Annotated in this window: 46 protein-coding genes and 3 tRNA genes (2 of these 49 cut by a window edge); 28 read left to right on the forward strand and 21 right to left on the reverse strand. The window is 73.1% G+C overall.

The window, feature by feature from the left end; genetic code table 11:
* Positions 1-296, reverse strand: the 5' portion of a protein-coding gene (locus tag AB0G20_RS01600) for a FadR/GntR family transcriptional regulator (RefSeq protein ID WP_361294133.1). The gene continues 409 nt to the left of window position 1, outside the view; 296 of the gene's 705 nt are visible here — the first part of the coding sequence; the start codon lies at positions 294-296; the stop codon falls past the left edge of the window.
* A gap of 194 nt (positions 297-490) precedes the next feature.
* Here AB0G20_RS01600 and AB0G20_RS01605 point away from each other — a divergent pair, with 194 nt between their 5' ends.
* The 8 genes from AB0G20_RS01605 to AB0G20_RS01640 all read left to right on the forward strand — a co-directional run bounded on the left by AB0G20_RS01605 (position 491) and on the right by AB0G20_RS01640 (position 13,451).
* Positions 491-1,822, forward strand: a complete 1,332-nt coding sequence (locus tag AB0G20_RS01605) for an SLC13 family permease (RefSeq protein WP_361294136.1) — start codon at positions 491-493, stop codon at positions 1,820-1,822.
* A 55-nt stretch (positions 1,823-1,877) separates the two neighbouring features.
* Positions 1,878-3,323, forward strand: coding sequence for an acyl-CoA synthetase (locus AB0G20_RS01610; RefSeq protein ID WP_361294139.1), 1,446 nt, complete (start codon positions 1,878-1,880; stop codon positions 3,321-3,323).
* Positions 3,316-4,656: a carboxyl transferase domain-containing protein gene (locus tag AB0G20_RS01615; protein WP_361294142.1), complete on the forward strand. Its 1,341-nt coding sequence runs from the start codon at positions 3,316-3,318 to the stop codon at positions 4,654-4,656. The genes AB0G20_RS01610 and AB0G20_RS01615 overlap by 8 nt, the downstream gene beginning before the upstream one ends.
* An 80-nt stretch (positions 4,657-4,736) precedes the next feature.
* Positions 4,737-5,129, forward strand: coding sequence for a CU044_2847 family protein (locus tag AB0G20_RS01620; RefSeq protein ID WP_361294145.1), 393 nt, complete (start codon positions 4,737-4,739; stop codon positions 5,127-5,129).
* A 32-nt stretch (positions 5,130-5,161) separates the two neighbouring features.
* Positions 5,162-6,847 carry a trypsin-like peptidase domain-containing protein gene (locus tag AB0G20_RS01625; protein ID WP_361295766.1) on the forward strand — a complete coding sequence of 562 codons (1,686 nt, stop codon included), beginning with the start codon at positions 5,162-5,164 and terminating at the stop codon, positions 6,845-6,847.
* Between the two features lie 125 nt (positions 6,848-6,972).
* Positions 6,973-7,980: a MoxR family ATPase gene (locus AB0G20_RS01630; protein ID WP_361294148.1), complete on the forward strand. Its 1,008-nt coding sequence runs from the start codon at positions 6,973-6,975 to the stop codon at positions 7,978-7,980.
* A complete protein-coding gene (locus tag AB0G20_RS01635; RefSeq protein WP_361294151.1) occupies positions 7,970-12,244 on the forward strand; it encodes an SAV_2336 N-terminal domain-related protein in 4,275 nt (1,424 codons plus the stop codon). The genes AB0G20_RS01630 and AB0G20_RS01635 overlap by 11 nt, the downstream gene beginning before the upstream one ends.
* A gap of 169 nt (positions 12,245-12,413) precedes the next feature.
* Positions 12,414-13,451, forward strand: coding sequence for a rod shape-determining protein (locus tag AB0G20_RS01640; protein WP_361294154.1), 1,038 nt, complete (start codon positions 12,414-12,416; stop codon positions 13,449-13,451).
* Positions 13,452-13,465: 14 nt separating this feature from the next.
* Here AB0G20_RS01640 and AB0G20_RS01645 read toward each other — a convergent pair whose 3' ends face one another.
* Positions 13,466-14,419: an anti-sigma factor RsbA family regulatory protein gene (locus AB0G20_RS01645; protein WP_361294157.1), complete on the reverse strand. Its 954-nt coding sequence runs from the start codon at positions 14,417-14,419 to the stop codon at positions 13,466-13,468.
* Positions 14,416-14,763, reverse strand: coding sequence for an STAS domain-containing protein (locus AB0G20_RS01650; RefSeq protein WP_361294160.1), 348 nt, complete (start codon positions 14,761-14,763; stop codon positions 14,416-14,418). Before AB0G20_RS01650 ends, AB0G20_RS01645 begins: the two co-directional genes overlap by 4 nt.
* A 186-nt stretch (positions 14,764-14,949) precedes the next feature.
* On the opposite strand from AB0G20_RS01650, the gene AB0G20_RS01655 reads away from it, so the two are divergent.
* From AB0G20_RS01655 to uppS, 4 genes are all read left to right on the forward strand, one after another.
* Positions 14,950-15,648, forward strand: a complete 699-nt coding sequence (locus AB0G20_RS01655) for an ANTAR domain-containing protein (protein ID WP_361294163.1) — start codon at positions 14,950-14,952, stop codon at positions 15,646-15,648.
* Positions 15,649-15,804: 156 nt separating this feature from the next.
* Positions 15,805-16,047, forward strand: a complete 243-nt coding sequence (locus AB0G20_RS01660) for a DUF6411 family protein (protein WP_062926695.1) — start codon at positions 15,805-15,807, stop codon at positions 16,045-16,047.
* 69 nt (positions 16,048-16,116) lie between these two features.
* On the forward strand, positions 16,117-17,082 hold the full coding sequence (locus AB0G20_RS01665; RefSeq protein ID WP_361294166.1) for a YihY/virulence factor BrkB family protein: 966 nt from the start codon (positions 16,117-16,119) through the stop codon (positions 17,080-17,082).
* Between the two features lie 102 nt (positions 17,083-17,184).
* Positions 17,185-19,059, forward strand: coding sequence for a polyprenyl diphosphate synthase (uppS, locus tag AB0G20_RS01670; RefSeq protein ID WP_361294169.1), 1,875 nt, complete (start codon positions 17,185-17,187; stop codon positions 19,057-19,059).
* 80 nt (positions 19,060-19,139) lie between these two features.
* Here uppS and AB0G20_RS01675 read toward each other — a convergent pair.
* From AB0G20_RS01675 to AB0G20_RS01685, 3 genes are all read right to left on the reverse strand, one after another.
* Positions 19,140-19,213: transfer RNA gene (locus AB0G20_RS01675), tRNA-Ile, on the reverse strand.
* A gap of 190 nt (positions 19,214-19,403) precedes the next feature.
* Positions 19,404-19,476: transfer RNA gene (locus AB0G20_RS01680), tRNA-Asn, on the reverse strand.
* A gap of 5 nt (positions 19,477-19,481) precedes the next feature.
* Positions 19,482-19,554: transfer RNA gene (locus AB0G20_RS01685), tRNA-Asn, on the reverse strand.
* 160 nt (positions 19,555-19,714) lie between these two features.
* Here AB0G20_RS01685 and AB0G20_RS01690 point away from each other — a divergent pair.
* The 4 genes from AB0G20_RS01690 (at position 19,715) to AB0G20_RS01705 (ending at position 25,394) form a co-directional block, all read left to right on the forward strand.
* On the forward strand, positions 19,715-20,020 hold the full coding sequence (locus AB0G20_RS01690; RefSeq protein WP_062926707.1) for a YtxH domain-containing protein: 306 nt from the start codon (positions 19,715-19,717) through the stop codon (positions 20,018-20,020).
* Positions 20,021-20,172: 152 nt separating this feature from the next.
* Positions 20,173-21,621: an FGGY family carbohydrate kinase gene (locus AB0G20_RS01695; protein WP_361294173.1), complete on the forward strand. Its 1,449-nt coding sequence runs from the start codon at positions 20,173-20,175 to the stop codon at positions 21,619-21,621.
* Positions 21,622-21,732: 111 nt separating this feature from the next.
* Positions 21,733-23,466: an ABC transporter ATP-binding protein gene (locus AB0G20_RS01700; protein WP_361294176.1), complete on the forward strand. Its 1,734-nt coding sequence runs from the start codon at positions 21,733-21,735 to the stop codon at positions 23,464-23,466.
* On the forward strand, positions 23,466-25,394 hold the full coding sequence (locus tag AB0G20_RS01705) for an ABC transporter ATP-binding protein (protein WP_361294179.1): 1,929 nt from the start codon (positions 23,466-23,468) through the stop codon (positions 25,392-25,394). The genes AB0G20_RS01700 and AB0G20_RS01705 overlap by 1 nt, the downstream gene beginning before the upstream one ends.
* A gap of 98 nt (positions 25,395-25,492) precedes the next feature.
* On the opposite strand, the gene AB0G20_RS01710 is transcribed toward AB0G20_RS01705, so the two are convergent.
* Positions 25,493-26,791, reverse strand: a complete 1,299-nt coding sequence (locus AB0G20_RS01710) for an RNA polymerase sigma factor (RefSeq protein WP_361294182.1) — start codon at positions 26,789-26,791, stop codon at positions 25,493-25,495.
* Between the two features lie 139 nt (positions 26,792-26,930).
* Between AB0G20_RS01710 and AB0G20_RS01715 the strand changes: the two genes are divergently transcribed.
* Both AB0G20_RS01715 and AB0G20_RS01720 read left to right on the forward strand, forming a co-directional pair.
* Positions 26,931-27,548: a hypothetical protein gene (locus AB0G20_RS01715; protein WP_361294185.1), complete on the forward strand. Its 618-nt coding sequence runs from the start codon at positions 26,931-26,933 to the stop codon at positions 27,546-27,548.
* The gene (locus AB0G20_RS01720; RefSeq protein ID WP_361294188.1) at positions 27,545-28,543 is read left to right on the forward strand and encodes a nucleotidyl transferase AbiEii/AbiGii toxin family protein; all 999 of its coding nucleotides are present in this window, start codon (positions 27,545-27,547) and stop codon (positions 28,541-28,543) included. Before AB0G20_RS01715 ends, AB0G20_RS01720 begins: the two co-directional genes overlap by 4 nt.
* Positions 28,544-28,549: 6 nt before the next feature.
* Here AB0G20_RS01720 and dnaG read toward each other — a convergent pair whose 3' ends face one another.
* The 4 genes from dnaG to AB0G20_RS01740 form a co-directional block, all read right to left on the reverse strand.
* The gene (gene dnaG, locus AB0G20_RS01725; protein WP_361294191.1) at positions 28,550-30,469 is read right to left on the reverse strand and encodes a DNA primase; all 1,920 of its coding nucleotides are present in this window, start codon (positions 30,467-30,469) and stop codon (positions 28,550-28,552) included.
* A gap of 116 nt (positions 30,470-30,585) precedes the next feature.
* A complete protein-coding gene (locus AB0G20_RS01730) occupies positions 30,586-31,851 on the reverse strand; it encodes an FAD-dependent oxidoreductase (RefSeq protein ID WP_361294194.1) in 1,266 nt (421 codons plus the stop codon).
* 165 nt (positions 31,852-32,016) lie between these two features.
* Positions 32,017-33,294: a deoxyguanosinetriphosphate triphosphohydrolase gene (locus tag AB0G20_RS01735; RefSeq protein WP_361294197.1), complete on the reverse strand. Its 1,278-nt coding sequence runs from the start codon at positions 33,292-33,294 to the stop codon at positions 32,017-32,019.
* Positions 33,295-33,427: 133 nt separating this feature from the next.
* Positions 33,428-34,195, reverse strand: a complete 768-nt coding sequence (locus AB0G20_RS01740; protein WP_361294200.1) for a sirohydrochlorin chelatase — start codon at positions 34,193-34,195, stop codon at positions 33,428-33,430.
* A gap of 212 nt (positions 34,196-34,407) precedes the next feature.
* Between AB0G20_RS01740 and AB0G20_RS01745 the strand changes: the two genes are divergently transcribed.
* On the forward strand, positions 34,408-35,106 hold the full coding sequence (locus tag AB0G20_RS01745) for an ElyC/SanA/YdcF family protein (RefSeq protein WP_361294203.1): 699 nt from the start codon (positions 34,408-34,410) through the stop codon (positions 35,104-35,106).
* Positions 35,107-35,117: 11 nt separating this feature from the next.
* Here the strand turns inward: AB0G20_RS01745 and AB0G20_RS01750 are convergent, their stop codons facing one another.
* Genes AB0G20_RS01750 through AB0G20_RS01760 form a run of 3 tightly spaced genes read right to left on the reverse strand, consistent with a single transcriptional unit; the run spans position 35,118 to position 38,671 of the window.
* Complete coding sequence (locus AB0G20_RS01750; RefSeq protein WP_361294206.1) at positions 35,118-35,885, reverse strand: enoyl-CoA hydratase-related protein; 768 nt, start codon at positions 35,883-35,885, stop codon at positions 35,118-35,120.
* A gap of 12 nt (positions 35,886-35,897) precedes the next feature.
* A complete protein-coding gene (locus AB0G20_RS01755; protein ID WP_361294209.1) occupies positions 35,898-37,154 on the reverse strand; it encodes a hypothetical protein in 1,257 nt (418 codons plus the stop codon).
* Positions 37,151-38,671 (reverse strand): amino acid adenylation domain-containing protein, encoded by a 1,521-nt coding sequence (locus AB0G20_RS01760; protein ID WP_361294212.1) that lies wholly within the window; start codon positions 38,669-38,671, stop codon positions 37,151-37,153. The genes AB0G20_RS01755 and AB0G20_RS01760 overlap by 4 nt, the downstream gene beginning before the upstream one ends.
* Positions 38,672-39,042: 371 nt before the next feature.
* On the opposite strand from AB0G20_RS01760, the gene AB0G20_RS01765 reads away from it, so the two are divergent.
* Positions 39,043-41,172 carry a molybdopterin oxidoreductase family protein gene (locus tag AB0G20_RS01765; protein WP_361294214.1) on the forward strand — a complete coding sequence of 710 codons (2,130 nt, stop codon included), beginning with the start codon at positions 39,043-39,045 and terminating at the stop codon, positions 41,170-41,172.
* A 4-nt stretch (positions 41,173-41,176) separates the two neighbouring features.
* Here the strand turns inward: AB0G20_RS01765 and AB0G20_RS01770 are convergent, their stop codons facing one another.
* On the reverse strand, positions 41,177-42,823 hold the full coding sequence (locus AB0G20_RS01770) for a M4 family metallopeptidase (RefSeq protein WP_361294217.1): 1,647 nt from the start codon (positions 42,821-42,823) through the stop codon (positions 41,177-41,179).
* A gap of 139 nt (positions 42,824-42,962) precedes the next feature.
* Between AB0G20_RS01770 and AB0G20_RS01775 the strand changes: the two genes are divergently transcribed.
* Positions 42,963-43,379: a gamma-glutamylcyclotransferase family protein gene (locus AB0G20_RS01775; RefSeq protein WP_361294220.1), complete on the forward strand. Its 417-nt coding sequence runs from the start codon at positions 42,963-42,965 to the stop codon at positions 43,377-43,379.
* Positions 43,380-43,433: 54 nt separating this feature from the next.
* On the opposite strand, the gene AB0G20_RS01780 is transcribed toward AB0G20_RS01775, so the two are convergent.
* The gene (locus AB0G20_RS01780; RefSeq protein ID WP_361294223.1) at positions 43,434-44,051 is read right to left on the reverse strand and encodes an NAD(P)H-dependent oxidoreductase; all 618 of its coding nucleotides are present in this window, start codon (positions 44,049-44,051) and stop codon (positions 43,434-43,436) included.
* Between the two features lie 268 nt (positions 44,052-44,319).
* Between AB0G20_RS01780 and AB0G20_RS01785 the strand changes: the two genes are divergently transcribed.
* Positions 44,320-44,841 (forward strand): hypothetical protein, encoded by a 522-nt coding sequence (locus AB0G20_RS01785; RefSeq protein WP_361294226.1) that lies wholly within the window; start codon positions 44,320-44,322, stop codon positions 44,839-44,841.
* Positions 44,842-44,970: 129 nt separating this feature from the next.
* Positions 44,971-45,630: a class F sortase gene (locus AB0G20_RS01790; protein ID WP_361294229.1), complete on the forward strand. Its 660-nt coding sequence runs from the start codon at positions 44,971-44,973 to the stop codon at positions 45,628-45,630.
* On the opposite strand, the gene AB0G20_RS01795 is transcribed toward AB0G20_RS01790, so the two are convergent.
* On the reverse strand, positions 45,568-45,960 hold the full coding sequence (locus AB0G20_RS01795) for a helix-turn-helix domain-containing protein (RefSeq protein ID WP_361294232.1): 393 nt from the start codon (positions 45,958-45,960) through the stop codon (positions 45,568-45,570). The genes AB0G20_RS01790 and AB0G20_RS01795 overlap by 63 nt on opposite strands.
* A gap of 106 nt (positions 45,961-46,066) precedes the next feature.
* On the opposite strand from AB0G20_RS01795, the gene AB0G20_RS01800 reads away from it, so the two are divergent.
* Positions 46,067-46,972 (forward strand): NAD(P)-binding domain-containing protein, encoded by a 906-nt coding sequence (locus AB0G20_RS01800; protein ID WP_361294235.1) that lies wholly within the window; start codon positions 46,067-46,069, stop codon positions 46,970-46,972.
* Here the strand turns inward: AB0G20_RS01800 and AB0G20_RS01805 are convergent.
* Positions 46,969-47,751 (reverse strand): TSUP family transporter, encoded by a 783-nt coding sequence (locus tag AB0G20_RS01805; RefSeq protein ID WP_361294238.1) that lies wholly within the window; start codon positions 47,749-47,751, stop codon positions 46,969-46,971. The two genes, AB0G20_RS01800 and AB0G20_RS01805, sit on opposite strands and share 4 nt — an antisense overlap.
* Positions 47,752-47,934: 183 nt before the next feature.
* Here AB0G20_RS01805 and AB0G20_RS01810 point away from each other — a divergent pair, with 183 nt between their 5' ends.
* From AB0G20_RS01810 to nirD, 3 genes are read left to right on the forward strand one after another with little or no spacing between them, the layout of a single operon-like run.
* Positions 47,935-49,152, forward strand: a complete 1,218-nt coding sequence (locus AB0G20_RS01810) for an FAD-dependent oxidoreductase (RefSeq protein ID WP_361294241.1) — start codon at positions 47,935-47,937, stop codon at positions 49,150-49,152.
* Positions 49,152-51,758 carry a nitrite reductase large subunit NirB gene (gene nirB / locus AB0G20_RS01815; protein WP_361294244.1) on the forward strand — a complete coding sequence of 869 codons (2,607 nt, stop codon included), beginning with the start codon at positions 49,152-49,154 and terminating at the stop codon, positions 51,756-51,758. The genes AB0G20_RS01810 and nirB overlap by 1 nt, the downstream gene beginning before the upstream one ends.
* On the forward strand, positions 51,755-52,105 hold the full coding sequence (gene nirD, locus AB0G20_RS01820) for a nitrite reductase small subunit NirD (RefSeq protein WP_361294247.1): 351 nt from the start codon (positions 51,755-51,757) through the stop codon (positions 52,103-52,105). The genes nirB and nirD overlap by 4 nt, the downstream gene beginning before the upstream one ends.
* Positions 52,106-52,270: 165 nt before the next feature.
* Here nirD and AB0G20_RS01825 read toward each other — a convergent pair whose 3' ends face one another.
* Positions 52,271-53,515: a helix-turn-helix domain-containing protein gene (locus AB0G20_RS01825; RefSeq protein ID WP_361294250.1), complete on the reverse strand. Its 1,245-nt coding sequence runs from the start codon at positions 53,513-53,515 to the stop codon at positions 52,271-52,273.
* A 233-nt stretch (positions 53,516-53,748) separates the two neighbouring features.
* On the opposite strand from AB0G20_RS01825, the gene AB0G20_RS01830 reads away from it, so the two are divergent.
* Complete coding sequence (locus AB0G20_RS01830) at positions 53,749-54,174, forward strand: peptidase inhibitor family I36 protein (RefSeq protein ID WP_361294253.1); 426 nt, start codon at positions 53,749-53,751, stop codon at positions 54,172-54,174.
* A gap of 78 nt (positions 54,175-54,252) precedes the next feature.
* On the opposite strand, the gene AB0G20_RS01835 is transcribed toward AB0G20_RS01830, so the two are convergent.
* Positions 54,253-55,926, reverse strand: coding sequence for a SulP family inorganic anion transporter (locus tag AB0G20_RS01835; RefSeq protein ID WP_361294256.1), 1,674 nt, complete (start codon positions 55,924-55,926; stop codon positions 54,253-54,255).
* A gap of 581 nt (positions 55,927-56,507) precedes the next feature.
* Positions 56,508-56,731, reverse strand: the 3' end of a protein-coding gene (locus tag AB0G20_RS01840) for a carbonic anhydrase (RefSeq protein ID WP_361294259.1). It continues 382 nt past the right edge of the window; the window shows 224 of its 606 coding nt (coding positions 383-606); its start codon lies off the right edge, out of view — the gene reads right to left on this strand; it ends in the stop codon at positions 56,508-56,510.

Here is a 56,731-nt window from a genome sequence, read left to right on the forward strand (position 1 = left end):
ACATCGGGCAGGCGCCGGCGGCGTTCGACCATCCGCTCGACCGGTTCGGTGTCGAGGCTGTCCCGCACCAGATAGGTGCCCCCGCCGTGCCGGGCCTCCACCAGGCCCTGGACCTCCAGCACCACGATCGCCTGCTTCACCGAGGCCCGGCTGACCCCGAGCCGCTGGGCCAGGTCCCGCTCGGGCGGCAGCCGGTCGCCGGCGCGCAGACCGCCCTCGGCGACGTACTGGCGCAGCCGCTCCAGCACCTGTTCGTAGAGGCGCTGTTTGGTCATGGGGCGCAGGGCGTCGGTCACGGGCTCCCCCTCTCGCCGGGAGCGTAACACCGGGTCTTCACAGTGGCGGAGTGGCTGAGCCAATTCCTGCGCACCCCCTTGACGGGCGTCCGGCCCGCACCCACGCTGTTCGACCAGCGCACCTCAAGTGGCTCAGCCACTCGGCCACTGAAGGTGCTGTCCAGCCGCTCCGGGGCCCAACGACGGGAGCCCGCATGTCCCCCGAACTCATCTCGATCCTCGTCCTCGTCGTGGTGTTCGTCATCGCCACCACCCGTTCCGTCAACATGGGCGCACTCGCCTTCGCCGCCGCCTTCGCGGTCGGCGGGCTGGTCGCGGACCTCGACGCGGACGGCATCTTCGCCGGGTTCCCCGGCGACCTGTTCGTCGTCCTGGTCGGCGTCACGTACCTCTTCGCGATCGCCCGCGCCAACGGCACCACCGACTGGCTCGTGCACGCCGCCGTCCGGCTCGTGCGGGGGCGGGTGGCGCTCATCCCCTGGGTGATGTTCGCCCTGACCGGTGCGCTCACGGCCATCGGCGCGGTCAGCCCGGCCGCGGTCGCGATCGTCGCACCGATCGCGCTGAGCTTCGCCACCCGGTACGGGATCAGCCCCCTGCTGATGGGCGCGATGGTGGTGCACGGCGCCCAGGCCGGCGGCTTCTCCCCGATCAGCATCTACGGCTCGATCGTCAACGGCATCGTCGAGCGCGAGAAGCTCCCGGGCAACGAGGTCGTGCTGTTCCTGGCGTCACTGGCGGCGAACGTGGTGATCGCGGCGGTGGTGTACGTGGCGTGCGGGGGCCTGAAGCTGTGGGCCCGGGAGGACCAGGCCGCGGGCGATCGTGCCGCTGGGGCCGCACGGGCGGGCGCGGCGGCACCTCGCACCGCCGAGCCGCGGACCGACCCGCCCTCATCCGCTCCCACCAGTACCTCGGAAACCACCCGCCTCACCCCCGCCCGCACCGCCACCCTCGCCTCCCTCCTGGCCCTGGTCGTCGCGGTCCTCGTCTTCGACCTGGACGCGGGCCTCACCGCCATCACCCTCGCCGTCGTCCTCAGCACCGCCTGGCCGGAAGACAGCCGCCAGGCGACCGGCCAGATCGCCTGGCCCACGGTCCTCCTCATCTGCGGCGTCCTCACCTACGTCGGCGTCCTCGACGAGATGGGCACCATCACCTGGGCCGGCGAGGGCGTAGGGGGCATCGGAATCCCCCTCCTCGCCGCACTCCTGCTCTGCTACATCGGCGCCCTGGTCTCCGCGTTCGCCTCCTCCGTGGGAATCATGGGCGCCCTGATCCCCCTGGCCGTGCCCTTCCTGGAGCGAGGCGAGATCGGCGCGATCGGCATGGTGGCCGCACTCGCCGTGTCGGCGACCGTCGTGGACGTGAGCCCGTTCTCCACGAACGGCGCCCTGGTCCTGGCCGCCGCGCCGGACGTCGACCGGGAGCGTTTCTTCCGGCAGCTGATGGTGTACGGAGGAATCGTGGTCGCGGTCGTACCGGCGGCGGCCTGGCTGGTGATGGTCGTCCCCGGCTGGGGATAGCCGGACGATGTCCCATGGAACAGACAGACAGGCAAACAGCTAAGGAGACGGACGCGTGACCCCTCTCTTCCCGGCCCTGACCGAAGCCCCGGCCGACCGCCCCGCCCTCCGGTTCGGCGAGCGCTCCCTGACCTACGCGCAGCTCGCCGCCGCGGCCGGAGCGCTGACGGGCCGCATCGGCGAGGCCACGCGGGTCGCCGTCTGGGCGACGCCCACGATGGAGACGGCCGTCGCGGTCGTCGCCGCGCTGCTGGCGGGAGTGCCCGCCGTGCCGCTCAACCCCAAGTCCGGCGAGAAGGAGCTCGGGCACATCCTGTCCGACAGCGCCCCCGACCTGGTGCTCACGGCACCCGACGACCAACTCCCCGCACCCGTACGGGACCTGCCCCGGATCGACGTCGACGTGCACGGCACCGGCACCGCTCCCGAGGACCACGCCGGCGACGAGGCCCCGGCCCTGATCGTCTACACCTCGGGCACCACCGGCCCGCCCAAGGGCGCCGTCATCCCCCGCCGGGCCGTCGCGAGCACCCTGGACGCACTGGCCGACGCCTGGCAGTGGACCGGTGACGACGTCCTCGTCCACGGACTGCCGCTGTTCCATGTGCACGGCCTGGTCCTGGGCACGCTCGGCCCGCTGCGGCGCGGCGGGTCGGTGCGCCACCTGGGCCGCTTCAGCACCCAGGGCGTGGCCCGCGAGCTGAACGGCGGCGCGACCATGCTGTTCGGCGTGCCGACGATGTACCACCGCATCGCGGAGGCCGTGACGAGCGACCCGGACCTGGTGAAGGCGCTGACCGGGGCGCGGCTGCTGGTCTCCGGCTCCGCGGCACTGCCCGTGCACGACCACGGCCGGATCGCGACCGCGACCGGGCGGCGGGTGATCGAGCGGTACGGCATGACGGAGACGCTGATGAACACCAGCGTCCGAGCCGACGGGGAGGCCCGCCCGGGCACGGTCGGCGTACCGCTGCCGGGCGTGGAGCTGCGGCTGGTCGAGGAGGACGGTTCGGAGGTCACCGCGTACGACGGGGAGACGGTGGGCGAGATCCAGGTGCGCGGCCCGAACCTGTTCACCGAGTACCTCAACCGCCCCGACGCCACCGCCGCCGCCTTCACCGCCGACGGCTGGTTCCGCACCGGCGACATGGCGGTGCGCGACCCCGACGGCTACGTCCGGATCGTCGGCCGCAAGGCCACCGACCTGATCAAGAGCGGCGGTTACAAGATCGGGGCCGGTGAGATCGAGAACGCGCTCCTCGAACACCCCGGGGTGCGGGAGGCGGCCGTCACCGGGGAGCCGGACGCCGACCTCGGTGAGCGGATCGTGGCGTGGATCGTGCCGGCGGATCCCCAGGCGCCGCCCGCGCTCGCGGAGTTGGCCGACCATGTCGCGCAGCGGCTCGCGCCGCACAAACGGCCACGGGTCGTCCACCACCTCGACGCGCTGCCCCGCAACGACATGGGGAAGATCATGAAGCGGGCGCTGGCCCATGACTGAGCGCCTCTCCGCCCGCGCGGTCGTCACCGCCCTCGCCGACGACGGCACCTTCGCCGAACTGCCCACCCCCACAAGGCAGTCGCGGCCCGACGGCCCGCTCGCCTGGCCGGGCTACGACGCCTCCCGCGCCCGGGCCGCCGAACGCACTGGCGAGCAGGAGTCCGTGGTCTGCGGCACCGCCCGCGTCGGCGGCACCCGGGCCGTGCTGATCGCGTTCGAGTTCGGCTTCCTCGGCGGCTCCCTGGGCGAGCGCACCGGCGACCGGCTGGAGGCGGCGTACGCGTACGCCCGCGAACGCCGCTTCCCGGTCGTGCCGCTGGTGGCGACGGGCGGCAGCCGCATGCAGGAGGGCATGCTCGCGCTGACCCAACTCCAGCGGGTGGCCCGCCAGTCGGCGCTGACCCGGGAGGCCGGTCTCGCGCAGGTCGCGGTCCTGCGCGACCCGACGACCGGGGGCGGCTGGGCCACCCTGGGCGCGGGCGCCGACGTGGTGCTCGCGCTGCCCGGCGCCCAGGTCGGCTTCGCCGGCTCCCGGGTGCGGCCGGCGGACGCGGACCCGGCGGCGTACACGGCGGAGGCGCAGGTCGCGGCGGGTGCGGCGGACGCGGTCGTCCGGCCGGAGGAGCTGCGCGAGACGCTCGGGCGGTGGCTGCGGCTGCTGACGTGCCCGTCCACCACGCCCGCCCCGCCACCCGAACCGCTGGGCGGGTCCGCGGTCCTGCCCGCCACGGGCTGGGACGCCGTCCGCCGCGCCCGTTCCCCGCAACGGCCGCGCGCGGCAGCCTACTTGGACGCCTACTTCACCGACCGGGTGGCGATCAGCGGCGACCGCTGCGGCGGCACGGACCCGGACGGCATGCTGTGCGGCTTCGGCACGCACGAGGGCCGTACGGTCGCGTACGCCGCGCAGACCGGAACCGCGACCCGCCCCGCCGGCTACCGCACCGCGGCCCGGCTGATCCGCCTCGCGGACCGGCTGGGCATCCCGGTGCTGACCCTCGTGGACACCCCGGGCGCGGCCAACGACGCGGAGGCGGAGCGGCAGGGCGCGGGCGCGGCGATCGCCGACCTGTTCGGCGCGGTCGCCGGGGCCCGCACCCCGGTGACCACGCTGCTGATCGGTGAGGGCGGCTCCGGCGGCGCACTGGCCCTGGCCGCACCGGGCAACACCTGGGCCACCCCCGACAGCTACTTCTCCGTGATCGCCCCGGAACTGGCGGCGGCCATCCTCAAACGGCCCCCGCGCGAGGTGGAGGCGACGGCGGACCAGCTCCGCATCCGTCCCCAGGACCTGGTGGAGCTGGGGGTGATCCGGGGGACCGTCGGACCGTGACCGGGGTGAATGCCCCATGCGTCATCAAGTACCTTCCGTCACAATGGGAATGCCCAACGCAACGAGACGACGGGGGTGCCGTGGACGGGTTGGTCGAGTTCAGAACCGGTGACGGTGCCGTGGTCGCGGTCGAGGCGGTCGAGGAGCGGTCCGGCTCCCGCCTCGTCTCCCGCGGCGACGGCACGGTCCAGGCGGCCCGCACCTTCGAGGGCGCCCTGGACGGAGTGCGGGCGGCGGCCGAGTCCGCGCTGCGCGTCTTCCGGGACGGCTCGCTGAGGCCCGACGGGGTGGAGATCGAGTTCGGGGTGAAACTGGCCGCCGAGACGGGCGCGTTCATCGCCAAGGGCACCGCCGAGGGCCATCTGGTGGTCAAACTGACCTGGTCCCCGTCCACGCCGCAGACCCCGTCAGCCCCGGAAGCCCCGTCGGCCCCGGAGGCCCCGTCCGTCCCGGAGGCCGGCGCCGCCTCATGAACAGCGCCGTGGACAGCACACCGGCGAGCGCTCTGCACAGCGCCGAGTGGCACGCCCGGATCGAGTTACGGGGCCGGGTGGCCGGAGCGGGTTTCCTGGTCACCCCGAGCACGGTGCTGACGTGCGCTCATGTCGTGGGCGACGGCGAGGACCTGGCCGTGACCTTCACGGAGCGGCCCGGCACCCCGGCCGTTCCCGCCCGGGTCGTCGCGCACGGCGGCTGGAGCGGCGGCGTCACCGACCCCGGCGACCTGGCCGTGCTGGAGCTGGACCGGGAGATGCCCATCGCCCCGGCCGCGCTGGCCCCGGTCGACGCGGCGCACGGCCCGACGGCCCGCAAGCTCGTCGTCTACGGCTTCCCGGACGGCTTCGACGAGGGCACCCTCGCCGAATGCCGGGTCACGGCAGCCCAGTTGATCAGACGGGAGTGGCTCCAGCTGGAGGCCTGGCACCAGGGCGGCCAGCCCCTGGCCCCCGGCTTCAGCGGGGCCGCCGTCACCCTGGCCGACACCGGCGAGGTCGTCGGCATGGTCACGGCGGACGCCGGCAGCGGGGAAGTGCGCACCGGCCGGATGATGCCCACCCAGGTCATGGCCCGCTACTGGCCGGACCTGCAGAGCCTGGTCCCCACCTCCGACCACACCACCGCCGACCGGGCCCGGCTGCGCGCCCTGGTCGAGAAGGCGGCCCGCGCGGGCGTCGACTGCGACCCGGTGCGGCTGTACACGGCGGCGGACCCGTTCGATCCCCCGCCGCCCGGGGAGGGGTTCGACTCGCTGTGGTCGGCGGCCCTGTTCGTGCTGTGCGAACTCGACGGCCCGGGCGCCGCGCGGACCGTCGCCCGGTTCGCCGACCGGCTCCAGGACCTGCTGCACACCCCGGCCGCGGAGCCGTCGGCTCCGGCCTGGTCGCCGATCCTCGTCGAGCTCGGGCACAGCGGAGCGGGCGACGGCCTGGTCCGCGTCGAGGTGTCCGCGTACAGCGAGGGCCGGCGGCACCCGGTCGACTCCGGCACGGTCGAGCAGCACCGGCTGCACGCGTACGTACAGGAGGGGATCGAGGCGGCCTTCCGGTATCTGACGCCCGGCGCGGACGAGTTGGTCGCGTTCGCACTGCCCCGGGACTGGCTGGACTGGCCGGTCGACCGCTGGGAGAGCGCCCCGGACGACGACACGCCGCTCGGCTGCGTCTACCCGCTGGTCGTCACCGACCACGCCCGCCGCAAGGCCAGCACCCGGCACGTGCTGACCCGGACGTGGAAACGCCTCGACTCCTGGCCGGGCGCGCGGATGCACCGGGTGGAGTGCGGCGGGCCGGAGGAGCCCGGGCGGCTGCGGTTGCGGCTACGGCAGCACGACGCCTGCCTCGCCGGGTTCGGCACCGCCCCGGCCGCCGCCCGCACCCGGCCCCACTTCGACACCTCGCTCACCGCGCCGGCCCCCGTGATCGTGTGGTCGCGGGGCGGCTGCGGCTCCGGGCAGGAGGAGTGCGCCGGAGCGGACGGCTGCACCGGCAAGGCGTTCCTCGACGCGCTCGACGCCCACGTCATGGCCGTACCGCCCGCCGAACTCCCGCGCCACGTCCTGGCCCTGCGCGAGGAGGCGCTCGCGGAGGAGGACCACTGGGCCCGCGGCATCCAGCTGCTCTGGGACGACCCGCGGGTCTTCACCGACCCTCACGGCGTCGCCGCCGCACACACGAGGTCGCCGGTGGCCTGACCCACCTACCCGCGACCCACCTACCCGCGACCCGCCTGACCCACCTACCCGCGACCCGCCTGACCCACCCGCCCGCGAGGCGCCTGAGCCACCCGCACGAAAACGGAGAGCGGAGACCACTTTCCATGCCGCACTGGTCCGTCTACACCGGCCGGAACGAGCCGCACGACGGCATCGACGACCTGCCCGCCCCGCCGCCCTGGCGTGCCTTCGACGGCGGGCCCGCCCTGCCGCCGCCGCACGACGGCGACGACGCGACGGCCGTCTCCCCCGACCGTGTGCACCGGGCGAAGTCGTATGTCGCCACCGAGGAGAGCGTCCGGCTCGTCAACGCCGCGCTCTGCCTGCGCCGCCCCCTGCTCGTCACCGGCCCGCCGGGCACCGGCAAGTCGTCCCTCGCCTACGCGGTGGCGCGCGAGCTGCGGCTCGGCCCGGTGCTGCGCTGGAACATCACCAGCCGCAGTTCGCTGGCAGACGGCCTCTACCAGTACGACCCGCTGTCCCGGCTGTACGCGGCCCGGGAGGGGCAGGACACGTCCGGTGGCGTCGAGGACCACCTGCGCCTCGGCCCGCTCGGCACGGCCCTGCTCCCCTACGACCGGCCCCGCGCGCTGCTCGTCGACGAGATCGACAAGAGCGACCTCGACCTGCCGAACGACCTGCTGAACGTCCTGGAGGAGGGGCAGTACGAGATCCCTGAACTGGTCCGTGCCGCCCGGCACTCCGGCGACGGCGCGGCCGAGGTCCTCGCCGACGGCACGGACACCCCGGTCGCCGTCCGCCGCGGCCGGGTCCGCTGCCGGGCCTTTCCGTTCGTCGTGCTGACCAGCAACGGGGAGCGCGAGTTCCCGCCCGCCTTCCTGCGCCGCTGCGTCCGGCTGAAGCTGCGCCGCCCCGGCCGGGACCAGCTCACCCACATCGTCCGGGCCCACCTCGACACGCCGAACGGCGACGCCGACCGCCTGATCACCCGCTTCCTGGAGCGGGCCTCCGGCGGCGAACTGGCCACCGACCAGCTGCTGAACGCCCTCTACCTCACCGGAGTGGCGGGCCTGGACGCCGAGTCCCGTGACGACCTCGCCGAGCAGCTGATGCCGTACCTCAGTGCGACGGCCGACGGCGATGGCTTCTGAGGCCGGCCCCGGGCCGTCCCCGGTCGCCCGGCTGGCGGCGGCACTGTCGGCGGCGGGCGCCGCGCCGACCCCGCGGGAGATCGCCGAACTGCTTTGGCTGGCCGATCAGTTGGAGCAGCCGGCCGGGGAGCCCGGGACCGGCCGGCCGATCGTTCCCGAAGCTCCCGCCACCGGCAAAGAGGCTCCCGGCCCCGAGGAGCAGGCCCCCGCCGCCCCCGTACCCCCGCCCACCGCCGAGGCCCCTGCCCGGGCCGCCCCCGACCGCGTCACCCTCCGCCTCCCCACCCCACGGTCCCCGGACCGCCCGCACCACCCCGTCGGCGGCGGATCGCCCCTCCTTGCGCCCGCGCCCCCGATGCTGCCCCACCCCCTCGCGCTCCAGCGCGCCCTGCGTCCGCTGCAGCGCAAGGTGCCCTCTCCGCATCTGCGCCTGCTCGACGAGCGGGCGACGGCCGACCGGATCGCCCGGCTCGGCGCCCACCCGGACGTGTGGTTCCCCGTGCTGCGCCCGGCACCCGACCGCTGGCTGCGCCTGAACCTCGTGCACGACACCGGCCCCACCATGCCGGTCTGGCACCCCCTGGTGAGCGAACTGCACACGGCGCTCGCTCAGTCGGGCATCTTCCGCACGGTCACCCTGCACCCGGCCACGCCCGACGGCCGGGCCCGCCAGGTCCCCGTCCTCGACGACGGCCGCACGGTCACCCTCGTCGTCAGCGACTGCATGGGCCCGCAGTGGCGTCCGGGCGAGGCGGGCGACCGCTGGTACCGCACCCTGCGGCACTGGGCCCGCCACATGCCGCTCGCCGTGGTCCAGCCCCTCCCCGAACACCTCTGGCCCACCACGGCGTTGCCCGCCGAGCCCGGCCTGCTGACGTCGCCGGCCACCGCGGCCCCCTCGGCGGCCCTCGCGTTCACCCCGTACGACGCGTCACCGCCCCCGGAGGGGGCCGTCCCGCTGCCGGTCCTGGAACCGGGCGCCCCCTGGCTCGCGCACTGGGCGGCCCTGCTCGCCGACCCGGGCGGCGCCCGGACACCCGGCGCGGTGGCCTGGCTGCCGCCCGCTCCCGCGCCCCCCGCCGAGCCCACCCCCGACCTCACCACCTCCTCCCCCGAGGACCTGGTCCTGCGCTTTCGCGCCACCGCCTCCCCGGAGGCCTTCCGCCTCGCCGGGCACCTCGCACTGGCGGTCCCCTCGGTCCCGGTGATGCGCCTCGTCCAGCGCACCCTGGAACGCGACCCACGCCCCCAGCACCTGGCCGAGGTGATCCTCAGCGGCATGCTCACCTCCGCCCCCGGCCCACCCGGCTCCTACGAGTTCCGGCCCGGTGTGAGGGAGTTGCTGCTGCGCTCCCTCCCCCGCACGGCCCGCGGCCGGACACGGGAGTTCCTCGCACAGGTCGGGGGCCTGATCGACGAGCGCGCCGGACTCGCGGCCGGGGAGTTCCGGGCCGAGACGGACAGCGGCCGGGGCGCCTCGGGCCCGGCGTTCGCGACGGTCAGCGAGGAGACCGTGCGGCGGCTGGGCGGGGCGGAACTGTTCGCCGGGCGCTACCGGCTGGTGGCACGCCGCGGGTGGAACGGGCAGGTGTCCAACGCCGTGGACGTCCGCACGGACCAGCAGGTGGTCGTGCGCCGGTACCGGGGCCGGCCCGCAGAGCACGACCGCTTCCTGAGCCAGGCGCGAGCGCTGGCCGGGATGGACGATCCGCATGTCGTTCGCGTGCTCGACTTCGGCGTGGAGGACGACGCGCCGTACCTGGTCACGGAGTTCGTGGACGGCCTGACGCTGTCCGAGGTGCTGCCGGGCATCTCCTTCCGGACGTTCGCCACCCTCGTGAGCCAGGGCATGGCCGGGCTGGAGGCCCTGCACGCACACGGTCTGGTGCGTGGGGAGCGCGGGCCCACCGGTCTACTGCTGCGGCCCGACGGCACTGTGCTGCTGAGCCGGTTCGCGCTGGGTGAGGAGTCCCGGGGCAGGGACCCCCAGTCGGACCTCGCCGAATTCCGCTGGCTGCTCAAGCAGTTGGCGCCGGGCGCGCGGATTCCCGCCGAGCACGAGGACCTGGTCCGCCTGATCAACGAGCACAGGCTGCCCGAGGCCGCCGACTACGCGGCCCGCCTGCACGCCACGGCCCAGTGGCCGCCGGTGCGCTCCTTCACGCTGCTCGGTCCGCTGCGCATCAGCGACGGCACGCAGGACATCGAGCCGCCCTCGCCGACGGCCCAGGCGCTGCTGAGCATGCTGCTGCTCCGCCACGGGCGGCGCGTGCCCCACGGCGAGCTGGCCCGAGGGCTGTGGGAAGAGCCCCTGCCGGAGAGCGAGGCCGCCGCCCGCCTGGAGCGGTCGGCAGCGGAGGTGCGGCACGCGCTGCCCCCCGGCCGCCTCGTCTCCTTCTCGCGCTCGTACGCCCTGCACGCGCCCGACATGTACGTCGACGTACTGCACTTCGAGCGGCTCCTCGCGGACGGCACCGGCGACCCCCGGCACGCCCTCGGCCTCTGGTACGGCGACCCCCTCGACGGCATCCCGGGCCCTGCCGCCGCGGCCACCCGGGACCGGCTGCGCACCCTCAGGGCGGATCTGCGGTCCGGGCCGGAGGCCTCCGCCCCCACGATCCTCTTCGAGGCCGACGACCTCACCGGCCACCCCGAGGCCCGCATCACCCTCGAATACGCGGTGCACGAGATGCTCTCCCGCGGCGCGCTCGCCCCCCACCGGTTCGACGTACGCGTCCGCGGCAGCGGCTACGACGTCCACACCGAACCCGGCACCTACCTCCTGCCCGTCCTGGTCGCCGTCCTGCGCGGCCTGCCCGAGGTCCTCACCGGGCTCGTGGACCCGCCGCCCCTGACCGTCACGTTCTGGGACCGGCCCGCCCCGCCCCCGGAGCCACCGCCCGTGCCCGCCGACATCCAGGTGATCGTCTCCCCGGCCGTCTACGAGCAGTTCGCCGCCAGCTCGGCCGCCCAGGGCCCCCAGCGCTTCCAGCCCCTCTACCAGGACGGCGCCACGGACACCCCGCCCGTCGCCTGGTACTGCCCACTGTCCCCCGCCACGCCCCCGGAGCCCGAGGCCCGCGACCTGGTGCAGGGCCCCTTCATCACGCGCGACCTGCGCCGGCTCGGCATACCGGCCCCGGGCCGCACGGCCGTCGTCCACACCCGGCCCGACGGCCCGCTGACCCTCCTCGACCCCGCCCGGCCGCACGGCGAGGCCTCGCGGCTCGTGACGTACTACGAGGTGGACCTCACCACGCACCAGGCCCACCACCGGGTCTCCCTGCCGAGTTCCGGCAAGGGCGCCTTCGCCGCCGCGGTCGAGCTGTCCTGGCACGTGGAGGACCCGGTCGCCTTCGTGCGTGCCGACGTCGGCCGGGTGTCCGAGCCACTGCTCGGTCACCTGCTGGAGGAGGCGGCCCGTATCACCCGCCGGCATCCGCTGCGCCGGGCCGGCGCCGCCCAGCGCGCCGTCAACGCCGGGCTGCGCCGCTGGCCGGTGCCCGGGCTGTCGGTGACGGCGTCGGTCCAGCTCGGCCCGGAGGGCGCGGCCCTGCCCGGACCGCAGGGGACCGCGCCCGCACAGCGCCCGCTGCCCCGGCTCCTCGGCGAGGCCGAGACGGTGCTGCTCGGCTTCGACGGCCCGATGGCCCGCCTGTTCTCGGCGAGCACCGCGCGCGAGGCCGTGCTCGGCCTGCTCGCCCTCGTCGACGAGCACCGCGACCCGCGGCACACCCTGCCCGGCGCGGTGCGGGAGACGTTCGCCCATCCGCTGGACGTGCTCCGGGCGTTCGCGCGGGACCCGCTCGGGCCGCTGCTGCGGGAGCGTCTGGACGAGCTCGAACTCCTGGCGGTGCCGCACGCCCCGGCGACGCACAACTCCGCGCCCCTGGTCCGTACCCTGCATGCCTCCGGCCGCCGCGTCTGTGTGATCACGGACGTCTGCGCCGAGGCCGTACCCCGCTACCTGCGGCCCTACGGAAACCTGCCCCTGGCCGGCGTCCACGGACGGGCCGAGGACCTCTCTCTGCTCACCCCGCACCCGGACTGCATGCTGCGCGCCCTGGAGGCCTGCGAGGGGTCCGCCTCGACGGGCCTGGTGATCGGTTCCACGGTCGCCGAGCTCGCCGCCGCCCAGCGGGCCGGGCTGCGCTTCGTCGGCCTCGCCCGGAACACCACCACCGACCGGCAGTTGCGCGAGGCCGGCTGCGAGACGACCGTGACGTCCCTCGCGCCCCTGCTGGAGGCCGCGCGCTCCCTGTGACCGAACGTCGAACCCCCCGTTCGGCGGCGCCCCGCCCGGCCCCCCACGAAAGGCGGCCCGGCCCCGTCCCGCGCACGATGCGAAGGAGGCCCGCCACCCGGCGGACCCACGTCTGCGAGGCCCGCCACCTGGCGGCCCCCCACAGTCTGTGCTCTCGGGAGGACCTGCCATGACCGCCAGTCTGGAGCAGTTGCGCCGCTGCCATTTCGCCGTCGACCTGGGGGCGGCCCGCACACGCGTGTACGTCAAGGGCGCCGGGCTCGTCGTGGACCAGCCGTCCGCCGCCGCCGTGAACACCCGCACCGGCGCGCTGATCGCGGTCGGCGAGCTCGCCGAGAAGATGACGGGCCGCACCCCGCACTACATCCGGGTGGTACGGCCGGTCTCCGGCGGCACCGTCGTCGACATCGAGATGGCGCAGCGCATGCTGCGGCACCTGCTCGGCGACAAGATGCGCCGCAGTCTGCGCCGCAAGCCGATCCTGCGCGCCGCGGCCTGCACCCCGCACGACGCCGACCCGCTGGCCCAGCGCGCCGCGATCGAGACCCTCGTCGGCCTGGGGGCGCGCCGCGTGGAACTGGTCGACACGCTCATCGCCGCGGCCGTCGGCTGCGGGCTGCCGGTGGAGCAGCCCGAGGCCACGATGATCATGGTGTGCGGGGCGGCGGCCACGCAGGTGGCCGTGCTGTCCCTCGGCTCGATCGTCACCGCCGAGCGCATGGCGGTGGGCGGCGAGGCCGTCGACCACGCCATCGTGCAGCACCTGCGTCACGAGCACGAGCTGATGCTGCCGAGCCAGTCGGTACGGCCCTTGCAGCTGGCCCTCTCCGGCAACGGCCTCACGGCGCAGGGCCCGGCCTCCACGGAGATCCACGGCCGGGACGTCGCCACGGGCCTGGCCCGCTCCGTCCAGGTCGACACCGCCGCCGTACGGGACGCCATCCAGACGCCGCTCACCGCGGTCCTCGACGGCATCGGCAAGGTGCTGCGGGGCTGCCCGCCCGACCTGGTCGCCGACCTCGCCGACCGGGGGATCATGATGGTCGGCGGCAGTGCCCTGCTGCCGGGCCTGGACCAGATGCTGCGGCAGGCGACCGGCATGCCGGTGCACATCGCCGAGCGCCCGGACGTGTGCGCCGTGCAGGGTCTCGGGGCGATGCTGGAGGGCAGGATCGCGCCGCTGGCGCTGGACCCGCTGGGCACCTGAGCGTCAGGCGCCGGTCAGCGGGCGAACCAGCAGCGCACGGTCGTCCCGCTGTCGCTCCGGTGCACCCGCACCAGGTCGGCGATCAGGTTGACCAGCAGAATCCCGCGCCCGCCGCGCTGCTCGCGGGGCACGGGCCGGCGTCCGGCCAGGAGATCCGCGAGGTGCCCCTTGTCGCGGACCTCGCACACCACGTACCCGTCCTCGGCCCACACCCGCAGCACGCCCGAACCGCCGCCGTGCACCACGCTGTTGGTGGTGAGCTCGGCCGTGGCGAGGGCCATGTCGTCCAGCTTCACGCCGACGAGGCCGAGGCGCGCGCCCTCCCCGACGGCCATGTGCCGGGCGTGGGGGAGCGAGTCGGAGTCGAAGGCGAACGTCAGCGCCTCCTGCACGGGCGGCAGCGGCTCGTTGTAGCGGACGACGACGTCCCCGGGGGCGTACGCGTCGCTGTCCTGCTCCGCCCGGGAGCCGGGGTGGATGACGGTCGGGTGGGTCGCGTACGCGTCGGTGACCATGTGCTCGGGCAGCCGCGCGACGTCGTACGGGCACATGATCGTCGCCGTACGGCCCTGGAAGGCGGCGTTGATGAGTGCCTCGTGCTGGACGCAGGCCGGGTACTCGGTCTCGGAGCGGCCCGCCCAGATGGGCTCGCCGATGATCCGCACCCGGTGGCCTGCGGGCTGGGCGTCGGCGAAGGCGCGCAGCACTCCGGGGATGATCCGCCCGGGGTTGCGTCCGGCCTCGCGCATGTCGAGGAGCCGCACGGCGTCGGCGGCGTCTCCCAGCGCGTCCCTGATCAGGGCGAGGTTCTTGCCGGGCACGGCGACGGCGACCGGCTCGCCGGCGTCCAGGCCCGCGTGCACGAAGGGCAGGGTGCCGTCGAGGTACTCCTGCTCGTCCCGGTAGAAGAGCGCGGGGTGGGCGAAGGGGTCGAGGGGGCCGAAGGGCTCGGTGACGGCGGCGGTCATGACGTCGACACCTCGATTCCCGGCTGGCCCGGCCACAGCAGGTCCAGCGTGCGCCGCAGCGCGGGCGGCGGCCGGCGCACCACGAACCGCCGGCCGTCCCGGAGCTGCCCTGCGGCCGCCGCGAGCGCACCGGCGCCCGCGACGTCGACGAACGTCACGCCGGACAGTTCGAGGTAGTACACGTCATCGTCCTCGCGAACAGCCTGCTCCAGTACGCCTTCCCAGATCGCACGTGTTGTCAGGCCTACTTCTCCCGCCGCCCGGACGCCCTGCTGCCCGGCCAGCGGGAACACCGCCAGGCCCGGCACGGGGCCGGTCGCCGACAGGTGATGCCGAGTGTTCAAGCCCCTCTCCCCACGCTTGTGGACCCCTGGCGCTCGTACCCGTCCGGGACAAGCTCATTCCCCCGAAAGGTGTGTAGTACGCCGTACGGCGGGCAGGCGCACCTCACACCGACGTCCACGGGGGCGAGTGACGTCGTGCAGTCCGGCGAGACGAACACGACCGATGAGGACCGACAAGGCGGTGACATGACCTCAACGGCATCACCACATCTCACAGGAGGGCTGGACACCCTGGTCATCTGTGGCCGCGTCGACGCGGACCGCGCCGAGCTCACCCCGCGCGGTGAGCTCGTTCACGGCTGCGCGGAAATCCTGGCCAGAACCCTGGCCGGCCTGCCCCCCACCGTGACCCGGGTTGATCTGGACATGGCGGGCGTGCACTTCATGGACACGGCCGGTCTGCAGTTCCTGGAGGTGCTGGCCGACCACGGCCGGCAGCGGTACCTGACGGTGACGGCGACGAACTGGAACGGACAGCCGCGCCGGATCCTGGAACTGGCGGGCCTGAACACGACCGACCCGCTGGCCGGCCTGGCCGTCACCGGCCCGGTCCCCGCCGTGCCGTCGACCGCCCCGGCCTCCTCGGCGGTCGCCCTGGAACGCGCGGAGTGCCTGCACGTCCTCCAGGAGGAGGTCGAGCAGCTCCGCCAGGCCATCGCCTCCCGCCCCGTCATCGACCAGGCCCGGGGCATCCTCATGGCCACGCACGGCTGCACGTCCGACGAGGCGTGGCACATCCTGCGGGAGACGTCCCAGCTGTCGAACACGAAGCTGCGGGATGTCGCGGCGGCGGTGACGGCGAGCGCGGAAGCGGACGGCCCGCCGCCGTCGGCCGAGCTGCGCACGGCGCTGCAGCGGGCGGTCGCGAGGCGCCGCCGGGGTTGAGGGAGCCCGGGGCGTCCGGTTCCGTGCCGGAGACCCCGCGCCCCGTCCCGGGCGGACGGCGGAAGTGACCCGACAGCGGGCACCGGCACCCGGAAGGCCACATGGAGGCGCCGCGACGGGGCACTCGTATCTCCCGACCAGTCAAGGGAGTTGCTTGTGATCATCGCCGTCGTCATAGCCGGGTGCGTGCTCCTGGCCGTGCTCGCATTTCTCGTCCCGCGCCTCTCGCGCCACCCCGAGCGCGGCACCCAGCGTTCGCTCGGCGCCGGCGCGCGGGCGGGCGGCAAGGCACCCGGCGTCCTGGGCAGGCTCTTCAGCAAGCCCTTCCACTCGAGCTCCCGCGCGGTGAGCCGCAGCGGCTCCGCCGGCCGACGCACCCGGGGCCGCATGCCCTTCTGACCCGCCACGCGGCCGTGCCGCCCGGCATGCTGGTCCGGTACGCAGGGCAGGCAGAAGGAGACCTTCTCGATGGGCACCGCAGTGCACGTCCCGCAGACGCGGGACATGATCGGGGAGGAACTCTCCGGGGACGAGGCGTTCACCGCGCTGCGGCGCTACGGAGGCCGTCGGCTGCTCCTCGACGCGTTCACCCGGTTCCGCTACGCGGACGGCTTCAGCAGCTCCCGCTCCCTGGCCTTCCAGGTGGTCCTGGGCATGGTGCCGTTCACCATCGCCCTGGTCGGCGTGGCCACCACCGTGCACACGGAGAGCGTGGGGCGGATCATCGAACTCACCCTCGGCCGGATCGTGCCCGGCGCCAGCGCGAAACTGATCGAGGACGCTCTCGACAGCACCGAGCGCAGCGCCGGTTCCGGCGTGTGGGGCGCCGTCGCCATGTGGCTGGGCCTGGCCTTCGCCGTACTCAACCTGGCCTCGGCGATGGCGCAGGTCGAACGGGGCGCCAACCGCATCTACGGCATCGAGCGCGACCGGCCCTTCCTGGCCAAGTACGGCCGTTCCCTGCTCCTGGCCCTCGCCGCGGGCATGCCGATGGTCCTGGGGTTCCTCGTGCTCGTGGCCGGTGACGCCGTCGGCAGCGCGGTGGTGCAGGCCCTCGGCTGGTCCCGCACCTGGCTCGACTGGTGGGGCGCCCTCGACGTGCCGCTCGGGGTGCTGCTCGCGTGGGTCGCCTCGTCGGCGATCTTCCGCTGGGCGCCGCGCCGGGACCAACCGGGTTACACCTGGCTGGCGTTCGGCTCCGCGGTCCATCTGGTGCTGTGGATCACGGCCACCTGGCTGCTGGCCCTCTACGTCGCCAAGAGCGGCTCCTTCGGCGCCGTCTACGGGCCGCTGACGGCCTTCGTCGCCCTGCTGCTGTGGGCCAACCTGACCGGTGTGGCCCTGTTCCTCGGCATCGCGTTCGCCGCTCAGCTCGAGGCGGCCCGGGCCGGCATCACCGAGGCCGTGCGGCCCGACCCGGGACCGGGGCCGTGACGTACCCGGCACCGGCGGGCGCGCGGGCGGGCCGGGGCGGATCGCTGACGCGCGCCCAGGCCCTGTGATCACCGCGCTGAACCAGGACGTATCGTCCTCGGTGTGAGCGATGTGCCCCCCGCGACCACAGCACCGGCAGAGCGAGAAGCGGCCTGCGAAACCTCCGGACGGGCCGGACTCCCGGTGACCGGCGACGATCCGGCCCTGCGGGCGGCCTACCGACTGTGCCGGCGCCGGACGAAGGACCAGGACCCGGCGGAGTACGCGCTGATCCAGCTGGTGCCCGCGGCCCTGCGCCCGGCGCTCCACGCCCTCTGGGCGGCCGCCAACGCCCTCGACGACCTCGGCGACGACCGCACCGCGCCCGCCGCCGAGCGGGCCGCCCGGGTCGAGGCCTGGATTGCCGCCCTGCACCGCGAACTGCCCACCGGATCGAGCCCGGACCCGGTCCGCCACGCCCTGGTGGACACCGCGAACCGCTGGCGCCTGGACCTGACCGAGCTGCGGGACGCCATGGCCCAGGTCCAGGACGACACCCGCGGCAGGCACTTCGCCGACTGGGCGGAGTGGCGCACCTGGGGCCGGGACAACCTCCTGCCCTGGTTCGGCCAGGTCCGCACCATCTTCGACCGGGCCGGTGTCCCCGTGGCACTGCGTCTGGACACCCGGGAGACCTACGAGGAGTTCCTCGACGGCGTCCGGCTCACCGACATCCTCACCGACCTGGCCGCCGACCTCGCCCAGGGCGACCTCCTGCTGCCCGCCGAGGCCCTCGACCTCCACCCCGGGTCGGCGGCCGACCTGGCGCGGCGCCGCTGGAGCCCCGCCGTCGCCGCCCTGATCACGCATCTGACCGGCCTGGCCCGCCAGTGGGTGACCCAGGAGGCCCTCACCCGCGGCATGCACCCCGGCCCCGCCACGGTCCTGCACACCATGGCCGCGCTGCTGCACACCCAGCTCGACGCCGTCGACGCGGCCGGCCCGGCCCTGCTCCACTCCCCGCCCCGGCCGGCGCTCCGCAGCCGGGCCCGCATCCTCGCCCCCGCCCGGGCCCGCGCGGCCCTGGCCTGGAGCCTGACCCCGCTGACGGTGCCGCCGCCGCATCACCCCGGCGCCCCCGGGCCACCGGCACCCACCCGCCCCTCGCCCACCAGTACCTTCCGGCGGCCGCCGCCCCACCCGAGCGGCGAGCGGCCCCCTGAGTTCCCGCCCGGCCATCTGCCCGCCCACGTCGCCGTGATCATGGACGGCAACGGCCGCTGGGCCCAGCAGCGCGGCCTGCCCCGGCCCGAGGGCCACCGGGCCGGCGCCACGGCCGTCCGCGAGGTGGTCCACGGCGCCCTGGACATCGGCCTGCGCCACCTGACGCTCTACACCTTCTCCACCGAGAACTGGCGGCGCGACCCGGAGGAGGTCGACGCGATCCTCGACCTGCTGCGCGGCGACCTGGCCGAGAACCCCTTCCGCGACCTGGACGTCCGGCTGCGCTGGCACGGCCGCGCCGGCCGCCTGCCCCCCGACCTGGTCGACCTTCTCCATCTGCGGGAGCGCACCACCCGCGCCCGCACCGGCCTGACGCTGACGATGTGCATCGACTACGGCGGCCGGGACGAGCTCACCCGCACGGCCGCCGCCCTGGCCCGCCGGGCACGGGCCGGCCACCTGGACCCCGGCCTGATCGCCGAGGACGACTTCGCACGCCACCTGCCCCGCCCGGACATGCCGGACGTGGACCTGCTCTGGCGCACCGGCGGAGAACAGCGCGTCTCCAATTTCCTGCCCTGGCACACGGCCTACGCGGAGCTGCACTTCACCCCGGGCCTGTGGCCCGACACCGACCGCCGCGATCTCTGGCAGGCGGTCACCGCCTACACCCACCGCCAACGCCGCCACGGCTCCACCCCGGCCACCGTCCCCGCCGACGGACCGTCAGCAGCCCGCCGTTCCACAGCCCCTGCTGCGGGGCCGGGCGGGTGAACCGGGTGCGCCGCCCTGGAGCGGCACCGTCGTTCTCGCACTCCCGCGAGTAGAAACGGTTCTGCGCGTGTAGCGCGCGGTGGGGCGGGTGGGACTCGAACCCACGGCCGACGGATTATGAGTCCGCTGCTCTAACCGGCTGAGCTACCGCCCCATAGCGGCGTGTCGCGTACATGTGTGCGCGCCGTCTGCCGCAGCATAGCCGCTCATACGATCTCCTGCTTCGGCTGGGCGGCTTCGCACGGCCTACGTGACCTTGAGGACTGCGCCGGGTGCCGCGCGGTTCCCGGGGCAGCGGAACGGACATGAAAAAGGACCCCTCAGAGGGGCCCTCGTTCATCCTGCTCCCCCGACTGGACTCGAACCAGTAACCTGCCGGTTAACAGCCGGCTGCTCTGCCAATTGAGCTACGGAGGACCGAGCTCCCCGGACTGGACTCGAACCAGTAACCTGCCGGTTAACAGCCGGCTGCTCTGCCAATTGAGCTACCGAGGAAGGTCTCGTATTGCATCGAACGCACCTACCTGGGTATCCGCCAGGGGGCGCGCGTTCGCTGCGACACATACATTAGCGCAAGCAGGGGGGTGCTCCGCCAATCGGTACTCCCCGGCACCGACGCCGCACCGGAGACCTACGCAAGGAAAGGGTGGCCGCCATGCGTTACCGGCTCACGTTCGTCGCCGGAGTCGTCCTTGGTTACGTGCTGGGCACGAGGGCCGGACGCGAGCGCTACGAGCAGCTGAAGAAATCAGCCCGGCAGTTCGCTCAGAACCCAGCCGTCCGCAACACCGCGGAGACGGCGGCCCATCAGGGCCGTGAGTTCGCGGGCAAGGCGTACCACGTGGTGAGCGACAAGGTCGGCGACCGGGTCCCCGACTCGGTGGCGGACCGGGTCCGTCACCTCCGCGACCGAGCCACCCACAACGGTGGCGAGGACGACTGGGGCACGACCAACACGTAACAGTTGTTCCCCGCGCCGGATACAGGCACGTCCCTGAAGGGGCGCGGGGAACCGCGCGACCAGCCACGACGAACCCCGCACCCGCGCACCGGCGCCAAGATCCACGGCGCCCACGGCTCAACCCGAGCGGAGCGTACGGCAGAATTTTGGCCATGGGGATAGTCGCCGGGTTGGACAGTTCACCCGATTTCACTCGTATCGTCGTCTGTGACTCGGACTCCGGAGCCGTGCTCAGGCAGGGATATGCACCGCATCCGGTGGAGAGCCCCGAGGGCGGCGGCCGGCCGTCGGACGTCGATCCGCAGGCCTGGCTGCTCTCCCTGGGAGAGGCCGCGGGGGGCGGGCTGCTGGAGGGCGTGCGGGCGATCGGCGTCTCGGCCCAGCAGAACGCCGTCGTGCCGCTGGACGCGCAGGGCAACACCGTGCGGCCGGCGATGGTCGGCGGCGACAAGCGGACGCAGGTCGCCGCGGCCGATCTGGTCGACGCGCTCGGCGGGCGCGAGGCATGGGCGCAGGCGGTGGGCTGTGTGCCGCAGGCCGCGCAGCCGATCACGAAGCTGCGCTGGCTGGCCCGGACCGAGCCGGAGAACGCGCAGCGCACCGCGATCCTCCTCCAGGCGCACGACTGGCTGGTGTGGCAGCTGCTGGGCCGACCGGTACGCAGAACCACCGACCGGGGCGGGGCGTCCGGCACCGGCTACTGGTCGGCGGCGACCGGGGGCTACCGGTCCGACCTCGTCGAGCTGGCGCTCGGGCACCAGGTGATGCTGCCGGAGGTGATCGGCCCGGCGGACGCGGCCGGTACGACGCCGGAGGGCCTGCTGATCTCCGTGGGCACCGGCGAGACCATGGCGGCGGCGTTCGGTCTCGGCATCGGCCTCGGTGACGCGGTGGTGTCGCTGGGTGCGTCCGGGTCCGTGATGGCCGTGCACCCCGAGGCGCTGGTCGACGGGTCCGGGATGATCACCGCGCTCGCGGACGCGACCGGCATGCACCTGCCCGTCGTCACCACGCTGAACGCCGTACGGACGCTGCGCGGGGCCGCCGAGCTGCTGGGGCTGCCCGATCTGGAGAGCCTGTCCGACCTGGCGATGAAGTCGACGCCCGGCTCGCACGGGCTGGTGCTGCTGCCCTATCTGGAGGGTGAGCGGACGCCGAATCTGCCGCACACCGCCGGGACCCTGGCGGGGCTCAGGCGCGAGTCGATGAAGGCGGAGCACCTCGCGCGGGCCGCATTCGAGGGGATGCTGTGCGGGCTCGCGGACGCGCTGGACGTGCTGCGCGGCCGGGGTGTGGAGGTGCGGCGGGTGTTCCTGCTCGGGCCGGCCGCCGAACTGCCCGCCGTGCAGGCGGCGGCACCCATGCTGTTCGGGACGCAGGTCGTGGTGCCGCAGCCCGCGGACTACGCGGCGATCGGCGCCGCCCGCCAGGCGGCCTGGGCGCTGGGGGCGTCGCAGGGCACGCTCGATGTGCGGACCCCGCCGGCCTGGCAGGGCGCGGTGGCGCAGGTGCTGGAGCCCGGGGACGAGCTGGCCGTGGGGCAGGCGGTGCGCCAGCAGTTCGTGGCGGTTCGGGAGCAGACGCATCCCGGCGCCCTCTGACCCTTTTGACCGCCTGTTGGGTTAATTCGGTTGAGGTAACGCCGGTGGAGTGTTCGACGATAGGGGCCAGGGGCAACCACTCGCCCCGTCGCCCACTCCGAGAGAAGCAGTGTGCTCATACGACTTCTGCGGACCTATCTCAGGCCCTACAAGAGACCCATCGCTCTGCTGGTGCTGCTGCAGTTCCTGCAGACGTGCGCCACGCTCTACCTGCCCACGCTGAACGCGGACATCATCGACCAGGGTGTCGTGAACGGCGACACCGGCTACATCCTGGGCTACGGCGGGCTGATGATCGGCATCTCGCTGGTCCAGGTCGTGTGCAACATCGGTGCCGTGTACTACGGCGCCCGTACCGCGTCGGCGGTCGGCCGGGACCTGCGGGCGTCCGTGTTCGACCGGGTGCAGTCGTTCTCCGCGCGTGAGGTCGGTCACTTCGGGGCGCCGTCGCTGATCACCCGGACGACGAACGACGTCCAGCAGGTGCAGATGCTGGCGCTGATGACGTTCACGCTGCTGGTGTCGGCGCCGATCATGTGCGTGGGCGGCATCGTGCTGGCGCTCGGTCTGGACGTGCCGCTGTCCGGGGTGCTGGTGGCGGTCGTGCCGGTGCTGGGCATCTGCGTGACGCTGATCGTGCGGCGGCTGCGGCCGCTGTTCCGGGCGATGCAGGAGCGGCTGGACTCGGTGAACCAGGTGCTGCGCGAGCAGATCACCGGCAACCGTGTGATCCGCGCCTTCGTCCGGGACGAGTACGAGCAGCAGCGCTTCCGGAAGGCCAATACCGACCTCACCGACTTCGCCCTGGGCACCGGCAATCTGCTCGCGCTGATGTTCCCGATCGTCATGACGGTGGTGAACCTGTCGTCGATCGCCGTGGTGTGGTTCGGCGCGCACCGGATCGACAGCGGCGGGATGCAGATCGGTGACCTGACGGCGTTCCTGGCCTATCTGATGCAGATCGTCATGTCCGTGATGATGGCCACCTTCATGTTCATGATGGTGCCGCGCGCGGAGGTGTGTGCCGAGCGCATCCAGGAGGTGCTGGACACCTCCTCCAGCGTCGTGCCGCCGTCGGCGCCGGTGCGGGAGCTGCGCCGGCACGGTCATCTGGAGCTCCGCGGGGCGGGCTTCCGCTATCCGGGTGCCGAGGAGCCGGTGCTGCGGGCCGTTGACCTGGTGGCCCGGCCGGGTGAGACGACCGCCGTCATCGGCTCGACCGGCAGCGGCAAGTCCACGCTGCTCGGGCTGGTCCCGCGGCTGTTCGACGCCACCGACGGGCAGGTGCTCGTCGACGGGGTCGAGGTGGCGGAGATCGAGCCCGCGCTGCTCGCGAAGACCGTCGGGATGGTGCCCCAGAAGCCGTACCTGTTCGCGGGGACCGTGGCGACCAACCTGCGCTACGGCAATCCGGACGCCACCGACGAGGAACTGTGGCACGCGCTGGAGGTCGCGCAGGCCAAGGACTTCGTGGAGCGGCTGGAGGGTGGGCTCGACGCGCCGATCGCGCAGGGCGGGACGAACGTCTCCGGTGGTCAGCGGCAGCGGCTCGCGATCGCCCGGACGCTGGTGCAGCGACCCGAGATCTACCTCTTCGACGACTCCTTCTCCGCGCTCGACTACGCCACGGACGCCGCCCTGCGGGCCGCGCTGGGGCAGGAGACCGCCGAGGCGACCGTGGTGATCGTGGCGCAGCGGGTGGCGACCATCCGGGACGCCGACCGGATCGTCGTCCTCGACGAGGGCCGGGTCGTCGGCACCGGACGGCACCACGAGCTGATGGCGGACAACGAGACCTACCGGGAGATCGTGCTCTCCCAGCTCACGGAAGCGGAGGCTGCCTGATGGCGGGGCCCATGGGGCGGATGATGGCCGGGGGCGGCCCCGACCAGCGCTCGCTCGACTTCAAGGGGTCGGGCAAACGGCTCGTCGCGCGGTTCCGGCCGGAGCGCGTGACCATCTACGTGCTGCTGCTGTGCGTGGTGCTCAGCGTCGCCCTCAGCGTCGTCGGGCCGAAGATCCTCGGCAAGGCGACCGACCTGGTCTTCGCGGGCATCGTCGGGCGGGGCATGCCGGAGGGGGCGAGCAAGGAGCAGGTCCTCGACTCCATGCGGCAGCGCGGGGACGGTGATGTCGCCGACATGTTGCGCAGCACCGACTTCACCCCGGGCGAGGGCATCGACTTCACGGCCGTCGGGCATGTGCTGCTGCTGGCGCTGGGTGTGTTCACGGTGGCCGGGCTGCTGATGGCGGTGGCGACGCGGCTGGTGAACCGGGCCGTGAACCGGACCATGTTCCGGATGCGCGAGGACGTGCAGACGAAGCTGTCGCGGCTGCCGCTGTCGTACTTCGACAAGCGCCAGCGCGGTGAGGTGCTGTCCCGGGCGACGAACGACATCGACAACATCGGGCAGACCCTCCAGCAGTCGATGGGGCAGCTCATCAACTCCGTGCTGACCATCATCGGTGTGCTCGCGATGATGTTCTACGTCTCCTGGATCCTGGCACTGGTCGCGCTGGTGACCGTGCCGCTGTCGTTCGTCGTGGCCACGCGCGTGGGCAAGCGGTCGCAGCCGCACTTCGTGCAGCAGTGGCGCTCGACGGGGCAGCTGAACGCGCACATCGAGGAGATGTACACCGGGCACTCCCTGGTGAAGGTGTTCGGGCGGCAGGAGGAGTCGGCGCAGCAGTTCGCCGAGCAGAACGACGCGCTGTACGAGGCGGGGTTCAAGGCGCAGTTCAACAGCGGGGTCATGCAGCCGCTGATGATGTTCGTGTCGAACCTCAACTACGTGCTGGTCGCGGTCGTCGGCGGGCTGCGGGTGGCCTCCGGTTCGCTGTCGATCGGTGACGTGCAGGCCTTCATCCAGTACTCGCGGCAGTTCTCCATGCCGCTGACGCAGGTCGCGTCCATGGCGAACCTGGTGCAGTCGGGTGTCGCCTCGGCGGAACGGGTCTTCGAGCTGCTCGACGCGGAGGAGCAGGGTGCCGACCCGGTGCCGGGCGTGCGCCCCGAGGAGCTGCGCGGGCTGGTGGCGCTGGAGCACGTGTCGTTCCGCTACGACCCCGACAAGCCGCTCATCGAGGACCTGTCGCTCAAGGTCGAGCCCGGGCAGACGGTGGCCATCGTCGGCCCGACGGGCGCCGGCAAGACGACGCTGGTGAACCTGCTGATGCGGTTCTACGACGTCACCGGCGGGCGCATCACCCTCGACGGCGTCGACATCGCGCGGATGTCCCGGGACGAACTGCGGGCCGGGATCGGCATGGTGCTGCAGGACACCTGGCTGTTCGGCGGCACGATCGCGGAGAACATCGCGTACGGCGCCTCCCGGGAGGTCACCCGCGGGGAGATCGAGGAGGCGGCCCGGGCGGCGCACGCGGACCGGTTCATCCGGACGCTGCCGGACGGGTACGACACGGTGATCGACGACGAGGGGACGGGAGTCAGCGCGGGAGAGAAGCAGCTGATCACCATCGCGCGGGCGTTCCTGTCCGACCCGGTGATCCTGGTGCTGGACGAGGCGACGAGCTCGGTCGACACGCGGACGGAGGTGCTGATCCAGAAGGCGATGGCGAAACTCGCGCACGGGCGTACGTCGTTCGTCATCGCCCACCGGTTGTCGACGATCCGGGACGCGGACGCGATCCTCGTGATGGAGAACGGGTCGATCGTGGAGCAGGGGACGCACGGGGAGCTGCTGGCGGCGGACGGTGCGTACGCGCGGCTGTACCAGGCCCAGTTCGCGCAGGCGGTGGCCGAGGTCGACTGATTCGGTTGCGCAGTTCCCCGCTTGAGTACGTGCAGCTGACGCCCTCTCAGGGGCGCGGGGAACTGCGCGACCAGCCCGCACCGGGCCCGCGGACGGCATCAGTCCAGATAGCCCCGGAGCTGATCCGCGAAGGCGTGGTCCCTCAGCTTGTTGAGGGTCTTGGACTCGATCTGCCGTATCCGTTCCCGCGTCACGCCGAAGATGCGGCCGATCTCCTCCAGGGTGCGGGGGCGGCCGTCCGCCAGCCCGTAGCGGAGTTGGACGACCTTCCGCTCCCGCTCCCCCAACGTCGACAGGACCGCCTCCAGGTGCTCCCTGAGGAGCAGGAACGCGGCCGACTCGACGGGACTGGCCGCGTCGCCGTCCTCGATGAGGTCGCCGAGGGCGACGTCGTCCTCCTCCCCCACGGGCGCGTGCAGCGACACCGGCTCCTGGGCGAGGCGCAGGACCTCGCTGACCCGCTCCGGCGGCAGCTCCAGGTGGGCCGCGACCTCCTCGGGCGTCGGCTCGTAGCCCCGCTCCTGAAGCATGCGGCGCTGGACGCGGACGACCCGGTTGATGAGCTCCACGACGTGGACCGGCACCCGTATCGTGCGGGCCTGGTCGGCCAGGGCGCGGGACATGGCCTGGCGGATCCACCACGTGGCGTACGTGGAGAACTTGTAGCCGCGGGCGTAGTCGAACTTCTCGACCGCCCGGATCAGGCCGAGGTTGCCCTCCTGGACGAGGTCGAGCATGGTCAGACCGCGGCCGACGTAGCGCTTGGCGACCGAGACGACCAGGCGCAGGTTGGCCTCGATCAGGCGGCGCTTGGCCATGCGGCCCATGACGACGAGCCGGTCCAGGTCCAGGGCGAGTTGGCTGTCCAGGTCGGGAGTGAGCCGCAGCTTCTCCTCCGCGAACAGGCCGGCCTCGACGCGGCGGGCGAGTTCGACCTCCTCGGCGGCGGTGAGCAGGGGGATGCGGCCGATCTCCCGCAGGTACTGGCGGAACAGGTCCGAGGAGGGTCCGCCGGACTCGGTACGGGTCGGCGTCGGTACGACGACCTCGGGGGGCTCAGCCTCCTCGACGGCCTCGGCGGGCGGCTCCTCCGGTTCCGGTTCCGACTCCGGGTGGTGCACGGCGCGGCTCTGCGCCGGAACGGCGGACAGGGCGTCGGCCTCCGCGTCCGGCGCGGTGCCGTCCGCGCCGGGGGCGGCACCGGCGCCGGTCTGGGTGAGGGTCTGGGTCTGCACGGGGGCGACCTCCAGGATGATCGCTGCCAAGGAGGACGGCAGCGGTACTTCGGGGGCGGAGTCGGCGGCCTCGCCGCTTTCCGTCCCGTACGCGATGAGCGGAACCGCGGGGGTCTGGGACCCGTCGGTGACGGATCGGCCGCGCTCCGAGGACTCAGGCACCGGAACCCAGTGTGGGGTAAGACACATCGTCGCCACGAGGGGCGTGCGATGACTTTTTGCTTCCGGTGCGTGACCGCGTGGTCGCCCCTCGTGGGAAACCCGGATGCCACACGCGTCCCCGGTCTGCGACGATCGGCCGATGTCCGCTTCCCTGTACGAATCACATGTGACGGTCCGCTGCGCTGGTCCCGGCGAGTCCGCGCGGCTGCGCCGCTGGGCGGCCGCGGGCGGGTTCAAGCTCACGCACATCGTGCTGGCCAGGGGACGGATGCGCGAACAGCCGATGCTCACCCTGTCCGGTTCGCCGTCGTACGCCCGGGAAGCGGCTCGAGCGCGGGACGTGGCGGCGCGCCTGCGGGCGGACGGTTTTGAACCGGTGCGCGTGAAGATCGAGTCGTCGCCGTGGGCGCCGGAAGTGCCGCGCGAACCGTGCGGCGGCGGACTGTACTTCGAGCACCACGTGAAGCTGCTGCTCGACTCGGGCACGGACCTTTCGGCCCTCGGCGCGTGCGTCGTGCCGCACGGCGCCCATCTGTCGTGGAACGCCCGGCGGGTGCGGGGCCCACGGCACGAGCGGTTCGTGACCCAGCGCTGCCGCGCGGTCGACGCCGAGGGTGCCGGCCGGGCGCTGGAGCGACTGCTCACCGAGCTGCGTGACCTCGAAGTACTGGGCGTGGAAAGGGAGTTCGTGCTCCACGACAGTGACATGTCGCTGGACGACGGATGGCTGGAGGAATCGATGGGGGTACGGACATGACCGGGACGGCGTGGGAGCGGTTCGGCTGGCAAAGCCCGGAGATTCCCCGCGAGCCGCTGGACGACGCCACTCGCAGGGCGGAGCGGTTGCCGAAGACGCTGCGGCCCGTACCGGGGGACGACGTGACGCAGCTCCCGGTCTTCGACCCGGCCCTGAAGCACCACCAGAACGCCTACCGGGCCACCGACCCGCGCTTCGCCGACCCGACCCGGGGCGAGGCGTGGCGAGCCGCCCGCCGCCGGGCCCTGCATCTGGTTCTGGCCGCGATGTCCGGCTCGGAGTGGGTGGACTCGCTGGTGCTGCGCGGCAGCGTGCTGATGTCGGCGTGGTTCGGGGAGGCCGCCCGCGAGCCCGGCGACCTGGACTTCGTCGTGGTACCGCACACCTGGCGGATGGAGGACGGCCGGACGGACCGGATGCTGACCGGGATCGCGGAGGCGGCGCAGGAGCTGGCCGATGCCCGGGGGCGGGAGGTCGGGATCTCGGCGCGCGGCGCGGTGGTCGAGGACATCTGGACCTACGACCGCGTGCCCGGCCGCCGCATGGTGCTCCCCTGGGGCGCGCCCGGCCTGCCCGGCGGCCACGTCCAGCTCGACTTCGTCTTCAACGAGCGGCTGCCCGAGGAGCCCGAGCCGGTCGAGCTGCCGGGCGGTGCGCTCGTCCAGGCCGCGACGCCGGAGCTGTCGCTGGCGTGGAAGCTGATGTGGGTGATCAACGACGTGCACGCCCAGGGCAAGGACCTGTACGACGCCGTCCTGCTGGCCGAGCGGCACCCGCTGCGCTACGAGCTGCTGCACGAGGTGTTCCGGCTGTCGGGCGAGTGGCCGTACGCCTACCGCGAGAAGATCCTGCTGGAGGACGTGGTGGAGGCCGTCGGGTACGTGGAGTGGAACCACTTCGTCACCGAGTACCCGCGCTTCCGGGACGACGAGCGGGAATTCGCCGGCCGGCTGGTGCGGGCGGTGACGCCGACGTTCGAGGGGATCGAGCCCTGACCGGCGTCAGAGCGCGGCGGCGCCGTGCTCCCGGAGGGTCTGGTCGTACTGCTGGAGGACCCACAGTTCGTTCTGCACGGCGGCGAGCTGGGCCGGGTCGCCGTGGGTGCCCAGGCGGGTGAGCTGGCCCGTGATGTCGCGGATCCGGCGCTCGACGGCCCGGCGGCGGACCGTCACCAACTGGGCGCCCGCGTAGACCTCGTCGGCACCCTTCACGCCCTTGTGCAGCATGATCGCCTCGACGGCCAGCTCCGTGACCATCGCGCGGACCGCGTCGTCCGGGGCGGCCTCGCGGACCTTGACCAGGTAGTCCTGGGGGTCGGCCACGCCCAGTTCGGCGCCGCCCGCGTCCTGGATGGCCTGGCGGACGGCGGCGTAGGCCGGGGCGGTGAACTCGTCCACGCCGTAGGCGTCGAAGGCAGGGGAGACCAACTCGGGTCGCTGGAGGGCGAGTTTGAGGAGTTCCCGCTCGGTGGCGAAGACGGGGTTGCGGAGGTTCAGGGCCGGGCCGCGGGAGGCGGCGGGCTGGGGCGGGCCGGCGTACTGCTGCCCCTGGCGGTGCCGCTCCGGGGCCGGGCCCTTGCCGCCGCGGTCGCGGGCCCAGCGAGCCAGCTGGGCCACGCGCTTGACCACGAACTGGGTGTCGAGGATGCCGAGCATGCCGGCGAGCTGGACGGCGACCTCGTGCTGGGCGCCGCTGTTCTTGATGCGGGCGACGATCGGGGCGGCCTCGTCCAGCGCGGACGCGCGGCCGGCCGGGGTGTCGAGGTCGTAGCGGCTCACGATCTGGCGCAGCGCGAACTCGAAGAGCGGGGTGCGGGGTTCGACGAGGTCGGCGACGGCCTCGTCGCCCTTGGCGAGGCGCAGGTCGCAGGGGTCCATGCCGTCCGGGGCGATGGCGATGTACGTCTCGGCGGCGAACTTCTGGTCGTCCTCGAAGGCGCGCAGGGCCGCCTTCTGGCCGGCGGCGTCACCGTCGAAGGTGAAGATGACCCGGGCCGAGCCGTTGTCCATGAGCAGCCGGCGGAGGATCTTGATGTGGTCGCCGCCGAAGGCGGTGCCGCAGGTGGCGATGGCCGTCGTCACACCGGCGAGGTGGCAGGCCATGACGTCCGTGTAGCCCTCGACGACGACCGCGCGGGACGCCTTGGCGATGTCCTTCTTCGCCAGGTCGATGCCGTAGAGGACCTGGGACTTCCGGTAGATCGCCGTGTCGGGCGTGTTGAGGTACTTCGGGCCGTTGTCCGCCTCGTAGAGCTTGCGGGCGCCGAAGCCGACGACGTCGCCGCCGATGTCGCGGATGGGCCACATCAGGCGGCCGCGGAAGCGGTCGATGGGGCCGCGGCGGCCTTCCTGGGAGAGGCCGGAGAGGATCAGCTCCTTGTCGGTGAAGCCCTTGCCGCGCAGATAGCGCGTGAGGTGGTCCCAGCCCTGGGGGCTGTAGCCGACGGAGAAGTGCTGGGCGGCGGCCTGGTCGAAGCCGCGCTCGGCGAGGAACTGGCGGCCGGTGTCGGCCTCCGGGCTGGTCGCGAGCTGTTCCACGTACCAGTCGGCGGCGATCTTGTGGGCCTCGACCAGGCGGATCCGCTCACCGCGCTGGTGGGAGGGGTTGTAGCCGCCCTCCTCGTAGCGCAGGGTGATGCCCGCCTGGCCGGCCAGGCGCTCGACCGCCTCCGAGAAGGAGAGGTGGTCGATCTTCATCACGAACGTGATGGTGTCGCCGCCCTCCTGGCAGCCGAAGCAGTGGAAGAACCCCTTGCTCGGGCTGACCTGGAAGGACGGGGACTTCTCGTCGTGGAACGGGCAGAGACCCTTCAGGTTTCCGCCGCCCGCGTTGCGCAGCTGGAGGTACTCGGACACCACGGCGTCGATCGGGACCGCGTCCCGTACCGCCTTCACGTCCTCGTCGTTGATCCGTCCAGCCACGAGGTGATTCTACGGGGCCGAACCGACACTCCCAGGGCGAGAGGGCTCTCCGGCCGGGGGTCCGGGGGTTGCCCCCCGGGAATTGCAGCACGGGGACGGACCGACAGTCCCGACGGCTAGGCGACGAGGCCGTCCAGCGGCACGTGCGGGTCCGCCAGCGACTCCGTGTTCACCCGGGCCTTCGACCGGACCAGGCGCTGGATCTTGTCCGTGACGTCCCACACATTGACGTTCATCCCGGCCAGCACCCGGCCGTCCTTCACCCAGAACGCGATGAACTCGCGCTTCCCGGCATCCCCGCGGATCACCACCTGGTCGTAGCTGCCCGGGGGCGCCCAGCCGGAGTACTCCATGCCCAGGTCGTACTGGTCGGAGAAGAAATAGGGCACCCGGTCGTACGTCACGTCGTGGCCCAGCATGGAGCGCGCGGCCGCCGGGCCGCCGTTGAGGGCGTTGGCCCAGTGCTCGACGCGCACGCGTGTGCCGAAGAGGGGGTGCGGGAAGGAGACGACGTCGCCTGCCGCGTAGACGTCCGGGTCGGAGGTGCGCAGCCGGTCGTCGACGACGATGCCGCCGCCGTGGGCCCGGTCGGCGATCTCCAGGCCCGCCGCCTCCGCCAGGTGGGTGCGCGGGGCCGCGCCGATCGCCGCCAGCACGTCGTGCGCCGGGTGCTCCTCACCGTCGTCCGTGCGGGCCGCGAGGACCATGCCGTCCTGGCCGACGATCTCCGTCAGCCGCCTGCCGAAGTGGAAGCGCACCCCGTGCTCACGGTGCAGCTCCGCGAAGAGCCCGCCGAGCTCCGGGCCCAGCACGCCGTGCAGCGGGGTCGGCCCGTGCTCGACGACCGTGACCTCCGCGCCGTACTCGCGGGCCGCCGCCGCGACCTCCAGGCCGATCCAGCCGCCGCCGGCGATGACGAGGTGGCCGTTGTCCCGGCCGAGGTTGGTCAGGACGTGCTTGAGGCGCTCGGCGTGGGCGAGGCGGCGCAGGTGGTGCACGCCGGCCAGGTCCGTGCCCGGGATGTCGAGGCGGCGGGGCTCGGCGCCGGTCGCCAGGAGCAGCTTGTCGTAGCGGACGACGGTGCCGTCCTCGCCGAAGCGGACCGTCTTCGCCGTGCGGTCGATCGCGTCGACGGTCTGGCCGAGGTGCAGCTCGATGTCGTTGGCCGCGTACCAGGCGGGCTCGTGCACGAAGACGCTGTCGCGTTCCTCCTTGCCGAGGAGGTAGCCCTTGGACAGGGGCGGGCGCTCGTAGGGGTGGTCGCGTTCGTCGCAGATCAGTATCACGCGGCCGGTGAAACCCTCCGCCCGGAGCGTCTCGGCCGCCTTCGCGCCGGCCAGTCCGCCTCCGACGATGACGAATGTCTGATCCGCGTCGACCACTTGATGCCTCCTACCGGGGTCTGGGGGTGTCTCCCCAGAGAACACAGCGGATGTCGCCACTTGCGAGCGTCCCGCACGGAGCGTGATGCGGGAAGAGGGAGTGACCCGATCAGGCCACGCAGGGTCACATTCGGGGGTGCTCGCGTCCCGCCCGCCGCGTCAGTCTCACGCCTGCCCCGTCAGACGGGCGTGAAGCGAACGGGCGGCGGTGTCGGTGAGGGACGCGATCTGATCGACGATCACCCGCTTGCGCGCCCGGTCGTCCGCCGCCCGGTCGAACAGGGCGCGGAACTGCGGGTCCAGGCCGTCCGGGGCGCGGGCGGTGAGCGCCTCGGCCAGTTCGGCGACGACGATCCGCTGGTCGGCGCGCAGCCGCTCCTGCTCTGCGCGCTGCATGACGTAGAGGTCGGCGACGGCCTTGAGGACGGCGCACTCCATCCGGGTCTCGCGCGGGACGACCAGTTCGGCGGCGTACCGGGTGAGCCGCCCGGCGCCGTAGGCGGTGCGGGTCGCCGTCTCGGCGGCCAGGCAGAAGCGGCCGATGAGCTGGCTGGTGGCGTCCTTGAGGCGGGCCTGGGCGACGGCGGTGCCGTCATAGCCGTGCGGCCACCACTCCTGGGCGAGGAGCCGGTCCAGGGCCTCGGCGAGCTCGGCGGGGTCGGTGTCGGCGGGCACGTACCGGCCACGGGCGACCTCGAACACGTCCCGGCGTTCGGGGTCGGCGTGCAGGCAGTTCGGGTCGATGTGACCGGCGTGCAGGCCGTCCTCCACGTCGTGCACCGAGTAGGCCACGTCGTCGGACCAGTCCATGACCTGCGCCTCGAAGCAGGCGCGGGTGCCGGGGGCGTCCTTGCGGAGCCAGTCGAAGACCGGGCGGTCGTCGTCGTAGACACCGAACTTGTTCGAGGCCGGGTCGGTGGGGTGGGCGCCGCGGGGCCAGGGGTACTTCGTGGCGGCGTCGAGGGCCGCCCGGGTGAGGTTGAGGCCGACGGAACCCTCCGGGGTGAACCGTTTGGGCTCGATGCGGGTGAGGAGTCTGAGGGACTGGGCGTTGCCCTCGAAGCCGCCGCAGTCCGACGCGAACTCGTTGAGGGCCTGTTCGCCGTTGTGGCCGAAGGGCGGGTGGCCCAGGTCGTGGGAGAGGCAGGCCGCTTCCACGAGGTCCGGGTCGCAGCCGAGGGCCGCGCCCAGTTCCCGGCCGACCTGGGCGCATTCGAGGGAGTGGGTCAGGCGGGTGCGGGGGCTGGCGTCCCAGGCGGGGCCTCTGGTGCCGGGCGTCACCACTTGGGTCTTGCCGGCGAGGCGGCGCAGGGCGGCGGAGTGGAGGACGCGGGCCCGGTCGCGTTGGAAGGCGGTGCGGCCGGGGCGTTTGTCGGGTTCCGGGGCCCAGCGGTCGACTGACGTCGGGTCGTAGGCCGGGGGGTTCTGTGCGGTGCCTGCCATGTGTCGACAGTACGGGCACGGGTTCGCTGTGCGCCGTCGCGTGTGCCGAGTCCGGTGGTGTGGCGCGTGCGGGCTCGTCGTGGCTTGTCGCGCAGTTCCCCACGCCCCTGAGGACGCGACCCCACGCCCCGTTTCAGGCCGAGGCCAGTGCCGGTTCGGCAGCCGCCGTCAGCGCTTCCTCGTAGCGGTGCAGGAGGAGCTGGGCCATGGCGGGATGCGTGCCCAGGGGGGCCGCCGCAATCCAGGGGGCCGCCTGCGCGCACTCCGTGGCGAAGCGGCCGGGGGCCGTGAAGTAGGACGCCAGGGCTATGTGGTGGCGGCCCCTCGCGATCAGGGTGCGGACGGCCGTCTGGACGGTCGGGGTCGCCGCGGAGGCGTAGGCCGGGATGACGGGGACGCCGAGGCGGGCCGCCAGGAGGTGGGCCGTGCGGGCGGTGTCCGTTTTCGCGTCCGGGTCGCGTGAGCCCGCCGCGGCGAGGACGACAGCGCTGGTGCGTCGGGGTGTCGCGCCCCAGCCGGCCTCCAGCAGGCGGGCCTGGAGGGCGTCCACCAGGAGGGGGTGGGGGCCCAGGGGTGCCGCCAGGTGGGTGTGGGCCCCGGAGGCCGCGGCCATCTCGGGGATGTCCTGCTTGACGTGATAGCCGCGGCTGAGGAGCAAGGGGACGAGGACCGCCTCCCTGTCTCCGAGGGCGGCGAGCGTGTCGGGGAGCAGGGGGGCGTTGAGTTCGATGTGGCCCAGGTGCACCGGCACGTCGGGGCGCAGGGCCCGGACCCGGTCGAGGAGTGCGCTCACGGTGCTCAGCGCGCGGGGGTCGCGGCTGCCGTGCGCCACGACCACGAGGGCGGGCGCGGCCGGGCGGCGCGGGGCGGGCGGCGGGACGAGGCTGAGCTGACTGGGCATGTACCGATGGTCGCGGCGCCACGTTGCCTTCCCGTTGCCTGGGCGTCACGCGTGTTTTCCAGCGCTTCACGATGTGGGACAGGGGTGTGTGAGGTGGCGTGACCTGCGGTTTCGGTGAATCGAGTGAAGCTGGTCACCCGGCTGCGGATGAACCGGGCGGCCCGGGAGGACGTCCCTGACTGTCGAGAGGCCGACCTGGGAGGGACCGTCCGATGCGTCGTGTGACGTTCCGCAGACCGCGGCTGCCGCGTACCCGGCGGGGGCAGCGGCGGCTGGTGCAGGCCGTGATGGCCGGGTGCGTGCTCGCGCTGCTCCCGGCGACGTGGATGTACACCGTGGCGGGTGACGGGCTGCGTACGGCGGCGGATGTGCCGCGTACCGATGTGGCCGTGGTGTTCGGTGCCGGGCTGTGGGACGGCGAGCCCTCGCCGTATCTCGCGCACCGGCTCGACGCGGCGGCGAGGCTGTACCGGGAGGGGCGGGTGAAGGTGGTGCTCGTCACCGGGGACAACAGCCGCGAGGACTACGACGAGCCGGACGCGATGCGCGTGTACCTGACGCGGCACGGGGTGCCCGACGGACGGATCGTCAGCGACTACGCGGGGTTCGACACCTGGGACTCCTGCGTGCGCGCGAAGAAGATCTTCGGGGTGGACGAGGCGGTGCTGATCAGCCAGGGCTTCCACATCCGGCGGGCGGTGGCACTGTGCCGGGCGGCCGGGGTCGAGTCGTACGGGGTCGGGGTGGACGCCGTGCACGACGCGACCTGGTACTACGGGGGTGCCCGGGAGATCCTCGCCGCCGGGAAGGCCGCGCTGGACGCGGCCTTCCGGCCGGACCCGCGGTTCCTCGGGCCGCGGGAGCCGGGTGTGGAGAGGGCCTTGGCGACAGCCGAAGACCCTCTCCCGTAAGCGGGTCTGCGTCAGCGTCCCTGGAAGCGCGGGGGGCGCTTCTCCAGGAACGCCGTCATCCCCTCCTTCTGGTCGTCGGTGGCGAACAGGGCGTGGAAGACGCGGCGTTCGAAGCGGACACCGTCGCGCAGGCCGGTTTCCAGGGCCCGGTCGACACACTCGCGGGCGGCCCTGACCGCCGCGCGGCCGTAGGAGGCGATCGCCGTCGCCGCTTCGAGGGCCTCGGGCAGGACCCGGTCGTCCGGGACCACGCGGGAGACGAGACCGCAGCGTCCAGCCTCCCGTGCGTCCATCGTGCGGCCGGTGAGGATCAAGTCCATGGCCTTGGCCCGGCCGACGAGACGGGTCAGCCGCTGGGTGCCGCCGATGCCGGGAATCACGCCCAGCTTGATCTCGGGCTGGCCGAAGACCGCCGACTCCCCCGCGACGACCAGATCGCACATCATCGCCAGCTCGCAACCGCCGCCCAGGGCGTGCCCGTTGACGGCCGCGATCTTCGGGGTGCGGAGGTCCGCGAACTCCTCCCAGCCGGCGAAGTAGTCCTCGGCCGCCATGTCGACGGCCGACTTCCCGGCCATCTCCTTGATGTCGGCGCCGGCCGCGAAGACCGTGTCCGAGCCGGTGACGACGAAGCAGCCCACCTCGGGGTCCGCGTCCAACGGGCGTAGAATGTCGAGGAGTTCGGACAGCAGCTCCGAGCTGAACGCGTTGCGTACGTGCGGACGGTGCAGACGTACGGTCACCACCCGGCCGTCCCGCTCCAGCTTCAGGTTGTTCATCGACATCCCCTTCTACGAGTCCCAGATCGCGCCGTACGCGGGAATCCCCCGCCGCTCCAGACCGTGGACCACCTGCCAGGTCAGCTTCTTGTTGGAGATGCAGATGACCGCCTCGGCGCCGAATTCCCGGTAGGCGTCGTGGGCGAGGCGCACCATGTCGGGCTTGCCGTGCCGGGAGGTGTCCCAGACCAGGGCATGCGGCTGGACGGCGAGGATCTCGTCGACCAGGGCGTCGCCGTAGGTCGCGCGGGGGTCGCGGGTCGCCCAGACCAGCCGGGAGGGCACCTGGGCGGCGAGCAGGTGGGGCAGGCAGGGGCCGATGCCGCTGCCGGTGGCGACGTAGACCACCTTGGTGAACAGGACCTCGATGTTGGCGACGCCGGCCGTGGTGATGCCCTTGACCCACACCTTTGCGGGCAGGTCGTCGATGAAGGAGCCGGTCCAGTCGCCGGCCCGGGAGACGGTGAGCCGGAAGCCCGGCTCACCGGGCGAGGGGACGTTGGCGAAGGAGTGCCATTCCTTCAGCGGGCTGCGGCTGATCGCGGTGGACGAGCCCGCGAAAGGGGTCTCGCCGTGGTCGAAGCGGGCCAGCACCACGTGGGAGGAGGGGCGTTCGAGGTGGACGTCCACCTTGCGCAGCCGCAGCCAGGGCAGGGCGACGCTGAAGGTGACCACCGTGAGCACGCCGACCTCCCAGGGGCCCGGCGACGACAGCAGCGTGTGCGTCCAGAACAGGGCCAGGGCGGCCCAGCCGCCGAAGCGGTGGATCTTCTCGAACTGGTCGTGGTGGCGGGAGCGGAAGGGTGGCAGTGCGGTGGCGATGACGAGTGCGAGGAGGGCGATCAGGGCCCAGCCGACGGTCATCAGAGGGCCGCTCGGTGTCGTGATCGTCAGCGTTAGGAACCAGGCCGTGCCCGCCAGCGCCCCGCCGACGTGCAGTCCGCCGAAGTGGTAGACCTTGCCGAGCGTCCAGCGGACCCTCAGCGGCCAGCTCGTCGGCGCCGAAGTCGCCAGCCGGAAGAGGAAGTTGATCACGTACTGCTGGCGTACGACGACGGCGAGGGCGAGGTTGGCGAGGGCCGCGTGCCCGAGGGCGGGTGTGGCCAGGGGCCAACAGGCCCAGGCGAAGACCGCGTTGGCCAGCAGGACCAGGGCCGCCAGCCGGTTGTAGTGCATCAGGCGGGGGTGCTTGAGCAGGCGGCGGGGGCCCGGGAGGAGCGGCGGGAGCCCGCCGGTCGCCTGATGGCTGCGGGGAGGGGACGTGGTCATCGCGCCACCGCCACGCGCTCCTCGATCATGCGCAGCAGCGCCTGTTTGTCGACCTTGCCGCGGTCGGTCTCGGGGAGGAAGGCCAGCGGCAGGATCCGCTCGGGGACGCAGTAGTACGGCAGGGCGTCCGCGACGGCCCGGCGTGCGGCGTCCGGGTCGACGTCCGCCGGGCAGACGAAGGAGACCAGGGTGCGGGCGTCGCGTTTCAGGGTGACGGCCCGGGTGCAGCCGGCGGCCGACTCCAGGACCGAGGAGACGGAGTCCAGCTCGACGCGGAAGCCGCGCACCTTGACCTGGTCGTCGGTGCGGCCGAGGTGCTCCAGCTCGCCGCCGGCGGTCCAGCGGCCGAGGTCGCGGGTGCGGAACATGCGCCGGCCGCCGCCCAGGAACGGGTCGGGGGCGTAGCGCTCGGCGTTGAGGGCGTCGTCGCCGAGGTAGCCGGCGGAGACGCAGTCGCCGCCGGCCCACATCTCGCCCACCTCGCCGATCGGCAGGGGGCGGCGGTCGGCGTCGAGGACGTAGACCGTGTTGTTGGGGGTGGGGCGGCCGATGGTGAGCAGCGGGGCGGACGGGTCGTGGCGGCTCATCGTGTTGACGATCGTCGTCTCCGTCGGGCCGCAGCAGTTGAAGAAGGCGGCCTGCCGGGCCCACCGGTCGGCCAGCGGGCGCGGGCAGGGCTCCCCCGCGACGGCGACCGTGCGCACCCGCGGGCAGGCGGCCGGGTCGAGGCCGGACAGCACGGTCGGGGTCGCGACGAGCACGTCCGCCGTGCGGGCCGCCGCCGCGAGGTCCTTGCCGCGGATGACGAGCGTGCCGCCCTGGGCGAGGCAGCCGAGGATCTCCCAGGCGGCCATGTCGAAGGCGATGTTGAGGAGCTGGGCGACGCGGTCGCCGGGCCGGACGCCGAGACCGCCCGGCGCGGTGAGCAGGAGGTTGGCGACATTGCGGTGGGTGACCTTCACGCCGTTGGGGCGGCCGGTGGTGCCGGAGGTGAACAGGACGTAGCAGCCGTCGTCGCCGGTGACGCGGACGCGTGGGGCCGGGGCGTACGGCAGCGGCTCGTCGAGCGGGAGCAGCAGATGGCCGTCCGGCAGGGGGACGCGGCGGGCGTGTTCGGCGACCGTGAGGACGATCCGGGTGCGGGCGGTGCGGATGACGTGGGTGAGCTGGGCCGGGGGTGCGAGGCCGATGTCCTGCGGGACGTAGGCGGCGCCGGCCTTCAGGATGCCGAGCAGGCCGACCAGCATCGGGATCGAGCGGCGGACGAACAGGCCGACGTGGTCGCCGGGGCGCACGCCCTCGCGGACCAGGCGGGCGGCGAGGGCGCCGGCGTACCGGTCGAGCTCGCCGTAGGTGATGCGGGAGCCCTGGTGTTCGGCGGCGACGGCGTGCGGGGTGACCGTGGCGTGCCGGGCGACGGCGTGGTGCAGGAGCGGGTCGGGGACGGGGACGGTGGGGCCTCGGCCGTACTGCCGGAAGAGCTGCTGGTCGCGGGGGGTCAAGTGGCGCAGAGGCATGATCGGGTGGCCTCCTGGCTGTTTCGAGGTCGGATGTGCCACCTGCGGTGGAGCCGCGGGTGGATGCAGCCGTGAGTGGCGGGCATGCCCGGGGGTCGAACGCCGTGCGGAGTCGTGCGAGCGCTGCGCGTAGCGAGAGCGTAGTGCTGTTGCTTCAACACTCAACGAGGCCTGATCGGCCAAGAAAGGAACGCAATGAGCCACATGTGGCGTTTCTCGTCCCGCAGGCAACGTCCGTGGCGGTCGGCGACGACCTGAGGTGGGGAGGCGTGTGCCCTCACGCGGGCGGGGCGGGGGCGGGGAGGTTGCCGTCCCGGCCGCGTAACAGGGAACCGTCCCGGGCGTAACACGGCCGACGCACGCTGAACGGTATGCAGAGCACCGTGACGCCCACGCACTGTCCGTACTGCGCCCTGCAGTGCGGGATGAACCTGACGCCCGTGCCGGACGGGACCGTCGAGGTGAGCGAGCGCGCGGACTTCCCGGTGAACCGCGGCGCCCTGTGCGGCAAGGGCCGTACGGCCGCGGCGGTGCTCGCGCCGGGCGTCCGTCTGACCTCCCCGTTGGTGCGCGACGAGGGCGGCACGCTGGTGCCCGCCTCCTGGGACGAGGCGCTGGACCGGATCGCCGCCGGACTGGGCCGCACGCGCGCGGAGCACGGGCCGGACGCGGTCGGGGTGTTCGGCGGGGGCGGGCTGACGAACGAGAAGGCGTACACGCTCGGCAAGTTCGCGCGGGTCGTGCTCGGCACCTCCCAGATCGACTACAACGGGCGTTTCTGCATGTCGTCGGCGGCGGCCGCCGGCATCAAGGCGTTCGGTCTCGACCGCGGGCTGCCCTTCCCGCTGGAGGACATCCCGAAGTCCGGCTGTGTGATCCTCGTCGGGTCGAACCTCGCGGAGACCATGCCGCCGTCGCTGCGGTTCTTCACCGAGTTGAAGGAGAACGGCGGCACGCTGATCGTGATCGACCCGCGCCGCACGAAGACCGCCGAGCAGGCGGACCTGCACCTGGCGCCCCGGCCGGGCACGGATCTGGCCCTCGCCCTGGGCCTGCTGCACCTGGTGATCGCCGAGGGGCGGGTGGACGAGGAGTACGTCCGGGAGCGCACGTCCGGCTGGGAGGACGCCCGGGCCGCGGCGATGGCGCACTGGCCGGAGTACGTGGAGCGGATCACGGGGGTGTCCGTTCCTCAACTCCGTGAGACCGTGCGCATGTTCTGCGAGCCGGAGTCGGCGATGGTGCTCACCGCCCGGGGGCCCGAGCAGCAGTCCAAGGGCACGGACACGGTGGGCGCGTGGATCAACCTGTGCCTGGCGACCGGCCGGGCGGGCCGCCCGCGGTCCGGGTACGGCTGCCTGACCGGCCAGGGCAACGGGCAGGGCGGGCGGGAACACGGCCAGAAGGCCGACCAGTTGCCGGGCTACCGCAAGCTCGACGACCCGGCCGCGCGGGCGCACGTCGCCGAGGTGTGGGGGGTGGACCCGGACAGCCTGCCCGGCCCGGGGCGCAGTGCGTACGAGTTGCTGGACGCGCTGGGCACCGACATCAGGTCGCTGCTGCTGATGGCGTCCAACCCGGTGGTGTCGGCGCCGCGTGCCGCGCACATCGAGGAGCGCATCAGGTCGCTGGACTTCCTGGCGGTCTGTGACGTGGTGCTGTCGGAGACGGCGGCGCTCGCGGACGTGGTCCTGCCGGTCACCCAGTGGGCCGAGGAGACGGGCACGACGACCAACCTGGAGGGCAGGGTCCTGCTGCGGCGCCGGGCGATCACCCCGCCCGACGGCATCCGCAGCGACCTGGAGGTGCTGCACGAACTCGCCGCCCGGCTGGGCGTGGAGAAGGGCTTCCCGACGGACCCGGAGGAGGTCTTCGAGGAACTACGCCGGGCGTCCGCGGGCGGGGCGGCGGACTACTCGGGCATCACCTACCGGAGGCTGGCGGAGGAGAACGGGGTGTTCTGGCCGTGTCCGGCGGCGGTGGAGTCGGTCGACGAGGGCGAGGACGCCGTTCCCGTCGGAGAGGCACCGGCCGTGCATCCCGGCACGCCCCGCCTCTTCCTCGACCGTTTCGCCACCCCCGACGGCCGGGCCCGGTTCGTCCCCGTGTCCCACCGTGCGATCGCCGAGGAGCCGGACGACGAGTACCCGGTGCTGCTGACCACCGGCCGGGTCGTGGCGCAGTACCAGTCCGGGGCGCAGACCCGGCGCGTGGCGGAGCTGAACGCCGCCGCGCCGGGGCCGTTCGTGGAGCTGCACCCGAGGCTGGCGGCCCGGCTCGGGGCCGCCGAGGGTGATCCGGTGGCCGTCGTGTCCCGGCGGGGCCGGGCCGTGGCGCCCGCGAGGATCACGAACGCCATCCGGCCCGACACCGTCTTCATGCCCTTCCACTGGCCGGGCGAGGGCCGCGCCAACACCCTCACCAACCCCGCGCTCGACCCGACCTCCCGGATGCCGGAGTTCAAGGCGTGCGCGGTGCGGCTGGAGGCGGTCCGGCCGTAGGGATTCAGCTCACCTCGACCGCGTTCCAGGCCGCGGCCACCGCCTTCTGCTCGGTGCTGCCGCTGCCGTAGAGGTCCTTCGCCGCGTTCAGGGTCGCCGTGCGGGCGGCCGCGTAGTCCGTCGAGGACGTCATGTAGACCGTCAGCGCGCGGTACCAGATCTTGCCCATCTTGGCCCGGCCGATGCCGGCCACCGTGGAGCCGTCGCAGGTCGGGGAGTTGTAACTGACGCCGTTGACGGACTTCTTGCCGCTGCCCTCCGCGAGCAGGTAGGCGAAGTGGTTGCCGACGCCGGAGGAGTAGTGCACGTCGAGGTCGGCGAGCCCCTCGCTCCAGCAGTCCGCCGACTTCCCGTCCTTGGACGGCTTGTCCATGAAGCGCAGGGCCTCCCGTCCGAGGCCGGAGCGGACGACCTTCTCGCCGATGAGCCAGTCACCCCGGTCCTCGGCGTTGGCCGCGTGGAACTCCACCAGCGTGCCGAAGATGTCCGACGTGGCCTCGTTCAGGCCGCCGGACTCGCCCGAGTACGTCAGCGCCGCCGTCTTCGAGGTGACGCCGTGGGACATCTCGTGCCCGGCGACGTCCAGCGACACCAGCGGGCCCATGAGCTTGCCGTCGCCGTCGCCGTACGTCATGCAGAAGCAGTTGTCGTCCCAGAAGGCGTTGTTGTAGTCCTTGCCGTAGTGGACGCGGTTGAAGGACCCCTTGCCGTCGCCTGCGATGCCGGCGCGGCCGTGGACCTTCTTGTAGTAGTCCCAGGTGACGTCCGTGCCGTACTGGGCGTCCACCGCCACCGTGGACCGGTCGGCGGTCGTGCCGGTCCCCCACTGGTTGTCGGCGTCCGTGAAGAGCGTCGCGGGGGCGCGGGTCAGGCAGACGGTCAGCAGGCACTTGTCCGTCTTGTTCTCGGCGTCGCCGGTGTATGTGCCGCCGCGCGTCGCGTCCTTCAGCTGGTACGACGAGCCGGACGCCGTCGTCTCCAGCGGGACCGTGCCGCCGTAGAGGGACTTGCCGTCACCCGAGGCCGATTCCATGGAGTCCCAGGCGTCGATCCGGGCGCCGGTCGTCGCGTCGGTCAGCACGGTGCGCCCGACCGGGTTGCCGAGTTCGTCGTGCGCCACCGCGTCGGTCTGCCAGGCCAGCTTCGGGGCGCCGTGCAGGGCGTCGACGACCAGCCGCGGCTTGGCGGTCAGCTTCTTCAGGGTCTCGCCGAGGTGCGCGGCGCGCAGCAGGTTCGCCGCGAGGTCGGCGGCCTTGGGGGCGGTCACCTTCGGGGTGACGCTCGCCAGGGAGAGCGCGGACTTCGTCGCGCGGCTCGTGCCGCGGTACGAGCCGTCCGGGTTCAGGTGGAGCACGAAGTCGCCGCCGAGGACCGGGAGCCGGTGGTAGGTGCGGTCGTAGCGGACGTGCCGGGTGCCGTCCTCGTCGACGACGACGTCCCGGACCTTCGTCTCCTGGGCCGAGGTGAGGCCCAGGGCGCCGGCCCGGTCCGCGAGCACCGCCTCCGCGTCCTCGATCGCGCTCGACCTGGTCGGCCGGTCCGCCGCGCCGGCGGCCGGGGAGAGGACGGCGGCCAGCAGGGCGGTGGTGCCGGTGACGGCCACACCGGCGAGGGCGAGACGGGAACCGCGGACATGACGTATCCGACTCATCGGTCTCCTCATGCGGGCGCACCCGGTCGCGTGGGGTCGACCGGGGGCGGCGTTGATGTTGACCGCGAGTTAAGGCGGCGCGGACATGGCATGTCCATAGCCCCGCTGTGGAGGTGTGTGAGGGTGCAGAATCGTTCCTGTGACCCTCCCTTTCTTCGTCTACGGCACCCTCCGTCCGGGGGAGGTCAACCACGACCTCTTCCTGCGCGGCCGCACCCGTTCCGAGGAGCCGGGGAGGCTCGCGGACGCGGTGCTGTACGAGGGGCCGGGCTACCCGTACGCGGTCGAGGAGCCGGACGGCGGCGTGATCAGCGGGGAGCTGATCAGCGCACTGCCGGAGGCGTACGAGGGGCTGCTCGCCGAGCTCGACCGGCTGGAGGAGTACGTGCCGGGGGATCCGCGCAGTCTGTATGTGCGCGTCGAGCGGAAGGTCGTACGAGAGGCCGACGGGGCGGTCGTCCGGGCGTGGGTGTACGTGGCCGCGCCCGCCGTCGCCACGCGGCTGCGGGCCCGGGGTCGGGCGATCGCGGGCGGGGACTGGCGGGCGCGGGTGTGAGGGAGCGCGGCGCGAGACGGACCGGCGCGAGACGGGTGTGCGCCTGATGCGGGCTCAGCCCGCGTAGGCCCACCTCCCCCTGGCCTCCCGCAACGCACGGCCCCACCACACCAGTTGGTCCAGCATGGTCTTCGCCGCCGCGTCCGGGCCCGACGGGTCGCGCAGGACGCCCCGGTCGTCGAAGGCGGCGCCGGCGTTGTGGAAGGAGACGGTGTCGCGGACCGTCACGGCGTGCAGCTCCGCGAAGACCTGACGCAGGTGCTCCGCGGCGCGCAGGCCGCCGGACAGGCCGCCGTAGGAGACGAGGCCGACGGGCTTGGCCTGCCACTCGGTGAAGTGCCAGTCGACGAGGTTCTTCAGGCCCGCCGGGAAGGAGTGGTTGTACTCGGGGGTGAGGACCACGAAGGCGTCCGCGCGGGCCAGCTTCGGGGTGATGCCGGACAGTGCGGCCGTCGCTTCCGGGGTCGGTTCGAGGGACATGGGCAGCGCGGTCTCGGCGACATCCACGACCTCGGCGACCAGGTCGTCCCGGTCCCGGATGCGGCCGAGGAGCCAGTCGGCGACGACGGGGCCGAAGCGGCCGTGCCGGTTGCTGCCCACGACGAGGGTCAGGCGGAGCGGATCGGTCGCGGTCTGTTGCCGGGCGGCCGATTCGGTAGCGGTTGTGTTCATGCGCCACAGCCTCGTACCTCAACCATTGTTGAGGTCAAGTGTCGGCTCGCACACCCGGGTCACCCGTTCACACGCGCGCCCCGCGCTTTTCCCCGTCCCGCCCGCCGAACGCCCGTGACCTGCCGAAACGACCACGGGAAACCGCCGGTTCACCCCCGACTGACACCCATTCACCCCAATCCTGACGCTCCCTCAGCAAGCGCGGTCGTCCCGCTGCCCGTTACCTCGGAAGGGCAGGCGCACGACCGAACCGCTCGAAGGAGCACCGATGCGACGTATCGCCCGGCCGCTGACCGGTACCGCGCTGGCTGTCGCCGCCGCGGCGCTCGCCGCGGCCCCCGCGTACGGCGCGTCCGCCGGCGGCCTGGAGGTCTCCCCGGCCCCGGTCGTGCCCGGCGGTCAGGTCACGGTGCACACGGCGGCCTGCGGCGACGGCGGCTCGGCGACGGGCGACGCCAGCGCGGTCGGAGCCGGTTCCCTCAGCCTGGCGCCGGACGCGCACGGGCAGGACGCGACCGGGCGGTTCAGGGTGCCGCCCAGTGCGCAGCCGGGAACGTACGAGATCACCGCCACCTGCGACGGCAGCGGCCGGCGGGTCACCGGGGACCTGGTGGTCACGCTGACGTCGATGCGCGGGCAGGTGCATCCCCGGGGGAGTGTGAAGACGGGGGTCGGCGGCGCCCTGGGCCCCGATCCCGTGCAGACCGCGGCCGGTGTGGCGGCCCTCGCCGTCGCCGCCGCGGGCGGTACCTGGCTCCTGCATCGCCGGGCGAGAGGCGACGGGATCTGACGGACACCCTCCGCTGTCCGTCGCCGGTACCGCATGTCCCCTCCCCCTCCGGGTCCGACGCCCCTCGCGGCCCGGAGGGGGGCACGGGGTGGGGCTCCCGCCGAGGAGGGAGATCAGAAAGGGTCGGGTATGCGCAGGTTCCCCAGGTACGGCAGCGGGTTCGGCAACCCGGCCAACGCCGCCATGGCGGCCGTGACGGTGTTCGCCCTGTGCTCCGGGGCGTGGCTGCTGCGCAACGGCGCCGAGACGCACGCCCCTCCGCAGCCGTCCGCCGCGCAGGCCCGGGCGGGGCTGGACGGCCGCGCCGGTGAGCCGCCCGCCGTGCCCGCCCTGCCGCCCTCGCCGCCCGACCGCATCCGCATCCCGGCGATCCGGGTCGACGCGCCACTGACCGGGCTCGGGCTGACGAAGACCGGCAGTCTCGACGTGCCGCCCGCGGCGGACGAGAACCTCGCCGGCTGGTACGAGGCCGGCACCACCCCCGGCGAACGGGGCACGGCGATCGTCGCCGGCCATGTCGACAACGCCGACGGCCCCGCCGTCTTCTACGGCCTCGGCGCCCTGGCCAAGGGCAGCACGATCGAGGTGGACCGGCGGGACGGCGGCGTCGCGGTGTTCACCGTGGACGCCGTCGAGGTGTACGCCGCGAAGGACTTCCCCGACGAGAAGGTCTACGGCGCCGCCCCCCGCCCCGAACTGCGGGTCATCACCTGCGGCGGCGGCTACTCACGCGGCACCGGTTACCAGGGGAACGTCGTCGTCTTCGCGCACCTGACCGGCAGCCGGTGACCCGCCCAGGACGTTGGCCCTCCCCCAGGCCCCGAGCGGTTCCAGTGCCTCGTTCAGGGACACGCCCCGGGGTGTCAGCGAGTACTCCACGCGCGGCGGCACCTCGTCGTAGGCCTCGCGGTGCACCAGGCCGTCGGCCTTCATCTCCCTCAGGTGCGAGGCCAGCACCTTCTCGGTGATCCCCGGCAGCTCCCGGCGCAACTCGCCGAAACGGCAGGGCCGCTCGTTCAGCGCCCAGAGGATCAGCACCTTCCACTTGCCGCCGATCACGTCCATCGCCGCGTCGATCCCGCAGACGTACGCCCCCGGCCGCCGCCCCGTCGTCCCCATGCCCGAGCTCCTCCCCTGCCGCTGCCTGGACTCTTCCCGCGAGGTAACCACCCACTTCCAAGTGCGTACTTGAGCGGGCGCTTCCTCAGCGACGAGCCTAAACGCCATGACCGATACCGCAGTTGTCTCCCGCACCCCGCTCACTCTGCTCGGCACCGGTGCCATGGGCACCGCCCTCGCCCGCGCCTGGCTCGCCGCCGGGCACGAGGTGACCGTCTGGAACCGCACCCCCGCCCGCGCGCAGGCCCTCGCCGCCGAGGGCGCCGTGGTCGCCGCGAGCGCCGCCGAGGCCGTGGCGGCGAACCGCCTGGTGATCGCCTGCCTGCTCGACGACGCCTCCGTGGGCGAGGCCCTCGACGGGGCCGTCCTCGCCGGGCGGGATCTGGTCAACCTGACCACGGGCACCCCCGAGGAGGGCCGTACGCTCGCCGCCCGGGCCGAGGCGCGCGGCGCCCGTTTCCTGGACGGCGGCATCATGGCCGTACCGCCGATGATCGGGGTGCCGGACTCCGGCGGATACGTCTTCTACAGCGGCTCCCCCGAGCTGTTCGAGGAGCACCGCGGCACCCTCGCGGTCCCGGCCGGCACCCGCTACGTCGGGGCCGACCCGGGCTTCGCCGCGCTGCACGACGTGGCGCTGCTGAGCGCGATGTCCGGCATGTTCGCGGGCATCACGCACGCCTTCGCGCTGATCCGCCCGGAGGACATCGCCCCGAAGGACTTCGCACCGCTGCTCGCGGACTGGCTGTCCGCGATGGCCCCGGCCGTGCACCAGACGGCCGAGCAGCTGCAGAGCGGCGACTACGCCAAGGACGTCGTCTCCAACCTCGCCATGCAGGTCGCGGGCAACGCCACGCTGCTGCGCACGGCCGAGGAGCAGCGGGTCAGCCCGGAGCTGCTGACGCCGTACATGGAGCTGATGGAGCGCAGGCTCGCGCAGGGGCACGGGGACGAGGACGGCACGGGGATGGTCGAGCTGCTGGATCTGCAGCGGGGCCCGGGCGTCGCCTAAGCCAGCCACTGCTCGTACGCCAGGTTCCCCACCAGGGCGAACACGACCGTCAGCAGCACGATCCGGACGAAGCCGCTGCCCTTCTTCAAGGCGGTGTGGGCGCCGAGGGTGCCGCCCGCCAGGTTGAAGACGGCCATCAGGGCGGCCAGTTGCCACAGGACCGCGCCCTGCCAGGCGAAGGTCGCCAGGGCGCCCGCGTTGGTGCAGCAGTTGACGACCTTGGCGGTGGCGGAGGCTGCGACGAGGTCGAGGTGGAGGACGGCGGTGAGCGCGAGGACCAGGAAGGTGCCGGTGCCGGGGCCGATGAGACCGTCGTAGAAGCCGATGCCGAGGCCCGCCAGGCCGATCGCGGCGAGGATCTGGCGGCGGGTGGCCGGGCCGGTCGCGGGGGCCGTGCCGAAGGCGGGCCGCAGGATCACGAAGGCGGCGACCCCGAGCAGCACCACCATGATCACCGGCTTGAGGACGTCGGTGCTCATCCCGGCCGCGAAGAAGGCCCCGGCGGAGGATCCGGCGAGGGCGGCCAGCCCGATGCGGACCGCTGTCTTCACGTCCACCGGGGCCTTGCGGGCGTACGTCACCGCCGCGCCCGTCGTGCCCACGATGGCGACGGCCTTGTTGGTTCCCAGCGCGTGCGCGGCGGGTGTGTTCGCCGGCAGTCCGAGCAGCAGCACCGGCAGCAGCAGGAGGCCGCCCCCGCCGACCACGGCGTCGATCCAGCCGGCGGCGAGGGCCGCGACGCAGAGCAGGACGATCATGGTCAGCGATATGTCGGGCATGATCGTGACCCTATGCGAGGCCGGTGCGAGACTGGTACGAGGCCGGTACGACGCCCCTCACAGCCACCGTCGCCGCACGTCAGGAACCCTCACATCCACACCCCCGCCCCGCTGAGGGCAGCGTTCCCCGCGGGAAACAGAGGCGATGCTGCCGGGTAACACCGGCACCGCACGCTCAAGTGCATGACCTCGAATGAGCGTGTGGTGGTGATCGGCACCGGCCTCGCGGGCGCACGACTGGCCCGGCGGCTCGGTGAGCTCGGCACGCCCGCGCTGCTGATCGGCGAGGAGGAGCACCGGCCCTACAACCGGGTGCTGCTCGCCGAGGTGCTGGCCGGACGGTACAGCCCCGAGGTGATCGCCCTGCCGGCGCCCGCGCAGGCCACGCGCGGCCGGGTCGTCGGCATCGACCGCGACGGGCGGACCGTCGAGTGCGCCGACGGCACGGTGATCGCATACGACCGGCTCGTCCTCGCCACCGGCTCCAACCCCGTGCTGCCGCCCCTGCGCGGGCTGTTCACCGAGAATCACGAACTCCCCGAGGGCGTCCACGCGTTCCGCACCATGGACGACTGCCTGGGCCTGTCCAAGGCGGTCCGGCCGGGCGTGAAGGCGGTCGTCATCGGCGGCGGGCTCCTCGGGGTCTCCGCCGCCCGGGCGCTCGCCCTGCGCGGTGCCCAGGTCGTGCTCGCCCAGCAGTCCGAGCGGCTGATGGAGCGCCAGCTCGACCCGGCCGCGTCGAAGCTCGTCAAGCGGCACCTGACCGACCTGGGCGTCGAGGTGCACACCGAGTGCCGCGTCCGGGACGTGCGCTGCGTCGGCGGCGCGGTCCGCTCGGTGGAGATGGCCGACGGCTACGCGCTCGACGCCGACCTGGTGGTCGTCGCCTGCGGGGTGCGCCCCCGGGTCGGTCTCGCGCAGGCCGCTGGACTGGAGGTCCGCAAGGGCGTCGTCGTCGACGACGAGCTGCGCACCTCCGACCCGTACATCCACGCCGTCGGCGACTGCGCCCAGCACGACGACGTGCTCTACGGCCTCGCCACCCCGGCGCTCGAACAGGCCGACGCACTCGCGGAGTTGCTGGCCGGTGACGCGACCGCCCGGTACACCGGCACCCGGTCGCTGACCCGCCTCACGCTCACGGGGCACGACAGCCCCTTCGACCTCGCCGCGTTCGGCGAGACCGAGGCGCTCCCGGGCGACGACGTCGTCCAGCTCGCCGACGCCACCCGCGGCACCTACCGCAAGGTCGTCGTCCGCGACGACCGCCTGGTCGGCGGGGTCCTCGTCGGCGAACTCGGCACCGTCGGCGCGCTCGCCCGCGCCTGGGAGGGAGCAGAGCCGCTCCCCTCCGACGGCGGCCCCTTGCTCCACCTGCTTACCAACGATGGAGGCTCCTAATGACCGCCACCGAGGGGGCCACCCCCACGATCGTGCTCGTCGGCCACGGCATGGTCGGCCAGCGCTTCCTCGAAGCGCTCGCCGAGCGCGGCCTGACCGCCACGCACCGCGTGGTCGTGCTCTGTGAGGAGCCGCGTCCTGCGTACGACCGCGTCCAGCTCACCTCGTACTTCTCGGGCAAGACGCCCGAGGACCTGTCCATGACGGACATGGAGTTCATCAAGGACCACGGCATCGAGCTGCACGTGGGCGACCCGGCGGAGAGCGTCGACCGGGAGGCCCGCCGGGTCACCGCCCGCTCCGGCCTCGTCGTCGACTACGACGTACTGGTCCTGGCCACCGGCTCGTACCCCTTCGTGCCGCCGGTCCCGGGCAAGGACGCCGAGGGCTGTTTCGTCTACCGCACGATCGAGGACCTGCTCGCGATCGAGGAGTACGCGAAGAAGGCCCAGGTGGGTGCCGTGGTCGGCGGCGGTCTGCTCGGCCTGGAGGCGGCCGGCGCCCTCAAGGGTCTCGGACTCACCTCCCACATCGTGGAGTTCGCGCCGCGCCTGATGCCGGTGCAGGTCGACGACGGCGGCGGCGCCGCCCTGCTGCGCACCATCGAGGAGATGGGCCTGAGCGTCCACACGGGTGTGGGCACGCAGGAGGTGGTGGTCGGCGAGGACGGCTCGGTCACCGGCATGAAGCTGTCCGACGGTTCCGAACTCGCCACCGACCTGGTGGTGTTCTCCGCCGGTGTCCGCCCCCGCGACCAGCTGGCCCGCGACTGCGGTCTGACGGTCGGCGAGCGCGGCGGCATCACGGTCGACGAGCAGTGCCGTACGGTCAACGACCCGCACGTCTTCGCGATCGGCGAGTGCGCGCTGGCCTCCGACGGCCGGGTGTACGGCCTGGTGGCCCCGGGCTACGAGCAGGCCGAGACGGCGGCGGCCACGATCGCCTCGGACGAGGCCTCCTTCACCGGTGCCGACCTCTCCACCAAGCTGAAGCTGCTCGGCGTGGACGTGGCGTCCTTCGGTGACGCGCACGGCGCCGCCGAGGACTGCCTGGACGTCGTCTACTCCGACTCCCGCGCGGGCCTGTACAAGAAGCTGGTCATCGGCCGCGACGGCACGCTGCTCGGCGGCATCCTGGTCGGCGACGCGGAGGCGTACGGCACGCTGAAGGCGTTCACCGGCTCGATCCCGCCGGTCTCGCCCGAGTCGCTGGTGCTGCCCGCCGGTGCCGGGGAGTCCGTCCAGCTCGGCCCGTCCGCGCTGCCGGACGACGCGATCGTCTGCTCCTGCCACAACGTCTCCAAGGGCACGATCCGCGGCGCGGTCACCGACCACCAGTGCACGACCGTGCCCGAGGTGAAGAAGTGCACCAAGGCCGGCACCGGCTGCGGTTCCTGCGTCAAGGTCCTCGGCCAGCTCGTCAACGCCGAGCTGGAGGCGAGCGGCGTCGAGGTCGACAAGGGCCTGTGCGGCTGCTTCGGGCAGACCCGCGAGGAGCTCTACGAGATCGTCCACGCCCTGCGCATCACCACCTACCAGGACCTGCTCGACCGGCACGGCCGCGAGGAGGCCCGGGGCGGTGACGGCTGCGAGGTCTGCAAGCCGACCGTCGGCTCGATCATCGCCTCCCTCGCCCCGACGATCGGCGCGAGCGGCTACGTCCTGGACGGCGAGCAGGCGGCCCTTCAGGACACCAACGACCACTTCCTGGCCAACCTGCAGAAGAACGGCTCGTACTCGGTCGTGCCGCGGATCCCCGGTGGCGAGATCGCCCCGGAGAAGCTGATCGTGATCGGCGAGATCGCCCGCGACTTCGGCCTCTACACGAAGATCACCGGTGGTCAGCGGATCGACATGTTCGGCGCCCGCGTCGAGCAGCTGCCGCTGATCTGGGCCCGGCTGGTGGACGCCGGCTTCGAGTCCGGCCACGCCTACGGCAAGTCGCTGCGCACGGTGAAGTCCTGCGTCGGCCAGACCTGGTGCCGCTACGGCGTCCAGGACTCGGTGAAGATGGCGATCGACCTGGAGCTGCGCTACCGGGGTCTGCGCTCCCCGCACAAGCTGAAGTCGGCGGTCTCCGGCTGCCAGCGCGAGTGCGCCGAGGCCCAGTCGAAGGACTTCGGCGTGATCGCCACCGCCAACGGCTGGAACCTCTACGTCGGCGGCAACGGCGGCGCGACGCCGCGCCACGCGGACCTGCTCGCGCAGGACCTGTCGGACGCCGAACTGGTCCGGCTGATCGACCGGTTCCTGATGTTCTACATCCGCACGGCCGACCGCCTGGAGCGCACCTCGACCTGGCTGGAGCGGATCCCGGGCGGCCTGGAGCACGTACGGGACGTGGTGGTGCACGACTCGCTCGGCATCTGCGACGAGCTGGAGCAGCTGATGCAGGCGCACGTCGCGCACTACCGCGACGAATGGGCCGAGACCATCAACGACCCCGAGAAGCTCGCCCGGTTCGTGTCCTTCGTGAACGCGCCGGACACCCCGGACCCCGTCGTCGCCTTCGTGCCCGAGCGCGACCAGATGAAGCCCGACCTGCCGCTGCTGTCCATCGGCATGCGACCCGCCGCTGACGTACTGGAAGGAAGCGCCCAGCGATGACCCTGGCACTCGAGACCACCGATCTCAAGATCGAACTCGCCCTGGACGGCGACTGGTTCACGGTCTGCGACCTGAGCACGCTGCTGCCGGGCCGCGGGGTGGCGGCACTGCTGCCCGACGGCCGGCAGGCCGCGATCTTCCGGGACCGCTCCGGCGCCCTGTTCGCCATCGACAACCGCGACCCCTTCACCGGCGCCGCGGTCCTCTCCCGGGGCCTCACGGGCACCCACCAGGGCCGCCCCTTCGTCGCCTCCCCCCTGCTGAAGCAGCGCTTCGACCTGACGTCCGGCGAGTGCCTGGACGACGAGACGGTACGAGTGACGGCGTACCAGGTGCGGATCGCGTAGTCGGCCGCCTCTGAAAACACCCCTCCTTGCGGAGGGGTGTTTTTGCGTGCGCGAGCACCGGCCGGACGGCCGAGGCGCTGTACCGGATCGTGTCCATCGTGGTCTCGGCCACGGCTCCCGACCGGGACGATCACCGACCCCAGCCCACGACGCCGGGCACGGCGTTCAGCGCTGTGTCCGTGCCGCCGTGGGCGAGTGCGTCGGTGTCGGGGACCGGGGTGCGTCGGCGGCGCGTTCGCAGTGCGGCCAGTCGCCGAAGTCGCGGTCCCGGCTCCACAGCTTCCGGGCCGCCTGGATGTTCCACTCCGGGTCCAGGGCCTCGCGCGGCGTGCCGCCCAGCTCGCGCAGCCGGGCGTCGGAGATCTGGAACAGGCCCCAGTTCCGGGTGCCGTTGGTGTTGGGGAGGATGTGCAGCGGGTCGAGGAAGGACTGGCAGTCGGCGATGGCCACCGCCTTGTCCGGCACTTCGGGGAACACCTCCCGGACCCGCTGCCGCACCTTCTTCGGCGACCACACGCCCATCCGGACAGGCGAGGTGTAGAGCGCCTTCTTCGTCGGCTCCGCGACGACCCCGTTGGGCTGCAGTCCGGCGAGCACCTGGAAGGCGGTGACCCGGCGCAGGGTCTGCGGGCCGAAGTCCCCGTCCACGCCGATGTCCGCGCCCTTGTCGTGCAACAGGCGCTGCACCTCCCGCACGCACTCGTCGTGCTCGCCCATCGCGATCACGGGCGGGCAGTTGGCCGAGAACAACGGCCGGACCGCCTCGCCGGTGCTCCGGCCACCGCCGTCACCGTCGCCTGAGGGCGACCGGCCGCTCGACAGCACCCAGGCCGAGACCGTGACGGCGGCGATGACCGCGGCGATGACGACGGTGGCGCGCAGCCGGTGCCGGCGCGGCTGCCGCGCGGGCCGGGGTGCCGCACCGGGGGCGGGCTGCTCCGGTGCCCGGTCGCCGTCCGGGTCCGGGGCCGGGCCCCGGGCCGGCGTTGAGGCCGGGCCCCGGTCCGGGGTCGGGGCCTTGGTGGGCGCCTCTGCTTTCGGCTCGGCTTTCGGTTCGGCCTTGGGCTCGGCTTTCGGTTCGGTCTTCGGCTCGGCTTCCTGCGTCGCCTCCGGTTCCGTCCTCCCTGCCGCTTCCGGCACCGCTCCCCGTTCCGCGGCGGCCCGCGCCGCGTCCGCCAGTGCCCACAGGCGGTGCAGGGTGCGCAGTTCGTCCGGGGTCGCGCCACAGACCGTGGCCAGCCGGTGCACGCTTCCGTAGTCCTGGGGCACCGACGTGCCCTTGCAGTAGCGGTGCAACGTCGACCCGGCCAGTCCGGACTTTCTGGCGAGGGCCTCGTAACTCAGGCCGGACCGGCTCTTCAACGAACGCAACAGCGCGGCGAACCGCTCGGTTTCCGGGCATGCGGACAAGGCCGTTCCCCCCTCGGGAATCCCCACAGGACGCTGGTCGGGCGTCTCGTGCCGACACTGTGCCACCAAAGGCGTCCCATGGCCGTCCCAACGGTTCCGGAACGCGCCAGGCAGGCGCCGGGACGCCGTCCCGGCATCCCAGCCGGCCCCTTCGTCCTTGCCCGGCCCGGTCGTGCCTTGCCAGCGTCGGGCCGTCCGCTCCACCGTCCCCGACCTCCGAGGAGACCAGGCTCATGCGCCTTTCCGTACGCCGCTCTCGTACGAACTCGCTGCTCGCGGTTCTCACCGTCAGCGCCGCCGCCGTCACCGCCCTGGCCGTGCCCAGCTCCGCGTCGGCGGCCCCGGCCGCGCCCGCCGCGGTGGACTGCGCGTCCGGGCACATCTGCTTCTGGACCGGAGCCAACTTCACCGGCAGCAAGTGCGCCTGGGACGTGGCCGACCCCGACTGGCAGAGCGGTGCCGTCCGGTGTTCCTGGGCCGCCACGACCAACGTGAAGTCCGTGTGGAACGCCGGCACCAGCAGCTCCACCGGTGTCGCGTACTACCGGGGCGCCAACTACAGCGACCGGGTCGGCTGCACCCGCCAGCAGCACGGCGGCAACCTGGCCGGTACGTACAAGGTCCGCTCCCACCGGTGGATCTCGGGCAGCTGCGGCTGATCCGGCCCCCTGCACGGACGCGGTGGCGTGCACGCCTGCTCGGGCGTGCACGCCACCGCGGTATGTCCCCCTGTTGGTTCAGCCCACCAGGGGCGAGCGCGAGTGCTCCTCCGGGAGGGGCCGCGTGTCGAGGTAGAACCACTCGGCGTCGGCGGTGGGCCAGGGCGGCGGCTCCACCGTCTCCTCCGCGGTGACCGGGCGCCTGGGCAGCGGCTCCGTCGCCGGAGCCTCGAAGGCCGGCGTCGCGGAACCGGCCGGCTTCGCCTCCCCCGGCATCAGCAGCTCCACCCGCAGCCCCAGTCCCCGCTGCTGGGCGGTGAACTCCTCGACCTGGTTGCGGCAGGCGTGGTCCAGGTGGGTCACGCCGGTCAGGTCGAGGCGGATCCTCGGCTTCCCGGCCGCGGCGGCCGCCTCCAGCGCGTCGATCACCTTCGGCAGCCGCAGGAACGTGGCGTTGCCCGCCATGACGACCTTCGCCGTGTCCTGTTCGACGTGCTGGCGGATCACGGTCTGCGACATGCGCAGCGCGGCCAGCACGATCCCCGCGGCGAGACCGAACAGCACGCCCTCCAGCAGCGCGGTCGCCACGATGACCAGCATGGTCAGCGTCATCACCGCGAACTCGCCCCTGTCCTGCCGCCACATCTTGGGGAACTCGGCGGGCCCGAACAGCTTCCAGCCGCTGTGCACGAGGACGCCGGCGAGCACGGAGATCGGGATCAGCGCGAGCACCTGCGGCAGCAGCAGCGCGAAGGCGAGCAGCCACAGGCCGTGCAGGGTGCGGGAGAGCCGGGTCTTGGCCCCGGCCTGGACGTTCGCCGAACTGCGCGCCACCACCGCGGTGATGGGGAGCGCGCCGAGGATGCCCGCGACGGTGTTGCCGGCGCCCTGCGCGATCAGCTCGGTGTTGTAGCGGGTGCGCGGGCCGCTGTGCATACGGTCCACGGCGGCGGCCGTGAACAGGCTCTCCGCGGACGCGATGACCGTGAAGGTGAGGATCGCGGTGATGATCGTCCCGTCGGCGAGTCCGGCGAACTGCTCCGCGCCCGGCACCTGCACGGAGTTGAGCAGGTTGCCCACCTGGAGCGTCTTCACGTTCACGCCGGGCAGCGCGGCGACGACCGTGCCGATGCCCACGGCGACCAGGGCGGCGGGGATCTTCCCGGCCGGCCCGGGCACCTTCTTCCACACGAAGCTGAGCACGACCGTGACGGCGCCGAGCAGGGTGGCGATCATCGCCTGCGGGTCGGTCAGGATGCCGGCCAGCAGCCCGGGGATCCCGGCCATGTTCTCGAGCGCGGTGCCGGGGGCCTTGGCGTCGGCCATCGGGTAGGCCTGGCTGAACATCAGCGGCACGCCGATGCCGGCGAGCATGCCCTGGACGACGGCGACCGAGATGGCCTGGAACATCCGGCCCAGCCGTACCAGTCCCAGGATGATCTGGAGGATGCCGGCGAACAGCACGATCACGCCGAGCATGGCCACGCCGACCTCGGCGACGGTCTCCGCGACCAGCGCGGCGAGCCCGGCGGCCGGGCCGCTGACCTGGAGCGTGCTGCCCCGGACCGCGCCCACGACGAGACCGCCGATCACCCCGGAGATGATGCCGAGCTCGGCGGGGACGCCGGAGGCGACGGCGACACCGATGCACAGTGGCAGGGCGACGAGGAAGACGACGAGGGAGGCGGTGATGTCGGTGGCGATGTCCGCCTTCGCTCCGCCCTTGCCGCCGACGCCCTTGGCACGGCCCATGGCTCCGCTGATCAACCCGCCCAGCGCACCACCGCCCACCGTGCCCTTGCCCGGTCCACGGGCCGGGCGCCCCTCGGAACCGCCCCCGGACCGGCCACCGGAGCCCTCCGGCCGGTCTTCTGCCGGCCCGCCGGTCCCCCAGCCACCTGACCCGCCGGCCACGCCTCCGGGATCACCCGGTACACCTCCCGGCGCCCCACCCCACGCACCACCATCCGCCGACCAGGCTCCCGTGTCCCCCGCGGAACCCCCCGTCGGCCAATCCCCCGTGTCCCCCGCGGAACCAGTCCGCCACTCCGCGCCGCCTCCCGGCGACGGCCCTCCCCTCGGACCACCGCCCCCCGGCTCTCCTGCCGACCAGCCCCCCGCACCTCCCGCCGCTCCGGCGCTCTCCCAGCCCCCGGTCCCTTCCGCGGGTCCTGGTCCCCAACCGGCTGCGCCTCCCGCGGAATCGGTCGTCCACCGGTCCGCCGTCCCCCCCGCCGCGTCGGCCGACCACCGGTCGGCCGTGCCCTCCGCCGCTCCGCCCGGCCGCCCGCCCCCCGGGCCGCCCCGCGTCCTTCCCCGCGCGTGCGCCCCGCTCACGCGGCGTGCACCCGGAAGCTGCCGTCGTCGCCGAGTTCGTAGACGAAGCCGGTGTCGACCTCGTAGTACCAGCCGTGCAGCCGGAGCCGGCCCGAGTCGAGGCGTTGCCGCACCACGGGGTAACTCCGCAGGGCGGCCAGCTGGTTGACGACGTTGCCCTGGGACACCTCCGGCAGGGACGGATCGTCCGGGGCGGTCTCCAGGACCGAGGTCAGCTCCG

Origin of the sequence: Streptomyces sp. NPDC024017 (assembly GCF_040638895.1) — a bacterium.
In the GTDB taxonomy this organism is placed as follows: Bacteria; Actinomycetota; Actinomycetes; order Streptomycetales; family Streptomycetaceae; genus Streptomyces.

What these genes read in the sequence shown, in the direction of transcription:
- AB0G20_RS01605 (WP_361294136.1), top strand. Translation starts at nt 491, where the DNA reads ATGTCCCCCGAACTCATCTCGATCCTCGTCCTCGTCGTGGTGTTCGTC.
- AB0G20_RS01615 (WP_361294142.1), top strand. Translation starts at nt 3,316, where the DNA reads ATGACTGAGCGCCTCTCCGCCCGCGCGGTCGTCACCGCCCTCGCCGAC.
- AB0G20_RS01630 (WP_361294148.1), top strand. Translation starts at nt 6,973, where the DNA reads ATGCCGCACTGGTCCGTCTACACCGGCCGGAACGAGCCGCACGACGGC.
- AB0G20_RS01635 (WP_361294151.1), top strand. Translation starts at nt 7,970, where the DNA reads ATGGCTTCTGAGGCCGGCCCCGGGCCGTCCCCGGTCGCCCGGCTGGCG.
- AB0G20_RS01640 (WP_361294154.1), top strand. Translation starts at nt 12,414, where the DNA reads ATGACCGCCAGTCTGGAGCAGTTGCGCCGCTGCCATTTCGCCGTCGAC.
- AB0G20_RS01645 (WP_361294157.1), bottom strand. Translation starts at nt 14,419, where the DNA reads ATGACCGCCGCCGTCACCGAGCCCTTCGGCCCCCTCGACCCCTTCGCC.
- AB0G20_RS01655 (WP_361294163.1), top strand. Translation starts at nt 14,950, where the DNA reads ATGACCTCAACGGCATCACCACATCTCACAGGAGGGCTGGACACCCTG.
- AB0G20_RS01665 (WP_361294166.1), top strand. Translation starts at nt 16,117, where the DNA reads ATGGGCACCGCAGTGCACGTCCCGCAGACGCGGGACATGATCGGGGAG.
- AB0G20_RS01690 (WP_062926707.1), top strand. Translation starts at nt 19,715, where the DNA reads ATGCGTTACCGGCTCACGTTCGTCGCCGGAGTCGTCCTTGGTTACGTG.
- AB0G20_RS01695 (WP_361294173.1), top strand. Translation starts at nt 20,173, where the DNA reads ATGGGGATAGTCGCCGGGTTGGACAGTTCACCCGATTTCACTCGTATC.
- AB0G20_RS01705 (WP_361294179.1), top strand. Translation starts at nt 23,466, where the DNA reads ATGGCGGGGCCCATGGGGCGGATGATGGCCGGGGGCGGCCCCGACCAG.
- AB0G20_RS01715 (WP_361294185.1), top strand. Translation starts at nt 26,931, where the DNA reads ATGTCCGCTTCCCTGTACGAATCACATGTGACGGTCCGCTGCGCTGGT.
- AB0G20_RS01720 (WP_361294188.1), top strand. Translation starts at nt 27,545, where the DNA reads ATGACCGGGACGGCGTGGGAGCGGTTCGGCTGGCAAAGCCCGGAGATT.
- AB0G20_RS01735 (WP_361294197.1), bottom strand. Translation starts at nt 33,294, where the DNA reads ATGGCAGGCACCGCACAGAACCCCCCGGCCTACGACCCGACGTCAGTC.
- AB0G20_RS01740 (WP_361294200.1), bottom strand. Translation starts at nt 34,195, where the DNA reads ATGCCCAGTCAGCTCAGCCTCGTCCCGCCGCCCGCCCCGCGCCGCCCG.
- AB0G20_RS01745 (WP_361294203.1), top strand. Translation starts at nt 34,408, where the DNA reads ATGCGTCGTGTGACGTTCCGCAGACCGCGGCTGCCGCGTACCCGGCGG.
- AB0G20_RS01750 (WP_361294206.1), bottom strand. Translation starts at nt 35,885, where the DNA reads ATGAACAACCTGAAGCTGGAGCGGGACGGCCGGGTGGTGACCGTACGT.
- AB0G20_RS01755 (WP_361294209.1), bottom strand. Translation starts at nt 37,154, where the DNA reads ATGACCACGTCCCCTCCCCGCAGCCATCAGGCGACCGGCGGGCTCCCG.
- AB0G20_RS01760 (WP_361294212.1), bottom strand. Translation starts at nt 38,671, where the DNA reads ATGCCTCTGCGCCACTTGACCCCCCGCGACCAGCAGCTCTTCCGGCAG.
- AB0G20_RS01765 (WP_361294214.1), top strand. Translation starts at nt 39,043, where the DNA reads ATGCAGAGCACCGTGACGCCCACGCACTGTCCGTACTGCGCCCTGCAG.
- AB0G20_RS01770 (WP_361294217.1), bottom strand. Translation starts at nt 42,823, where the DNA reads ATGAGTCGGATACGTCATGTCCGCGGTTCCCGTCTCGCCCTCGCCGGT.
- AB0G20_RS01780 (WP_361294223.1), bottom strand. Translation starts at nt 44,051, where the DNA reads ATGAACACAACCGCTACCGAATCGGCCGCCCGGCAACAGACCGCGACC.
- AB0G20_RS01785 (WP_361294226.1), top strand. Translation starts at nt 44,320, where the DNA reads ATGCGACGTATCGCCCGGCCGCTGACCGGTACCGCGCTGGCTGTCGCC.
- AB0G20_RS01790 (WP_361294229.1), top strand. Translation starts at nt 44,971, where the DNA reads ATGCGCAGGTTCCCCAGGTACGGCAGCGGGTTCGGCAACCCGGCCAAC.
- AB0G20_RS01795 (WP_361294232.1), bottom strand. Translation starts at nt 45,960, where the DNA reads ATGGGGACGACGGGGCGGCGGCCGGGGGCGTACGTCTGCGGGATCGAC.
- AB0G20_RS01800 (WP_361294235.1), top strand. Translation starts at nt 46,067, where the DNA reads ATGACCGATACCGCAGTTGTCTCCCGCACCCCGCTCACTCTGCTCGGC.
- AB0G20_RS01805 (WP_361294238.1), bottom strand. Translation starts at nt 47,751, where the DNA reads ATGCCCGACATATCGCTGACCATGATCGTCCTGCTCTGCGTCGCGGCC.
- AB0G20_RS01810 (WP_361294241.1), top strand. Translation starts at nt 47,935, where the DNA reads ATGACCTCGAATGAGCGTGTGGTGGTGATCGGCACCGGCCTCGCGGGC.
- nirB (WP_361294244.1), top strand. Translation starts at nt 49,152, where the DNA reads ATGACCGCCACCGAGGGGGCCACCCCCACGATCGTGCTCGTCGGCCAC.
- nirD (WP_361294247.1), top strand. Translation starts at nt 51,755, where the DNA reads ATGACCCTGGCACTCGAGACCACCGATCTCAAGATCGAACTCGCCCTG.
- AB0G20_RS01830 (WP_361294253.1), top strand. Translation starts at nt 53,749, where the DNA reads ATGCGCCTTTCCGTACGCCGCTCTCGTACGAACTCGCTGCTCGCGGTT.
- AB0G20_RS01835 (WP_361294256.1), bottom strand. Translation starts at nt 55,926, where the DNA reads ATGGGCCGTGCCAAGGGCGTCGGCGGCAAGGGCGGAGCGAAGGCGGAC.